Raw genomic sequence first — 56,822 nt, 5'->3', positions numbered from 1 at the left:
GGATCGGCCTCAAGAGTGTCGAGTATCTCAGCGTAAAGGCCGAGGTCCAGCATACACCGGTAGAGCAGCGTGCGTCCGGGGTAGATGCCCTCGTCGTCGAAGTTTGTAAGTTCCTTCGCATACTCGTAGGCCTGTTCCGTCTCGCCGGCAGCAAGCACAGAGAAGCCGAGGTTCATCAAAATCGTGGCGTAGGCCATCGCGTCGCGGTCGTCTTCAAGCGACGGCGGCTCCGTCTTTGCCTCTACCACAGCGCGCGCAACATCAAGCGCCTCGCGCAGCATGTCGAGGTTGTCTAGCGCCTCGTCGTTGTCCATTCCCTCCCAGACCGCCAGCTTTCCGTGGGGGTCGTTCGGGTCGAGGGCCAGAAGCTCCTGGCCGAGCGCTTTTATCTCTTCGGGGGTCTGTGCCTCGTCAAGCTTGTCAAGCAGATTTTCTTTTGTCATCGTTCGTATCCTCTCTCTAAAAAGAATATGTTGCAGCTTCTATATTACCATTGTCGCTTAAACTCATTATACGTTCAAAGCGTAGAAACAACCAGAATCACCGCTCCAGTTTTATGGAGCTTCATTATATAGATGAACCTCCCGTCGCGCACGCGGCGCTGTCTGCCGTCCAGCACTGGGCCTGATATCCCAAGCTCCGTCAGTATTGCGCGCGCCCTTTTCTCCGTCATATTTAAATTGGTGGAGAGTATGAGCTGCGTGCAGACGCCTTCGTACTGCTCCTCTCCGTCCGGCAGGCCGGAGCGGCTGTAGCCCGGAAACGCTTCGCCGTCTGAGATTATAAACGAGAGCGCGGCGTTTTTCACCCGGTCTTTGTTCTGCATGTTTATAAAAAGGGCGATGGAATCGTTGTATTCCGCGACGTAATTGCCCTCCGGAGTCGCCAGCATTTCTTCCTCGATGCGCTCAATGGAATAGCCCCACTTTACGCGGCCATAGGCGACGCCCATCTGCGTCAGAAAGACTGACATCGTGACGCCCATGCCGCGTCCGGCATACGCTGCGCCCGGCTCCATTATCAAAATCAACGCGGCGGCCGCCGCAAGTAACTTTTTCATCATTTGACTCTTCCCATCGGCCGAAATAATTTAGGCCATAACGCAGATTATATCAGAAGATGAGAGGCAGGAGCCAGCTTTTTGAGGTAAAATATCAAGGTACTATGAAAGGGGATTTCTTTTTATGAAAAACTTTGCTCGAAAAGCGGCTGGCGCGCTGGCCGCGGCCGTGCTGCTTTCTCTGCTTTCCGCGGGCCTCTGCGCCGCCGCGGATACGGACCAGACGGTGGAACTCTTTTACGAACACGACGGAACGCGCGACCTTTTAGGCACGGCCTTCTACAGGGCCGACGCGCTGTGGGCGCCAGCTCAGGCCCTTCGCGTCATGGGAGCCGTCCTCACCGACGGCCCGAACAATAAAGGCTTTTACATCAACGTGCAGGATCCTGCGCAGGCCTTCGACAGCCCTCAACTGGCGCAGCTTGCGGGGCAGAGCCTGTCGCTCTACTTCCCATCGCTTTCTGTTTCCGGGATATCATATTTTAACGTCTCCGGCATGAGCGCTCTGACAAATCTCAATTTCAGACGCGAAAACGGCAGCGTCGTCTTCACGGAGGCCAAAAACCCAAAAGGATACGACGGACCTCTTCGAGAAAAACCACAGCCTATTTCTGGAAAGCTGACAATGACCTGGGAATATGTCTCGCGCGACAATCCAAACCTCGCCGCCTCTCCGAAGACGCCCGGGCTTGACGTCGTATCGCCCACATGGTTCAACCTTATGGATACGAACGGCGGCATGGCAAACCGCGCCTCCGCCGCATACACAAAAGCTGCGCACGAACGAGGCTGGCGCGTTTGGGGGCTCGTCTCAAACAGCTTCAACGCCGCAATGACCGCAGGCTTTCTTAAAAACCAGCGCGCTCAAGATCTCTTCATCGCGCGGCTTATCGTCTATTCAAAAATTTACGACCTAGACGGGATCAACGTAGACTTCGAGGGCTTCAACGAAACGGACCGCGACGCCTATACGCGCTTTATCGCAAAGCTGGCACAGGCGCTGCGCGGCGAAGGGCTTGCCGTTTCCGTTGATGTATTCGTCCCGGCCAACACAAAATCCTCGCGCAGCCATAACAGAGCGGAGCTTTCAAAATATGTAGACTACGTCATGCTGATGGCCTACGACGAGCACTGGCGCACAAGCCCGCGTTCCGGCTCCGTCGCGTCGCTTTCATGGGTGACGCGCGCCGTAGAAGGCGCGCTTGCGGAGGGCGTTCCTGCGGAGAAGCTTGTGCTGGGCGTTCCCTTTTACATGCGCCGCTGGGAAGAGACTGGCTCCGGCTCAAACCTCAAAGTAAAATCATTCACTCTGACCATGGCGGAGTCCGAGTCGCTCGCGCAGCGCACCGGCGCCGCGCTGAAGTGGCTTGAGGCCGCGGGGCAGCATTATTTTGCCTACGCAGAGAACGGAAAAACCTATAAAGTGTGGGTCGAAAACGCGGATTCAATAGGCCGCAAGCTTGACCTCGTGGTAAAACACGGCCTTGCCGGAATGGCGGGCTGGAGAAGAGGCCACGAAAAACCAGAGGTATGGAACAAAATATCCCAGATGATGGGCAAAATATAAAAGGCCGGAAGTTTTCACCGACTACACCGTGCCTCCGCACCTTTTAACAATACGACAGCGCCGCTTGTTCTGTATTTTAACAACGGCGCTGTTTTGTGACTCATTTGAATATTTAAGTTTTTTCGCTTATTTCAATTATAGTGATTTCGGGTGTATCATATAAAATATTATACAGGGGGGCGGTAATGATGCAGGAGAAATTATGGGCTGTAGTTCAGATGAAGGCTGGCGAACCCGAGGTTGTGCTTGTTTTTGATGATAAAGGCGACGCGGAATATTTTGCGGAAGAACTTTCAGGCGAAGGCAGATGCACTGTAGTCTCAACCTCCCTCAGCAGACACAATGAGGCCGAAGAGTCCCTTGCGCGCATCGAACTGCCGGAATTTAACAGCGAGTGTATAGAATGCCTTATCATGGACACGCACCAGCTTTCAGAAGAAAAGCAGGAGGCCGCGGCGAAATTTCTCGAAGAACATCGCAGCGAGATACAAAGCGGCGCCGAGAAGGCGGCAAACGCCTACATTAAAAAGAGCCTGAACGAATATATCCTCAACGAACGAGTGATACTGGGATAAAAACTTCGCCGCGGCGCAGATCAAAAATCAAAAAGAAAGAGAGCCAAAGTTTGGCTCTCTCTTTTTTGACTTTATGCTTGCTGTGAGGCGTAGGGCCGTTTACCAGCCTGAGCCGCCGCCTCCTCCGCCTCCGCCGCCAGAGAAACCGCCTCCGCCCGAGCCTGAGGATAGCGTAGGCGATGAAGACGGTTTAGTCATGCCGGAGGTTATGCTTCTGTTCAGATCGTTTGCGAAGCTGTTGAAGCCGCCGGCGTTCAAGAAAAGGTACGGAGTTGCGCCGACGTACCAGCTTGGTTTGTAGTCGGCCTTCGCAAGCACGCTCTCAAAGCGCGCGCTCCACGCCTTTACCTCGCCGGTGGCTACTGCGTAGGGCAACAGCCGCTCAAAGAGCTCCGGTGTTTCGTCAGGGGCGTCAAGCATCTCCATGCGCGCCTTTTCAGCGACGGAGATGTAGAGTTTCAGCCCTTCCGCCTCTGAATATATTTCAGCGCCGCGCACCGTCCACTGCGTGAGAAACGGCAGCGCTGCGGCTGCTGCCGCGGCTGATGCGCCAAACAATACGACGGGAAGGCCGCCCTCGCTCATTGATTCGGCAAGCCCAGCCGCGATCACGGTGACGGCCGCGCCTATCACAAGGGTCACAGCTGCTGAAAATATTTTCGAGGAGGTGCGCGGTTTCATGCCCAAACCGCGCATGAAGCCGACAAGAAGCGTCACTGCGGCCGCGGCGGCGCAGCAGGCGACGGTCGTAGCCGATTCTCCAGTAAACGGAGTGAGCGCCGCTATGCCGGCCGCGATCATTAAAACGGCGGTGACCGCTATCTTTGCGTACGATTTTGTGAATCCGTCGCAGAGAACGGCGACATTGCCGGCCATCGCGTTTTTGCAGGCGCTAAGCTTGACCGCGTTTTTCTGTTCTATCTTTACGGAGTCCGCGCCGTCCTCAAAGAGCGTCTCGTACATCGCCTCTTCGTCCGCCGTCAGCTTTGCGGGACTGCTTTCTTTTTCCAGCGTGTACGACTCAGTCTTCGTACCGAAGATGGAGCTTTTTTCAGAGGAGATTATTTTGAGCGCTCCCTTCACTGCAAGCGCCATGACGTTTGCCGTAAAAGAGGTCTGGTCCACCGTGCTCTCAAGGATATTGCGCACGCAGGCGGGAGAGGCGTCGTCGGGGGGATAGAAGCGCGCTATGACCGCGGGGACCGGGACGCGTTTTACGAACGTGAAAAACGAAAAGGCAAGCCAAGAGAGGACGGCGATAAGCGCGGCCGCCGCTATCATCCACTGAGCGCGCGTGTTTCCAAAAAACGGAGCCGGCTCAGAGACGAGCCCCTTCGGGAAGGTGTAGACCACGGTCATTCCCTCGCCTGGATAGAGCGTTTTTGTGGAGGATACGGTGTTTTTTGACGAGAGCCTCGCATAGGCCGGGTCGCCCTTTTCGCCGTATCTTCCAACGTACCATTCTATCGAACGGAACGGGACGGAGGCCTCTTCCTGCGGCAGCGACACAGTGCAGGAGGCATTGAGTATCGGCCACGACCAGTGGTTGCCTGTGGCGTTCCAGTAGAGTTCGTCGAACTGCTCAAAGAAGCCCACCTGCCTGGTGGTGACGTAGCGTATCACATATTTTCTCAGGCCCTGAGGCACCATTACGTTTTTATCGCCGATGCGCAGGTTTGCGTAATCGCCCTCGTATTCGACGCTCCACGGAACCTCCGCGCCGTCGAGCGTCACCGACTGCACGTCAAAGCCGACCTCAAAGGAGCGCCCGTCTTTGTCCGTGTAATAAATGGGAAAGCTCCGTACTATGCCGCGCCTTATGGTGATGTTTTCGACGTTGATGAGAAGCCGTTCGGTCACCTCAAGCGCGCTGTCCTTGCGTATTTGGACGTCGCTTGTGAACTCTTTTATCACCTCGGCGGCGGAGGCCGGAGCTGCGATAAGAAAGAGCGCGGCAAGCGCCGCGCATAACCTTTTTGCCGCCGTCATAACAGCCTTAATTGAACGAGACCTTCGGATTGGCCCGCTCCGCTTCGTCGGCCTCGTAATACGGCATCTCTTTGAATCCCATCGGCCCAGCTATGAGCACGGCCGGGAACTGCTGCACGCCGTTGTTGAGGTTTCGCGCGGAACCGTTGTAGAAGCGGCGCGCCATCTGTATCTCGTCTTCTATCTTTGAGAGCTGATCCTGAAGCTGCATGAAGTTCGTGTTGGCTTTGAGGTCTGGATAGGCCTCGGCTACAGCAAAGAGCGAGCGCAGCGTCGATGTGAGCATGTTTTCAGCTTTGAGCCGTTCTTCCGTGTCGCCGCCGGCGTTCACCACGGCGGTGCGCGCCTTCGTCACCTCTTCGAGCGTGCCGGCCTCATGTTTCGCGTAGCCCTTTACCGTCTCGACAAGGTTCGGTACAAGGTCACTGCGGCGTTTGAGCTGAACGTCGATGCCGCTCCATGCCTCCTGTGCCATATTGCGAAGCTTAACCAAACCGTTATATATCGCCACCAGCCACAAAACGAGCAGAGCGGCTATTCCCAGGATTATCCAAAGCGTCATTGCAAAAAACTCCTTCCAAATTATGGTGATTTAAGCATTATGATTATACAGCTTTGGGCCTTAGACGTGTTAATATTTAATGCGTATCTAAGCTGCGCAAAGTTGGAAAGAGGAGGCGCTTTTATGCTGGTAAATCTTATAAGTGACGCGGGTCAAGTGCGGACCGTAAAGGTCGGGTTCAGCTGGACTGTTTTTTTCTTCGGTTTTCTTGTGCCTATATGCCGCGGTGATGTGAAGTGGACCGTCATAATGTTCATAGCAAGCGTGCTGACCGTCTTCATAGCACAGTTGGTCTTCAGTTTTACATATAACGGCACCTATATCAGGGAGCTGCTCAATCAGGGCTACAGGCCGGAGGACGAATACTCAAAGGCCGTGCTGATTGCCAAGGGGTTCATAGCCGGTTAGAAGACGACAAAAAGGCGAAAACCACGTTGATCTTGCGGTTTTCGCCTTTTTTATGCTTTGGCCTGTGTTATGCCGTCAAAAATTTATTTTTTTGCGGCAAGCTCTTTTATCGCGAAAATGGCGCGATCTATCTCCTCTTCGGTGGAAAACCAGCCGGGGGAGAGGCGCAGCGCGCCCTCGGGGAAAGAGCCAAGCGTGCGGTGGGCGAGCGGCGAGCAGTGGAGGCCGGGACGGCTTTCCACTCCGTAGCGTTCGCTTAGTCTGCTTGCCAGCACGCCGTTGTCCATGCCTGCGATGTTGAAGGCGTAAACTGGCAGCCGCGGCGCCTCTTTATGAGCCGCGCCCAGCAGCCTCACTCCGTCTATTGAGAGCAGGCCCTCTTCGAGCCTGTCGCCCAACTTCTCTTCGCGTTTTTTTATTTTGTCGACGCCGGTTGCTTCGATCCATTCAAGCGCGGCGTCAAGCCCCGCGATCCCAGGCAGGTTCGGCGTTCCGGCCTCGAATTTGTCCGGCATCGCTACGGGCTGCGTCTCCTCGTGGGAGAGGCTGCCCGTACCGCCTACTATGAACGGCGAGCATTTTTCCGCAAACTCCGGGTTCCACACTATGCCGCCTGTGCCCTGCGGCCCGAAAAGCCCCTTGTGCCCGGTGAAGCAGATCGCAGCGACGCCGAGGGCCTCCGCGTCTATTGGCAGCAGACCGCCGGTCTGCGCGCAGTCAAGCACGAGCGGCACGCCGCGGCGCGCGCATATCTGGGCGGCCTCTTCGATGGGCTGCACCGAGCCGCATACGTTGCTGCAGTGCGTCATTATTACGAGGTCCGTATCTTCAAAGAGCGCTTCGCTGAGCGCGTGTGGGTCGAGATAGCCTTTTAAGCTGCATTGCAGGACGTTCACAAAGGCGCCGTTTTGCTGCGCCTCCCGCAGCGGGCGAATGACGGAGTTATGTTCGACCGAGGTGGTTACGACGCGCATCCCCGGCTTCACAAAGCCCTTTATGACAATATTCAGCGAATGCGTGACGTTTGTGGTGAGCGTCACGTATTTCGGGTTTGCCTTGGCGTAGCCGCCAAAGAGCGCAGCCGCCTTCGCGCGCGCCGTAAAGAGCACGTCGAGGCTTTTTAGGTCGCGTTCCGAGGCCGAGCCTCGCGCGGCGTTTGCGCCGCCGTCGGTCATAAAATCAAAAACCGCCTTTGCGACGCACTCCGGCTTCGGCCAGGTCGTCGCGGCGTTGTTCAGATAGATTTTTGCCATCCTTGCCTTACCCGAGCACTATGGATTTTTCCGCGCCAAATACCGCTTCGGTTATCTCAAACATGTTTGAGATAACTCCGGCCCCGATTTTATCCGTAATGCCGAAATGATTAGTGCAGGTGCCGCAGACGAGTATCTTTACGCCGCGCGCCTCCAGCTCCTTCAGCGAATCGCAGGCGGAAGAGGAAGGCAGCGCAAGCTTTACGCCTTCGTTCATCAAAGCGACTGCGGAAGGTGGGACGTCCGCCTTAACGAGCGTCCCAATGTAGGCCTTCATCAGCACCTCGCCGAGGCCGTCGGAGGCGGCTCCCAGCTTGTCGGATGTAAGCAGCGCCGCCGTAGTTTTTTTACGGGCTGCGGGCGCCGCTTTGGAATTTTTCACGCCGGCTACGTAAAAGCCATCTGCCGTATCTTCGCGCCTTGTCTCGTAGCCGCGGCTTTCAAAAAAGCGCGTCACGTTCGCTACTGCGACCTCGTTGTCCACGCAGACTCGTATATTTTCCGTGCCCCTATCGGCCTCGTCCTTAACCAGCAGGACGGGCTTCGGACATTCAAGTTTTCTTGCGTCAAGCTCAACCATTTTTATTTTTTCTCCTTAGTTATGAAGGCGATGAATTTTTCGACGAGCTGCGGGTCGAGCCTCTTGCCGCCCATCTCGCGCAGCCGTTCTATTACCTCGTCGTCCTGAGGCAGACGTCTTCCCGGCCACGGGCGCGTCATTTCGTTCCACGCGTCAACGATGGCGAATATCCTTGCCGCTACGGGGATGGAGCTGCCGGAGAGCCCCTGAGGGTAGCCCGAGCCGTCCCAGTTTTCATTCCAGGCGTAGACCATCGTGGAGGCCGGACGAAGAAGCTCGACCTCTTCGAGGAAGTCTTTTGATTTGATCGGGTATTTTTTGAACTCGCGCTCTTCAGAGGGCGTAAGACGCGAGGTCTTGTTCCTTATAGAGAACGGCAGAGCGAGCATGCCTATGCGGCTGAAGAGAGCGCCGGAGTAGACGTAGATAAGCTCTTCTTCGTGCATATCAAGCGCGGCCGCAAAATCGCGGGTCGTCGCCGCGCAGCGCGTGATGGCGGCGCGGAACTTTTCGTCGCCCGGCGAGAAGGCCGTAGCTATGTCTTCGAGAGTCTTTGTGCAGACTCTGCGCCCCGCCTCTGTGAAGCGTTTGTAGACGGCTATGGTGATGTCGTCGGCCCACGCCTTTTCGCCCTGCTTGAAGTCGAAGAAGGCCATGCAGTCGTTTAGCGTGCGCTGCATACTGCCTATTTCGTCTTTCTTGCCGTCGATGGTGATGTGGCGCACGTTGACCGTCTCGTCGCGTATCATCTCTATCTCTTTCTGGAGCCGCTTCATCCTGTTGGTGACCTGGTACTTCATAAAGAGACCGAAGATGTAGACGATGACGAGCGCTATGAGCCCAAGCACCATGAAGAGCCTTTGCAGCTGCTTGTCGGCGGATTTTATGTCGACTTTGGGCGCGATGCCCGATATCCAGAAGGCGGGAGTGCCTGCGTGGTCGCGGACCAGTATCTTGCCCGTTATGAAGGAATTGCGCCGCACGTTGTCAATGATGGTAAGGGGCAGGTCGTCTTTTGCGTTCTTGTGATCCACCGGTTCTACGGCGAAGGTGAATTGCAGATTGCGCCCGATCGTGTGTATCATCTTCTGCGAGAAGGCCATCGTCACAATGAGGTAGCCGGCCCCTGGTCCGCTCTTGTCGGAGCGCAGTATGCGCTTCACGGAGAAGAGGATTGGCTCGCCGCCCTTCATCACGATGCCGCTTGTGCCGTCGTCGGGGAGGTTGGCTAAAAGGTCCTCGCCGTCGTGACTGAAGAGCGCCTCGTATTCGCTTTCTGGCGACGATTGGTCGTCAGGCGCGCTGTAGTCGCGGAAGAGCTTGACCTTGTAATCGTCGTTCAGGAATATCATGGAGGAGATGCCGATCTCGGTGAGCACGGAACGGTTGAGGTATGAGTTGGGATAGTCGGGATTTGTCCCGCGCATGTATTCCCAGCTCTTGTCTGAATAGGCCCAGTTGCCGGCGATCGCCGAAAGAGTGCGGGCCTCGCCTTTGAGCGTCACCATCGCGCGTGAAAGGTCGCGCGCCATTCGTTCCCTGTCCGTCTGCGCCGCGGAGTCGATCAAAAAGTTGCTAAAAATTACGTCTAAAAGTAATAATATCGATAATAGAATGACTCCAAGAAAAAATTGTGATTTACACCTGAGCGTCATCTGCATCCCTCCTGAACTGTCTTGACCATAGTAGAGCCGTCATTTATGCCTTATATTTTAACAGAATATTGTAAAAATCAGGCAAGAAAAAAGACGGTTTTTACCGCAATAATTGTGTAAAGCGGCATATTTATGCGGTAAAATATGAATCGCGGCGCGAAGGCGCCGAAAAATAGAAAAATAAGCGGGGGAGCTGCCGTGCCGGAAGGATTTCTAAACTATATAAAAGACTATGCGCAGACAAGCGGCGGTCTCTTGGTTGTTCCATTTAAACGATGCCGCGAGGCCGCGGCGCGCTTTGGACTGTCGCCGCGCGCGGCGGAGGCCTTGGCGCTTCGCGGCGGCCTCTGCCCTTCGCGCTACGCGCGAAACATAGGCGTCATAGGCATGGAGGGGCAGGCGCGTCTTCTTGAGTCGGCCGCGGCCGTAGCCGGCTGCGGGGGCCTCGGCGGCTGGATCGTCGAGATGCTGGCGCGCGCCGGGGTGGGGCGTCTTATTTTGATAGACGGAGACTCCTTCGACGATAATAATTTAAACAGGCAGCTCTACTGTGACGAGGAAAACATCGGAGCTTCAAAGGCGGAGGCCGCCGCCGCGCGCGTGAGGCGCGTCAACGGAGCGGTAGAGGCGGTGGCGCGTCCTCTTTATATAAACGAAGAAAACGGCAGGGAGCTGCTTGCCGGGGCGAGTGCTGCGGTGGACGCGCTTGACGGCAACGACGCCCGGGGCGCGCTTTTTAAAGCCTGCCGCGAACTTGATATCCCCTTCGTGCACGGGGCAGTGGCCGGCTTTTACGGAGAGGCCGCGGTGCTTGCGCCGCAGGACCGCCCCGTGTGGGAGCTGACTGGCGCGCCCGACCGCGGCATAGAGCTGTCAACTGGCAATCCGCCTTTTATCCCGCCCTTTATAGCGGCGGTACAGGCGTGCGAAACTATAAAAATACTCGCCGGGCTTGAAGGGCGGTTGGAACATTCTTTGCTCTGGTTCGACCTAAAGCGGTGCGACATGCAGAGGCTGAAAATATGACGAAAAAAAATACGGTTCCAATCGTTCTCGACGCTCACTATGACCTTTTGATGGATGTGCTGCTCTTTCGCCTGCGCGGAGAGCGGAGCGTGCTTGAACGCAGATTTTTGCCCGACCTTCGCGCGGGCGGCGTGAACGCGCTCGTCTGTTCTGTCTTCATCGACGACGCCTATGTACCGGAGGGCGCTCTGCGCAACGCGTTGGATCAAATATCGGCCTTTTACGCCGACCTTGAAGATTCCCCCTCGTTCATGCTCTGCAAAAGCGCGCGCGAGTGCCGGGAGGCCGCGGCCTCTGGAAAAATTGCGATGTTCCTTTCTCTCGAAGGCGCGGAGCCGCTCGGCCGCGACCTGCTGCTGCTTGATATTTTTTACCGGCTGGGTGTGCGTATGCTGGGCCTTGCGTGGTCGCGCAGGAACTACGCCTGCGACGGGATCTCGTTCCTGCCACGGACGGCGGGCAGCTTTGAAGGTTCGCTTACGGACTTCGGGCGCGAACTTGTCTGCCGCGCGATGGCGCTTGGCATGATAATAGACGTGAGCCACTTGAACGACGCCGGCATAAGCGAGATCGCGGAGATGACGGACGCGCCCTATATCGCCTCCCACTCAAACTGCCGCGCCCTCTGCGCGTCGCCGCGAAACCTTTCGGACGCGCAGATGAAAGAGCTTGCCGCGCACGGCGGCGTCATGGGAATGAACGCCTTCGGCCCGTTTGCGGCGAGCGGGCGTGAAGAACGGAACGCGGAGGCTCTGCTTAAGCACCTGGACCGGGTGGTGCGCATTTGCGGGGCCGCACACGCGGGGCTTGGCTTCGACCTTTGCAGCGGCCTTGAAGCATTGAAAGCGGGATATTCGCCCGACGGAGATACAGACCTCTTTGCGAGCCACGCGGAGGCGCGCGCGAAATTTATAGACGAGGTGCGCGCAAGATACACAGAAGAGGAAGCGGCTGCAATACTTGGTGAAAATTTCATGCGCGTCATCGACGCGGTATTGAAATAGCGGAGGTAAAATGGCAAAGGAGCTTTTGCGCGATGTGCGAAAATCATAAATATCCGCTCGTGCTCTACGAAGAGACTGGCTGCGGCCAATCCATGTGGATAGGGAACTTTCCAGCACTGAACGGCTGCTGGGTCGAAGGCGAAAGCCGCGAAGAGGTGCTTGAAAAAGCTCCCTTCGTGCTGCGCGCCTTTATCGACGCCTGCGCCGCGACGGGATGGCCCATGCCCCCATCTCCCGATATCCGGGAACTTTTGGCGGCGGAGGCGGGGGAAGTCGCAGTAATAGAAGCGGCGCCAGCCGTATAAAAACAACAGGAGGCCGAACAATTCGAGATTATCACGCAAGACATGGAGCGCTGAGGTTTGCTCTGCCGTCGTTTCTAGGCATCATCATATTTCTGGTCCCGTTTCCGATAGGTTTTGAGACAAATACGCTGATAGGCCACGCGAAGGAACATCTGATGGGAATGTTAGTCGGATATTTTCCGCTCATCGTCACAGGGCTTGCCTTCTGCGCGGCGGCGCTCGCCTGCGCGGAAAAGTTTTTTCGCCCGCGCTGGATAACGGAAGACCCGCTGCTGCACGAAAACTTTGACGGCGGCGCGGTGTGGCTTGCCGTGCGCATTTTTGCCTTTCCGACGGCGCTCTTCGTCTGGCTTGGCTCCGCGCGCTATATCGGCACGGCGGGAGCTGTGGGGCAGTTTGCCGCAAGCGCGTCTCTTATGGTCAATCACGTTGCGCCGCGGCTCATAGTGCTTGCCTTTTTGCTTGGTATATTCGCTCCGCTTATCATGAACTTCGGGCTGGTGCAGTTCATCGCGGTCTACGCAAGCCCCGTGATGAGGCCGCTCTTTCGGATACCGGGCCGCTCCGCGGTGGACTGCGTAGCCTCGTGGCTCGGCAGCAGCTCGATGGCCGTCGTCTTTACGGCGCGGATGTACGACGCGGGCTTTTATACGGCAAAAGAGGCCGCCTCCATCGTATGCAGCTTTTCGCTGGCAGGTATATACAACATCTATGCTATAGCGGAACTGTTTGACATGGAAAATGCCTTTTTAAAGATACTTGCCGTCGTCTATTCGTCCATGATAGCGCTCGCCGTGGTCATGCCGCGTATATGGCCGCTTTCTGCGGTGAGCGACAGCTACTATAAGGGGCGCGACAACTACAGGCCCCACCGCGCCGAAGATAGGCACGGACGCACCTTGTTTCAGCTGGCGCTGCTGCGCGGCGCGTCAAGAGCGCGCCATGCGACGCTGCGCTCCTACGCGCACGAGAGCCTTACGATAATCTACAGCCTGCTGCTCGGCACGGTGCCGCTCATGATAACCTTCGGCACGCTGTCGGTGCTCATTGCGGAGGGCGCGGGGCTGACGTCGCTCCTGGCCGCTCCGCTTGCCGCGCTTTTGTCCGCAGCCGGCGCGGTTGAAAGCAGCATAATAGCATCGGCTGCGGTATTTTCGTTTGTAGACCAGTTTTTAGCCGTCACATACGGAAGGCTGCTTCTGTCGGAGCAGTCGCGTTTCATCTGTATATGCCTCTCAGTAATAGGACTCGTCAATATAACGGAGGTCGGCCTTCACGTGTGGCATTCAAACATTCCTCTGCGTTTCTGGCAGATGGGGGCAGTCTATGTGATAAGGATAGTGCTCTCTATTGTGATAGTTGTTCCGGCCGCGCGGCTGCTCTTTCCCTAGTCTTTTTTGATAGCGGCTTTTACGCCGTTTGTGACGCGCAGCAGCTCGTCGGGCGATATCGGGAAAAAGGCGTGATCTGTGCCCGCCGCGGCCCACACAGTGTCGTAGAGGAAAAGGTCCTCGTCAAGCAGCGTCACGGGCTGCTGCGGATAGCCCACCGGAGGCACGCCGCCGGGTTTGAAGCCGGACCACAGCTCGCATTCATCCGCGCCCGCAAACGACAGGTGCGAGAGGCTGAGCAGTTTTTTTATTTTTTTCGTCTCAACGCGGTTCACGCCGGACATCAGAGCGAGCGCGAAGCTCTTTCCGTGATTTGCGCGCAAAAGAATGCTTTTTAATATCTCCGGCTCCGGCGCGCCCACCGCGACAGAGGCGTCCGCCACTGTGAATATCGTAGCCTCGGTATGTATTATGGGCGCTTCGCTCTTTGCTTTGCGCAAAAAGGCCGCCACCTTCGCTACAGGGTCAAAGCCATCCGCGCCTAAATTTTTTTCGGTTGTTTCCTTGGTTGTTTCGTTTCCTTTATCTTCGCACATCATCTGTTCCTGCCCTCCGTTATTATTTCGCGCCGCGTGTTTTGCGCGCTGCGCCTTGTGAAGTCCGGTTTCTCCTCGGCGTGTCTAAAGAATGAGCCGCCGTCTTCCGCGCACGGCGAACTCTCCGCGTATATTTCTATGTTTGCGAGCACCGACTTCACGTATTCCCTCGTTTGTACGTAAGGGATGCTTTCTATCCACTCCACCCATTCGCAGGAGGCCGTCGGCTGCCAGCGCGACACGGCGGAGGCTCCAGCGTTGTAGGCCGCCACCGCGAGCGGCAGGTTTCCTTTGAAATGTTTTTTTAAATGCAGAAGGTGCGCCGCGCCTAGCATGACGTTATGCGTCGGCGTGTATGGAGTAAGGCTCTCGTCTTTGAGCCTGGCCGCCGCCTCCTTTGCCGTAAAGGGCATAAGCTGCATCAGCCCGACCGCGCCGGAGCGGCTCACAGCGTCCGCGTTGAACTTGCTCTCCTGAAGGATTACAGCCCAGAGGATGTTTTTTGAAAGGCCGGTGGCGCTTGAGGCTGCCAGCACCTCCTTTTCCCATTTTCGCGGATAGGCGGAAGAACGCGCCGCCGCTCTCACCGCGGCGGAAAGTTGCGGGTATCTGCCGTCGTAGGAGAGCACGAGGCTGTAGAAGCTCAAAGGGCTGCGAAGTGCGAGTATCGAGGCAAGCTGCGAGGCGCGTTCGTGGCGCCCCTCTTTTTCAAGAGCGCGTATCCGCCAGTAATAAAATTTTGGAAAACGCGTGTAAAAGGGAGAGAGCGCCGGGTTTGCGTCCCAGCATTGAAGCGCTTGTGCCGGCGCGCCGGAGCGCCAAGCGGCCCACCCTCTTTGCCACTCACGCGAGGCGCTTTCGTTTACCGCATTGCACAGCTGCGCCGCCCCGGCGCACAAAACAAAGAGCGCGACGCATAAGACGGGCGCAAAAAAATACCGGTCCGCGCAGGACTTGCGCGGGCGCTTCATTTGAGCTATTTTAGAGAAAATATATTTTGCCCCGGAGGGGATAAAGTGCATTATTTGGCGGCTCCTTACAACATAATAAACTTAGAAAAGTATGATTCAGAACCGTCATGAAGTCAAGCGTCATTAAAGCTCTTTCGGAGGCCGCGCACCGCGCTGCCCTCTGCGAGGTCATGACCTCGCCAAAGCCCGGGCTGGTCGACGCCTTTGGAAACGGCTGCCATGAAGATATGGACTGCAAACTGTTTATAAAAAGCGCGGAGGCGATTGCGCCGTTTTGGATGCAGCAGGCGCAGACAGGCGCGGCGCGCGGCGAACCTGCGCGCATGATGCAGGAACTGCGCGCCGCGGGCGTCCAGATGGAACGCGCCATGCTTTGCGCGACGGGCGGCGTGAACACTCACAAGGGCCTTATATACCTTTTGTCGCTCCTCGTCTGCGGAGCGGCCGCCGCATTTTCCGCTGGGGAATATTCGCCGCGTCTTGCGGCGCGCGAGGCCGCGTCTTTTGCGGCCGGCTCCGTTGAACGCGAACTTGCGCCTCTTTTGACAAAGCCGCGCGCGCGGCTTTCAAACGGCGAGCGGCTCTTTGTCGAGCACGGCGTCACCGGAGCGCGCGGAGAGGCCGCGCACGGATTTCCCTCCGTCGTAGACTGCGGCCTTCCGGAGCTTGGAGCGGCGCTCCTGCGCGGCGCGCAGCTCAACGACGCCGGGCTTTCCGCCCTGCTTTCAATGATGGGCGTCTGCGAGGACAGCAACGTCATGCACCGTGGCGGCTTTGAATACTGGCAAAACGAGTACCGCGCCGACGCGCTCGCCGTACGCGCCGCCTTTGACGCGGGCTTTTGCGGATACGCGCCGCTTTATGCGATGGAGGCGCGCTTTCTGCCACGGCGTATAAGCCCGGGCGGTGCCGCTGACCTTCTGAGCTGCGTCTATTTTTTTAATTTCTGCTCGGATATATAATCTATCAGTTGTCAAAAGAAATATTATGTAGTAATATCAATAATATTGCACAACATAAATCCAAAATTGAAAGGAAGCCTGTCATTATGAGTCTAGGAAACAGGATCAAAGCTCTTCGCAGGGCGCAGCATCTGACACAGCAAAAGCTTGCGGAGAAGGTAGAGGTAAGCCGTATCTACGTACAGGCGCTTGAAAGCAACAGGCGTCTTCCTTCAATGAAACTTCTTCAAAAACTTGCGCCTGCGCTCGACGTTGAGGTCTCCGACCTTTTGATGGACCTTTCGTCGCCCGACAAGCCCGGCCGCGTGCAGCTTGAATCAATGCTGGACAACGGAGAGCTCGAAATCTGGTATCGCAGCAAAAAACTGAGCGAGACAGAGCTTCGCAGGGTCTACCGTGTCATTGAAGCCGCGCTTGATGACTGGGACGAAGAGGATGCTTCCGGGAAATAACGAAAAATTTTTCGACGAGGAAATCTCCGTCTCTTCCGGCTGCGGCGAAATCGAAGAATTTCCGCTTCCTCCCGAATCTATACCGCAGTGGGCCGCTCAAGAGGCGGCGCACTGGCAGAGGCTCGGCGAGTTTGAGCTGTTGGCCGAAGCGGAAGAACGGACTGGACTTACTTTAGAATTAAAATACGCCGACCTCCCGTCAAGCGTATGGGGCATACACCTCGTCCGCCGCGAGCGCGGCCGCATCTTCATAAACACTCGGCTGCCGCTTTTGTGGAGGCGTTTTGCGATTTTCCATGAGCTTTATCATCTGCTCAACGACACGAAGGGCGCGAAATTCTGGTCCCACGCCTGCGTCTCTATGGAAAGCTTCGAAAACAGGGCCGACCTTTTCGCTTGGGCGGCGCTGTGGCCGGAGTGGGAAGAAAACCAATACTGTGACTGGAATTAAGGCTTGACGAAAAAATGACCGTTTTAAAAAAAATGCCCTTCTTTCTGCCCTTCGCGGGGTGCAGAGGGCAGTGCGTATACTGCAATCAGAGGGCCATCACCGGAGTGACGGAGACGCCGCCGCCCGACTATGTGCGCGCGCGCCTGTCGGAGCTTGACGCACCGCGCGAGGTCTGCTTCTTCGGAGGCTCCTTCTGCCGTTTTGAAGCTGAAACAATAAAAAAATATCTGGACGCGGTCACCGAGTGCGCGCCGGCCGGAAGCACGATAAGATTCTCCACCTACCCAGGGGATCTGAGCTGCGACGAGCTGCGCGCGCTCGTTCTGCGCTATCCCGTCTCGCGCGTCGAGCTGGGCATCCCCACGCTGGACCCGCGTGTGCTTGCAGCCTGCAAACGTGAGGCCGATCCTGAGAAAATTTTCAAAGACATCTCCATATTAAAGCGCGAAGGCCTCCCCATCGGAGTGCAGATGATGATAGGCCTGCCTGGACAGACGAAGGCAAGCAGCCTCCTTGACCTTAAAAAACTTGCCGAATTAAAAGGCGCCGACAGTTGGGAGCTGCGCCTCTATCCCTGCCTGGTAATAAAGGGCACGGAGCTTCAGCTCCTCTGCGAAAGCGGCGCCTTCACGCCGCTTTCCGTGAAAGAGGCGGCGCTTTGGGGTGGAGAATTTATAGAGCTCGCGCTTGAACTGGGCTTCGTTCCGATAAGGATAGGCCTTCAGGAGACAGAGTCTCTTGCGGAAGAGACCGCGTCCGGGCCGCGCCATCCGGCGCTTGGCGAGCTTATATTGGCGGAGGCGTCGGCGCGCGCCCTGGTAAAAGCAACGCCGGACGGCCCGTGGTCAGTCCCGAAAAAAGATCGCTCAAAATTTACCGGACATGGAAAATTCGGCATCAAGCGGCTCGCGCTGCACGCGGGCATTAGCGAAGAGAGAGCGGCTGCGCTATTGTCATTTATCTGACGCCGCGGCTTCATAAAATCAGCACAGAAAGGTAATCAAAAAATGAAAGAAAATAACGATATAACGGCTATAAGGCAGTTGTTTTTGCCATTCGACAATAAAGTCTTTCCAGTACGCAACCGCTTCGTGCGCTCAGCCACATGGCTTGGTGTATGCGACGAAGCGACGGGGCGCATAACCGACCTCGCCGTTTCGCGTCAGGCCGAGGCGGCCGCCGGCGGCGCGGGCGTCGTCATCTCCGAGTTTGCCTACGTCAGCCGCGAGGGCCGGGCCGCGCCGCGTCAGTGGGGGCTTGATTCCGACGAGGCTGTGGCCGACGTGCGCCTGCTTGCGGAGGCCGTCCATAGGGCCGGTTCAAAGCTCGTCGTGCAGATATGCCACGCGGGAGCCGCGAAGCTTGCCGGCAATGAAACAGACGCACTCGCGCTTTCGCCAAGCGGCGAGCCCTATCCGGGAGCGTCATGCACCTCGGCCGCCATGAGCGAAGAGGAGATAAAAAAAGTCACGGAAGAATTTGCGAAGGCCGCCGCGCGCGTCAAAGAGGGCGGCGCCGACGGCGTTGAGATACACGGCGCGCACGGCTATCTGCTGACGCAGTTTATGTCGCCGCTCTTAAACAAGCGCACGGACGCCTACGGCGGCAGCGATGAGAACAGAAGCCGCTTCATGCGCGAGGTCTGTCTGGCCGTGCGCCGCGCGGTCGGGCCGGAATTTTCCGTCTGGCTCAAAATAAGCGCGGAAGAGGGGACGCCCGGCGGCTACGGCGCGCGCGAGGGCGTAAAAGCGGCGCTTTCAATGATAGAGGCCGGCGTAGAGGTCATAGAGGTCTCCTCCGGCACATCCTATTCCGAGGCTCACCGCAGTCCAAACATGGTAGGAGTATCTGCCGGAGACTCAGAGGCTCCCTTTGCGGAATACGCGAAAGCCATCCGCGAAAAGGCCCCTAAAGATTCGCTTGTCGTCCTCACGGGCGGCCTGCGCTCGCTGCCCGTCATCGCCGCTCTCTTTACGGCGGGCGACGCGGACCTTTTCGGCCTAAGCCGCCCCTTCATAGCGGAGCCGGATCTTATAAACCGCTGGGCGGAGGAAGATTCGCGGCCTTCGGCCTGCTTCTCCTGCAACGCCTGTTCCAGAACCGCGGCCACAGGCGCCGTCACCTGCCCGATAATGAGGGATAAGCATGAGGGAGACTGGGATCCGCTTTAAAAAACACTTTCTCGCCGGGCTGTGAATATTTGACGATGAAGCGTCCGCGGAGCGCAAAGGGCGTTCTCCGGACGCTTCGTTTATATATCATATATTTATACCTTCGATAGAATATCCTTTTTTACGCTTATTATTTTGTAAACCTGCACGAAATAAAATACTCTTCGGTTGACAACTTTTATTTTTCTAACTAAACTTCATTATACGCGCTGAAGGGTATTTTTATTGACTTGACAGCATCGCATAAATAGATTCTTAAGAGATGTTTAAGGAGTGTATTAGATGGACAGCACACAACTGCAGAACCTTCTGATGGAAAAGGCGCACACTATGCCTAACAAGGCGCGCCGCGTGGCGGAATACCTGCTCGCTAACATGCGTGAGGCGTCGTTCCGCTCGATAGGCGACATTGCGGACGAATTGAAGGTCTCAAAGGCTCAGCTCGTGCGCGTCGCGCAGATGCTTGGCTTCTCCGGCTACGCGGAGCTTAAGGCCTGCCTGCAAAAGACGATACTCGAACAGATCAACCCTGCGGCGCTTCTTGCGCGCGCGGTCGATTCAAACGACGAGTTCCCCGAAAGCGTTTTCAAAGCGGAGCACGCGAACCTCGACGACACGATGGCGCAGCTCACCAAGGCCGAGACAGACCGCTTCAATGAGATAATAAAGGGCGCGAACAACATCTACTGTATCGGCTGGGGCATCTCTTCGCTCGTAATGGAGCTGATGCAGATGCGCCTTACGATAATGGGCTGCCGCGCGATAATGTGCCGCAGGGGCGCGCTTTCCCTTTGGGAGCAGGTGCGCGCAGTCCGCGAGGGCGACGTCGTTATCGTCTGCGAGCTTCCCAGCTACGCGGTGGAAGTTACTGAATCTGTGGAAATAGCGCACAGAAACGGAGCTAAAATAATTTCGATGACAGACAGCGCGGCCGCGCCAGTCTGCCGTTTCGCCGAATTACAGCTCAACGTCTCCGCGAACAGCCCCACCTTCGGCAGCAGCATCATCGGCCCCGTCTTCTTGACGCATGTGCTCACCTCGTCGCTCGCCGTCTCGCTCGGAGCTGATGCGAAGCGCTCATTTGACGAGCAGGCGCAGTTCCTGCACGACGAAAGGATTTTCCACCCGATTTTCGGCCTGAGATATTAAAATATCCGCCGCATTTCTCATCGAGATAAATAAATATAATAAGGAGTTCCGGCGCGATAAATGCCGGAACTCCTTATTATTTACTAACTTTAATATATTAAATTTTCCATAATTGAGCCGCGCGGCTTAAGTTTATTTTTTCCACGAAAGCGTGTCCAGACGCTCTATCGGAAAATTAAGCAGAGTGTCCGCCTGCGGCGCTTTTCCTTCGGCCAGCCGATTGAATTCCGTGAGCATCTTCACGTAGGCGAGGCGTTTTTTCGGCGAAGTCTCGCCGTGCATGCCGGCTTTGAGCAGAACGGCAAGCTGCTTGTAGACGGAGGGAGCCGGCACGAAGGCGGGGCCTTCCGGCGTCAGCATCATCGTGTATATGAACGAATAGCTGTCGCGTCCCCTGTACTGTTCCGCGTCCTTGTAATACTGCGGCGCGGCCGGCGCGATATAAACACAGGTGCCCTTAGGCACCTCTATCTTCGCGGGCAGCGCGTGCCATCTGGTGTACTGGAACGGCGTCGCCGCTATGTAGACCTTCGGCGAGAAGGTCGTCATTCCGAGCCAGAGATGTACTCCGTCGCCCTCCAGGTTTGTGAAGGAGAGCCGCCACAGCAGGTCGTTCTTCGTATCCTGGTCGACCTTTGAGATCACTGGGTCGCTTGCGATGTACGAGAGGCCGACAAGCTGATCCATCTGCCGCGCGCCCGCGGGGGTGCGGAGCCACGCGGAGGTTATCGTTCCCTTGTCCTGTTCCAGCACCAGTATTATCGGAAATTCTGGCACCTCGAGCGTGCGCAGGCTGATGTTTTTTTCTATCTCGTCTGGCGCTGGCAGCAGCCACAGCACAATAAACCCGGCAAGGACCACCGCCGGCAGAAACCACATGGCGGGGCGTCTGCGCGCCGCCGCGATAAGGTCTGCTCTTTGCCTCATATCTCGGATATCCACGTGCCGCTTTTTGCGCCTTCAAGCTCCTCAAGCAGCCGGCGGACGCTTTTGCCGAGCAGGGGATGGACCATATCCGGCGCTATCTCAGAGAGCGGAAGCAGCACGAAATCTCTTTCCTGCATGTACCTGTGAGGTATTTGGAGTTTCTCCTCACAAAAGACGACGTCGTCGTAGAAAATTATATCTATGTCTATCTCGCGCGGCCCCCAGTGCCTTCCTGCGGTGCGCCCCATCTCGGACTCCGTGCTTTTGAGCAGCGTGAGCAGCTCGACCGGTTCAAGCTCTGTACGCGCCGCCACGCACATATTCAGAAATAGCGGCTGGTCGGTCACTCCCCACGGCTCCGTCTCCCATACGCGGCTCTTCGCCTCTATGGAAAGTCCAAGCGCCCTCAGTTTGGAAACGGTGCGTTTCAGCATCTCAAGCCTGTTGCCAAGGTTGGAGCCAAGCGCCAGAAACACTTTATGATCAGACATTGTCCGCCCCCCGAATCGCTTCGGTCATCTTGATGACCTCTTTGTTTTCCTTCACGTCATGCACCCTTATTATGTCGGCGCGCTGCCAGCAGGTGAGCGCCGTTACCGCAAGTGTGCCGGCGAGGCGTTCGCCCGCCTTTTCCGCGCCTGTGGCGCGGCCCACGAAGCCCTTTCTTGACGCTCCTATCAGCACCGGCCAGCCGAGCGCCCTGAAGCTTTCGCAGTGGCGCACGAGCTCGAGGTTCTGTTCGTGGGTTTTTGCAAAGCCCAGTCCAGGGTCGGTTATCAGGTATTCACTGGAAACGCCAAGTTCAAGCGCCGTTTGCGCGCTTTCGCGGAGGCCGCAGCAGACCTCTGAGATAAGATTGTCGTAGCAGCACATATCGCCCATAGTCTCCGGCGTGCCGCGCATGTGCATGACGACGAGCATAGCCCTGTACCGCGCGGCGGCGCGCGCCACCTCTTTGTCGTAGGTGAGGCCGGAGACGTCGTTTATTATGTCGGCCCCCGCTTCAAGCGCGGAATATGCCACGCTTCCGCGCGTGGTGTCTATTGACAGCGGCATACGCGGCAGCTCGCGGCGTATCGCGCGCACCGCCTCCGTCATGCGCGATATCTCCGTTTCCTCAGGCACGCGGCCCGCGCCGGGACGCGTCGATTCTGCGCCGAGGTCTAAAATGTCCGCGCCATCCGCCGCCATCTTTACCGCGCGGCGCGCGGCGTCTGCTGCGCCGTCGCTTCTGCTGCCCTCAAAAAAAGAATCGTCCGTCAGATTTATTATGCCCATGAGGTGCATCCTGCGCCCGAACTCAAGCGCAGCACCGCTTGGCAGCGCGATTTTTTTTATCACCGCCGCTGCGGTAAGCGAAATTATCTCCTTCGCGCATTTTTCAAGTCCCCACCAAGGCATCTTTGCGAGCTTTTCCGCGAGAAAGGAAAGCTGTTTTCTTGTGCCGAAGATTACGACGTCGCTTTTTTCGACGCCGCAGCGTATCGTCTGCGCGTGTACCGCGGCGTCGCCTCCGCGCGAAAGCATCTCCTGCTTTATGATGTTTGCGGCCGGAGCCGAGACGCCGGTCAGATATATCTGCACCGTCTCGCGCCGGTTTTCAAAGTAGGGCAGAGATTCGGCGCTGACGCCGGCCTTCAAAAGCGCGGCGGCAAGTTCGTTTTTATCGTCGTAACGTATGAGATGGGCCGTCATTTAATCAAACTCCTGTATTATCCGCAGGTCGCCGAGGTGCTGCGTGTAGTTCAGCCCCATGAGGCAGTATCCGTGCAGGCTGTCGAAGGTGAGCGTGCTGTAGGAGGCCGTGTCGACGTGGAGCCGCCAGTAGCTCGGACGCGCCACGCCGAGCGCCGCCGCAAGAAGCGGCTTCAGCACCCCGCGGTGCGCGACGAGCGCGATATTTGCGCCCCTGTGCTCGTCAATGACGCCGTTCAGCTCTTTGATGGCCCTTGCGCCGACTTGGTCGAGCGTCTCTCCGCCTTCTATTACAAGCTCCTCAGGCTGGTCGAGCCAGGTCCGCCATTTTTCCGGTTCTTCTATCGCAAGTTCCGCTTTTTTTCTGTTTTCCCACGGCCCGAGATGTATGTTGCAGAAGCCTTCCCGCGCCTCGTAGGGGAGGCCGAGCGCCGCGCCCAGAATATCCGCCGTCGCCGTGGCGCGCGAGAGCGGGCTTGTGTAGATGTATTCTATATTCTTGCCTTTCATTGCGCACGAAAGCGCGTGCGCCTGCTTTACGCCGTTTTCGTTGAGAGGGAAGTCCATACAGCCGCGTATGCGGTTTTCTTTGTTTCCCGCGCATTCGCCGTGACGGATGAGGTAAATCGTCGTCTTGTCCTTGTTCAAAATATTCACTCCTGCCGCGCCGCGCCGGTTGAGAATTTTTTCCGATGCGGGGTGTTCTTCAAACGTTTTTTATTATACCTTACGCGGGGCGTTTTGCTAAGAAAAAAGATGCCTTGCAAACGCGCCGCGCGTCACGGCGTTTGCGCTTTTGCCCTGCCTGCTGATGATAGGGCCCGCGGCGCGAAGTTTAAGCGTAATTTTTGACCTGTATTGACAAATGTTAGTACCACGATTATTATTTAATAGTTCTTAATGCTTTGGCACTCATGTTAGTGGAGTGCTAACAAGGGCAGGGGATTAAAATGACAGGTGAAATGACATGATAACGGAACGACAGCTTGAAGTGGTGCTTTCAGTAGTTTACGAATATATCAAAAGCGGCGAAACGGTCGGCTCCCGAACGGTCTCCCGGAGGTATCTGACAGGGCGCAGCTCCGCAACCATAAGAAACGAAATGTCCGACCTTGAGGACCTGGGTTTTCTGAAACAGACGCACGCCTCTTCGGGAAGGATCCCGACAACTCAGGGATATAGACTATATGTGGATTCAGTACTTCAACGTGTAACTACTGCCGGCCCGTCTGTAAAATTACTAAAAAAGATGATGGAACACAGGCAGGGGCTGGAAAGAATGCTTGAATCAGCCTCTGACATGCTAAGCCATGCCTCCGACTACATAGGCATAGCGGCCATCACGCCGCTGGACACGGTGCGCTTCCATCACGTCAACTTTGTGAGGATGAGCGAGCGGCAGGTGCTTTTGCTGGTGGTGCTCCAGGGCGGCCTCGTGCATCAGAAATTTATAGATATGCCGGCCGACGTCCCGCAGGAAGAACTCGACGCGCTGGCGTCCAGGCTCAATACCTTTTCCGGACGCGCGTGGAGCGAGATAAAAAAAACGCTCAACCGCGAGCTGCTCGACGAAATAGGACGGTGCCATGCACAATGCGTCATGGCGGTGCTCGAGATAGACGCTATGCTGGAAGCGCCGCGCACCAAAATTTACACAGGCTCCATCAGCCAGGTCATGGGGCTGAGGGACTTTCAGGACCTCGGCCGGATGAAGGCGCTCTGCTCCTTCATTGAAGAGGAAAGCTGCATGGCCGAGCTTGTGAGGCGCTGTTCCGCCAATGAAATGAACATAATGATAGGGGACGAGAACGGCATCCCCGGCATGAAAAGCTCCGCGCTCGTCGCGGCCACCGGCGAGGCCGGCGGACAGAAGGCGGTGGTCGGAGTCATCGGCCCGGAGCGCATGGATTACGAAAAAGTCATATCGGCAATAGACGGAGTACTGCGCAAGCTGGACTCCGAATCAGGTGAAAGAGGAGACCGAATAGATGAGCAACCATAAGGATCATCACAGCAGCGAACCTCAGATGCAGGAAGAGCCGGCCGTCCAGCCGCCTCAGGCTTCGGAGGCTCAGGCCGCCCCTCAGGCGGAGGAGACCCCGCAGGATCCCGCCGTGAAGGCGGAGGCGGAGAAACTGAACGAGGAAATCAAAAAACTGAAGGAGGAGGTGGCCCGAGGAAGGGCTGACTATTTCAATCTTCGATCAAGGATAGAGCGCGACCGCGAAAGCAACGCGAAACTTGCCGCGGAGCAGGCGGTCAACGAGATGCTTCCGGTCTTTGAAAATCTCGAACGGCTGGCCGCCGCGGTAAACGACCCGGAGAGCAGCCTTGCAAAAGGAATGTCGATGGTCATAAGGCAGTTCTCGGACGGCCTTGAAAAGCTCGGGCTTGAATTTATCCCCATAGAGGGCGAGTTCGACCCCGCGGTGCATGAGGCGGTAACGATGGAGCCTGTCTGCGACCCCTCAAAGGACGGGCATATCATAGGCGCGCTCTGCCGCGGCTACAAACTGGCCGGCCGTGTTCTAAAAGCGCCTCAGGTGCGCGTAGGAAAGTTCAACGGCTGACCTAAGCTTGCGCCTGCCGGCGTTTAGGCAATAAGACGCTGGAATAAGCTCCTGCAAAGAAAAAGAATAGAATTAGTTTTCAAGAGATGTTTTTAAAGCCAATTATCATTTATTTCATATCAAAAGGCTATGAAAACAGCTAAAAAGAGGCCGATTATATACCTAACGGTTATTAGGCAATAAAACGGAAGTAGAAGCGCCCCAAATATAGAAAAATAGACCTCAAATCAGAGGGAAATTTATAACAGACAAGTCAAAGGTGGAATGTACGATGGCAAAAGTAATAGGAATTGACCTTGGAACGACAAACAGCTGCGTAGCGGTAAAAGAGGGAGACAACGTAACTGTTATCCCAAACCCGGAAGGACAGCGCACTACACCTTCCGTAGTGGCCTTCACAAAAGACGGCGAGATACTTGTAGGACAGTTGGCTAAGCGTCAGGCGATAGTAAACCCCGATCGCACGATAATCTCCATCAAGCGCGAGATGGGCACAGATAAAAACGTCACCGTCGACGGCAAGACCTACACGCCGCAGCAGATCTCCGCTATGATCCTCCAGAAGCTCAAGAAGGACGCCGAAGAATACCTCGGAATGCCCATCTCTGACGCCGTAATCACCTGCCCCGCCTACTTCACCGACGCTCAGCGCCAGGCGACCAAAGACGCGGGAACGATCGCAGGCCTCAACGTGCTGCGCATCATCAACGAACCGACCGCGGCCTGCCTCGCCTACGGCGTCAACCTTGAAAAGGGCGACCACAAGATAATGGTTTACGACTTGGGCGGCGGCACGTTCGACGTCTCCATCCTCGACGTGGGCGACGGCGTATTTGAAGTCCTCTCAACGGCCGGCGACAACCACCTGGGCGGCGACGACTGGGACAACGAAGTCGTAAAATGGCTTGCGGAAGAATTCAAAAAGAGCGACGGCATCGACCTTCTTAAAGATAAAATGGCTGCCCAGCGTCTGCGCGAAGCTGCCGAGAAGGCGAAGATAGAACTCTCGTCAATGAACGAGACGACCATCTCGCTGCCCTTCATCACAGCCGACGCAAACGGCCCCAAGCATCTTGAGATAAAGCTTACCCGCGCAAAGTTCGACGACCTTACAAAGGCGCTCCTTGACAGAACCGTCGCCCCCGTAAAGACCGCCTTAAAAGACGCGAAGCTTGAAGCATCGCAGGTCGACCAGATACTGCTCGTCGGCGGTTCAACGCGTATGCCGATGGTGCAGAAGCTCGTGCGCGAACTGATGGGCAAAGAGCCCACAAAGGGCATCAACCCCGACGAATGCGTCGCTATGGGCGCCGCCATCCAGGGCGCCATCCTCTCCGGCGAACAGCAGGGCATCGTCCTCGTAGACGTCACGCCGCTTTCGCTCGGCCTTGAGACACTTGGCGGAGTATTTACAAAGATAATAGACAAGAACAGCGCCATACCGGTATCAAAGAGCCAGGTATTCACCACGGCTGCCGATAATCAGCCCCAGGTCGAGATACATGTGCTTCAGGGCGAACGCGCCATGGCCGGCGACAACGTATCGCTCGGACGCTTCTTCCTTGACGGCATCAAAGCGGCCCCGCGCGGCATCCCGCAGATAGAGGTCACCTTCGACATCGACGCGAACGGCATCGTCAACGTTACAGCTAAGGACAAGGCGACAGGCAAGGTGCAGAACATCACCATCCAGTCCTCAAAGCTCTCCGACGAAGAGATCGAGAAGATGCGCCGCGACGCCGAGATCAACGAAAGCGCCGACAAAAAACGCAAAGAACTCATAGAGGCCCGCAACGAGGCGGAATCAATAGTCTATCAGGCTGAAAAGCTCGTCAAAGATTCCGGAAGCGCCGACGCCGCGGCGGCAGCGAAAGTCACCGAGAGAATAGGCAAATTGAAGGAAAAAATGACAGGCGAAGATACAGAGTCCATAAAGACTGAAATAAAGTATGTTATGGATGAGATGAACGTGCTGGCGCAGGCGGCTCAGGCCCATGCGTCAAACGCGGGCCAGCAGGCCGGCGAAGCTCACAGCGAAAAGCCCCAGCACGACGAGAACCCGGACGGAGAGACCGTCGAAGCCGAGTTCCACGAGGAAGACAACTAATCCTCACCAATAAGCATGACTGCCTTTATCGCGGGGGCGACCCCGTGATAAAGGCTGAAAGATAGGCAACATAAAGAACCTCGGCATAGACGAGGAATGAAAGGGTGTAGTGAATAATATGGAAGCAGAGATGAAAGTCCAGGATCTTCAGGACGCGCGTATGGAAGGCGAAGCAGTGCTGGCCGAGGCTAAGAAATACCTTGCCACAGCCGGGAACACCGACAAGCCGGAACAGGCGACGGTAATGGAGAGAGTCGCGAAACTCTCCCGCAAACTCGAAGGCACAAACGCAGCGTCGATCAAAGACGAGGCCCGCTACGTAGTGGACGCCCTCAACCTTCTCGCGGAGCACATCGCGGCCCGCTCAGAAGTTAAGGCGGAAGATTTCCCCACAGCGGTCCAGGAAGGCGAAAAAGTTCTCGCCGAAGGCGCAAAAGCCCTCAAATCAGGCGCAGGCTGCCCCGCGTGCAGAGCTAAGCTCATCACCCGCCTTGCCCATCTGAAAGAGAAACTCGCCGGCACAGACGCCACTTCGATCAAAGTCGAAGCCAAGTTTGTAATGGACGAGATCGCGAAGCTGAAGTAGAAACAAAAAAACTGTATTCGAAACGCTGGAACGCTTCGGATACAGCAACGCGGAAAAAACTCTACCTGAATTATAGCATCGGAACGCGGCCGCTGTAAAGCGGACGCCTGAAAGGACGGAAAAAGAATTATGATGAACAAAGAGATGGATCTTAAAGAAGCCCGCAAAGAAGCAGCAGAAGTAATCGCAAAGGCACAGGCGGCTCTTGCCGCAGCCGGCGCGTCAAAGCCCGAAATCGCAATCAAACTCAAGGAACGCCTTGCCAAGCTCGAAGAGAAGGCACAGGGCGACGACGCCACTTCTATCAAAATCGAAGCTAAATTTGTCCTCGACGAGATGGAAAAGCTCGCGTAGTCCAACCTCACCAAAATTTTAACTAATCTTGACAAATAGCCGCACAGGAGTATAATCCTGTGCGGCGCATAGTAAAAAAAGATAAGTCGGCATTACGTGCGCAAACCGCTCTTCTGCGGCGTACAAATGAAAATCAAAATTTTATTGGTGAGGTGAAGCGCTGATGGCTGCTCCCGGTACAAAAGACTATTATGAAATATTGGGTGTTAGCCGGGGAGCATCGGCTGACGAAATCAAGAAGGCCTACCGTGCTTTAACGCGGAAGTATCATCCCGATGCAAACCCGGGCAACGCGGAAGCGGAGGCTAAATACAAAGAAATAAACGAGGCGAACGAAGTGCTGAGCGATCCTCAGAAACGCGCTCAATACGACCAGTACGGCTTTGTCGGCGACATGCCGCCCGGCGGCCAGGGAGGCGGCTTCGGTGGTTTTGGCGGCTTCGGCGGCCAGGGACAGACCTTCTCGCAGGAAGACCTGGGCGACCTGTTCGGAGACCTTCTGGGAGGAGCCGGCGGCTTCGGAGGCAGAAGGCGTTCCGCGAACCCCAACGCACCGCGCGCCGGCGCAGACCTCGAAGCTACAGTCAAGATCACGCTCGAAGAGGCCTATAAAGGCACAAAACGCAAGCTGGAGATACCGCGTCTTGAGACCTGCAAGCACTGCGCGGGAAGCGGCGCGGAGCCCGGCACAAAAGTTGAGACTTGTCCGCACTGCCACGGCACGGGCCAGCTCCATGAAGTTGTAAATACGCCCTTTGGCCAGATGCAGCAGAACGTCACCTGTTCCGCCTGCGGCGGCAAAGGCAAGAAAATCGATAAAGTATGCACCGAATGCCGCGGCAAGGGCCGCGTGAAGCGCGTGCAGACCGTAGAGGTGAAGATACCAGCGGGCGTTGACAGCGGCACGCGCCTCAGAGTCTCAAGCAAAGGCGAAGCCGGGATAAACGGCGGCCCGTCAGGCGACCTCTTCATACTTACGGAAGTGCTGCCGGATTCGAGATTCACGCGCAAGGGAGACGACCTCAACACCACCATTGAAATATCCTACCCGCAGGCGGCGCTTGGCTGTGAGGCAAAGGTGGAGACGTTCGACGGCACCGAAAAACTTGACATTCCCGCGGGCACTCAGGCGGGTTCCAAGCTTCGCATAAAGGGCCGCGGAATGCCGCGCATAAAGGGCAAGGCGAACGGCGACATGAACATACTGGTCAAGGTCAAAGTGCCCAAGACGCTCACAGAAAAGGAACGTTCCATCATCAGGGAACTCGCCAAAGAAACGGGCCAGCAGGTCAACGGCTGACAATAAAAAATCAACTGAAATATCAAAAGAGTTTCCCCGCGCGGGAGACTCTTTTTTTGTTTCTATAGGCCGTTTTAGCAGATGCCAGAGTAAGCAGCAGTTGGGGATGGAGACTAGCGATGTATCATGAGTGAGGTTTTTATTTTATATGGATGAACAATATCCACAGTATTTCTGCTGATTTCATTATGTAATTTTTGGTCGAGAACTCTAGTAAATTTGAAAAACGTTAATTCAAGGGTGCAAACTCGGTTAATATACCATTTGCACTCTATAGTGAGTTTTACAGAAACATCACTAAAGCATGTGCAACATTATATTCTTTTGTTTATAAACTAGATATAAAGGGTATTGTAGAATCATTGCTTCGTATGATTTGTGAGTATATAAACTATAACGTTATGAAAATATAAAATATTGACAATATATATACTGTAATTTATGATTGTCGCCATGCATTAATTGTATAAAGTTACATAAATGTTGCCATTAATGTGGTATAGGCTAATAGTTGATTTAAATTCTGTTTGTTTTTCCGATACATACGATAATTTTAGTTGTGATGGCCTTATAGATAATTATTTATGGGAAAGAGGAGGTGCAAATAGGATCCCGACAGTGTACAACACCAAACAACGTAAATTAACACAAATCATTGGAGGTGCTAAGAGTTGAAGAAACACATCGGTATTTTAGTTGCGCTTATAGCTGCTCTCGCTATTTATCCGGCGATTGCCTCAAATTATCCGGTTATTGAGTGGGGTGGGTACAATGGCGGAAGCAGTGATGCTGCCGCTGGTTACAAAAAATATCCAAAAGTTGTGGAAGATTATTTTAACGTAAATAGAGTAAAATATGACATCCCTACTTTTACGCATGAAGGCTATAGCTCAACTGCAATGGGAGAGATAGGCCGTGTAACCTCTCAGGAAGATATGGAGGCCTACCTTGAATCCCTTCCAAAAACTCACATGCAAATGCGTTATGTCAGCGAATTCGCTACGTATGATAATAAAAATTCACCTCCGGGTCTTGGGGAGCCGCTAAGGACTTTTAAATCCCCTCTGTTGGTTTTTAGCAGCACTGCCGTATTTGACCCCAAAGATGTCAAGGCACTGGGTAAGCCGATTGTGTGGATCGAGGCTTCAATACACGGCGGAGAGATTGCTGGCAGTGAAGCGATGCTTGTTCTTGCCAAACGCTTGGCAGACGGAGATCTCACCCCACTTCTTGATAAGGTTACAGTGATAATATGGCCACGCTATAATCTCGATGGTTTGTGGAAGTACCAGCGTGGCACTGATACCGTAAAGCCGCGCCGTTACAAAGCCAATGGAACAGAGTTTGACTGGGCCAATGATAGCGGCGGTCTTGATCAGAACAGAGATAATACCGGTTTTGAGTCTCCCATTACACGCCTCATGCACAGAATGGTCAATGCTTATGAGCCCCATTTTATTGCCGATGCGCATCAAATGGGAGATAAAGTGACTACCGGCACGTTCTACAAATTCGATATAACCACGCTCTTTACAAACAATCCCAACACACCAGAAGAACTCAACGTTCTTGCGCACGATGGGGATAAATCGTTGGAAAACCTTGTCAAGACGGCCCTTCGCAAGAAAGGACTCGAGTGGTGGTTTTATATTGGAAGCGGCACGACAGCAAAAGGGAAAGCAGAGTACTGGGATGGTACTAAGTTTACTTCAAGCGACAAATATCCCGTTGCCTATACTGATATTCAGGAAGGCAATCCAGAAGAGGGCATAACAGATACGGCAGGACGTCTTAAAGGCGCGTTCGGGCTTCTTTCAGAATCGCGCACGCCTAGCGGAGGTGTGACTACCAATTACGAACGCCGTATCCAGGCGAACGAAATTGTCTATGAAACGATGATAAAAGCCTTTGCAGACGATGAGCTTGGCCCAAAACTTAAGAAAGCTGTGGATGACGCACGTAAAACGATGGCTACAGACCGAAGCAAGCTTGTAGTAAAACTGATGAACGGTGATCCTGTATCCGTAGATGTAGAAATACCTGGAGAAAAAGGTGTTCCTATCCTCCGCCTTGTTAGAGATCCGTCATCTCCTGACCAGCCAATAGTCTCAGCAGATTACTTCCCCGCACGGGTAAGCCGCTCCCGTTATGTGACATATGATAAGAATACTCCGTATTCATATGTTGAACGGCCATATGCGTACATCGTATCCGCAGACGCAGCCGTTGCTGCTAGAATAGCAAACACGGGTGTGCGTATACAACGCCTAGCAAAAGATACGACTGTAGAGGTGGAGGCGTACAAGGTCACTGCATTTGGTAAAAATGTCAATTTCATTGGCAGGGATGGATTTGAAATAACCGTCTCGCAACTTGAAACCGGCATTACCGGAGTGGAGCTTGCCAAAAAAACTGTAACCTTCCCGAAGGGAACGTTCGTCTTCTATATGGATCAGTGGGCCAGTGTGCATGCGGCGCTTACAGTTGAGCCGATGGGTTGCCGCAATTTTGGTAACTACTGGTACAACAGAATAGGCGAGAGCAAAAAAGGATTCCTGCCGGTGGCGCTTAACGCAGATTATCCCGCATATCGTTATATGAAGCCAGAAAAACTTGATACATACGAAGTACCTAACGTAACGCCTCTGGTCAGCGGGACTTTTGTGGAATTCCCAACTATGTTGACACAGGAAGAGGTACAAAAATATACAGGCAAAACTGTTGGTAGCCTGATTACAATGAGCACTTTTACGGTGAACAACCAGAAGAAATCATTTGGAGCATATCTGCCGAAGACAGATATAGACGGTAAATGGTATGCATGGAATTGGAAGGAAGAAAAAGCCGAAGAGCTTTCTCTGAACAACGAAAATTTCGTAGAACTTCCAAAGGATAATATTAGTGCAGAAAAGGGCGTTGTGCTTTTTAAGAAAGCTGCCGTAGTAGATAATGGCGGCTCAAGTGGCTGCGCGATGGCAGGATATGGAATACTGATTCTGCTTGGCGTGATCCCAGTAATGGTACGTAGCAAGCGACGTCACTGGTAATACGGGGCGGTTATTCTCAATCCGTTTTTGATATCTATCTACCAGCGTAGGCGCCAGCAGTATGGCGTCTACGCTTTTTTGTAGCGTTTCTGTTAGTGTGAAGTAAGCGGAGCAATGATGTTATTGGGTGGCTGTTTAGCCAATCACACCTTAATCTTAAAAAACAACTAGATTTATATTCGGTAGGTTATTGTATAGAAAGGCGCAGACCATAGTTGATCCTTCTTATGGCTGGAAGTGGACTTGGACACACGACAGTTATAGGATGACTGCTACGCCTGATATGCCAGTTAATGGTCCCAATGTATACGATCAGGCTGGTGTTAACGAACACGGCTTTTTTGATGAGTACAACGAATACGACGACTACAAGTAGCGGTGTGAAAAAGGTCGACCCACTGCTCAAAAAAGGTGGGTTTGCAGAATCGCTGATGAACACGGTCCTTATTGGAGAGTCAGCATCATTGGTTGATCTTTAATGATACCAAGAATTTCAGGAGGAAGTTGCGATCTTATAAACTTTGCAGAATAATATAATGGTTTTGCGGTATATGGTAAAGGCGGGACGCCTGGAGCTGGCAAAGTCAATATAGCGGCCTCTTATGATGTCGCAAATATTCTTGGTATCTCGGAATGGACGGTGCGCCCAGCTAACCTTAAGTTGCCTTCGCCGTACCCACCGCAGAAGTATACGCCGATCCTTTATACTGAAGAGGATCTTTCAAGCGGGCGCCCTGAAGCTTTGGACAGTGGAGCAGCCGCATTGTCCGTGCCAGGCGTCAGGGTCTATGGTGACTTGGCCGCGGAGGACCTGAGTGCTGGCAACCTTGTGAAGGTTCGCTATACGGTGGAGCTGCAGAATGATGCCTATAAAATCTTTGATAATTCTGTGGAAAAAGTGAAGAGCGGCTTCTCGCTTAATGTCGTTCCACGCGGAGCAGCGAAGAGCGTGGAGCTTATCGGCCCCAAAGGCGTAGTCTCACTCGCTGATGCTCTCAAAACTGGTAAAGCATTTGTGATCGGAGATAAGGATAGGGCGACGGTAATGATAGATTTCTATCTCTATAACGATTCCGGCGCTCCTTCTTACGGCAACGGAGGGAAGATCGTGCTTCCAGACGGTAAGGCGGATAATGTGCTGGATACTGGTGCTTTGTGGGCTGGCGCTCATATTACAAAAGAGAGTTCATCCGGCGGTAGCGGTGGTGGATGCGAAGTGTTTGATTTGAATTTGCTCTTGGGGGCCATTCTTATGACGGGGCTTATGTTTAGAAAGCGCGGCAAAAAATAAGAAAGACGCTAATTTCTGGTGCTAAGAAGCCCTGCTGATATTACGCCACGCTTGCTGAGCTACAGCCTGGTGTGAGACTCAGACGCAATGGCTAACGTCAACAGCTGACAATAAAAAATCAACTGAAATATCAAAAGAGTTTCCCCGTGCGGGAGACTCTTTTTTTGTTTACGGCAGCCTTATGAGTTGTCTGTTATTTGTTTTGTTGTAATAATTACGGGTTCGACTGTCGTCTTATAAATAAATATTGCTTCAAAAAAGTGAACTCGCTCTTATGTTCAATTCATTAATTATTATTAACCAAAATAACCTTTCGCTATTTCCTTTACATATGCTTAACTAGATAATAAAATAGAGGAAGCGACAAGCTGATACACACTACAATATGGAGGTGCACTATATTGAAAAAAGTACTGGCTTTACTGGCGATCATCTTTGTGATTTGCGCGGCGGGCGTGGCTTTTGCGGCGGAGCCCATTAAGATCGGCTATCTGGCCGCTCTGACAGGCGACTACGCGCAGTACGGCATCACGGAAGTCAACATGGCTAAGATGGTCGTAGCGGACATCAACGCCAAAGGCGGCATTCTCGGACGCAAGATCGAACTAATTCCTTATGACACAAAAACACGTAATGAAGACGCAGTCAACGCTGTTCGTCGTATGATCGAAAGCGACAAAGTCTGCGCTATCGTAGGCGCCAACTCAAGCGGCATCAATATCGCGACCGCTCCCATCGTTGCGAAGGGACAGACCCCCCAGATATCAACGGTTGGCACGAACCCCCTCGTCACAGTTGACAACAAAGGCAATGTACGCCCCTATTCCTTCCGTATCTGCTTCACAGACCCGTATCAGGGCGCTCTCGCGGCTGACCTTGCTTACAAAGATCTGAACAAAAAGAAGGCCGCAATCCTTTACAACGTAGGTTCCGACTATGCTCAGGGACTTCGTGAGTTCTTCGTAAAAGATTATGAGAAACTTGGCGGCAAGATCGTAGCTGACGAAGGCTTCCGTGAGACGGACGTCGACTTCCGCGCTCAGCTTACAAAGATCAAGAACTCCGGCGCAGACGTCCTCTTCCTGCCGGGCATGGGCAAAGACATGGCGCTCGCCATCAAACAGGCTCAGGAACTCGGACTTAAGGCTGTCATCGTCGGCGGCGACGGATATGCTGAATTCATGAACGAAATAGCAGGCCCCGCAATGAAGGGCACCTATTACGTCAACCATACCTACCTTGACGACCCCGGAATGGCGCCGATATTCAAGCGTTACAAGGAAGTCTACAAGGACGACTGCAAAGAATTCGTAAACGGCACAATGGCCTATGACGGCATGTACTGGCTCATCGACGCCATCAAACGCGCCGGCAAAGCCGAAGGCCCCGCGATAGCTAAGGCTCTCGAAGCGACAAAGGGACTTAAACTGCATCACGCTACGCTTACGATCGACCCCAAGACCCATAACCCGCTCAACAAGGCCGGCATAATCCTTAAAGTCGGCGACGACCTTAAAACAAAGTTCTACAAGAAGGTTGAACCCAAATAAACTGAGATAGTGCCACTGCCCAAGGTCCACAAACGGACCTTGGGCTTTTTTCAGAAAATATCCCATAGCTACCACTTGGGGACACGGAAAGGCTGAGGTGTTGTAATTGGATACCTTTATCCAGCAGTTGATCAACGGACTGTCGTTAGGTTCGGTCTACGCTCTTATCGCAGTCGGTTATTCACTGGTTTACTCTGTACTGCTCTTCTCCAACTTTGCACACGGCGGATTTCTCGTCATCGGCGGCTACATCTGTTACTTCGTACTCCGTTCAGGCGGAGCGAATATCTGGGTGGCCTCCATCGCGGCGCTTATCGGAGCTGGAGTTTCCGCCATCGTTGTTGAACGTCTGGCCTATCGCCCGATAAGAGAACGCACGCCCATCACGCTCTATATGCTCATCGCTTCAATGGGCATGAGCATCGTTATTGAGAATATTTTCGTGGTCACGGTCGGCGGCCGCTTCCGCGCTCTGCCCCCCGTCATCCCGACTGATCCGGTAAATTTCTTCGGACTGGCCACAACAAGCGCGTTTGACATCCTCTCGCTCGTGACGGCGGTCGTTTTCCTCGCGGGACTTCAGCTCTTCCTTGTAAAGACAAAATGGGGCCTTGCCATACGCGCGGCTTCATACAACCTTAAGACGGCCGGACTCATGGGCGTCAATGTCAACCGGCTCATCTCCATCGTCTTCTTCGTGGCAGGTCTGCTTGCCGGCGTCGGCGGCATATTCCTCTCCGTCCGCTACACGCTCTATCCGCAGCTTGGCATGATAACGACGAAGGCCTTCGTCGCGGCGGTCATAGGCGGCCTTGGCTCGCTTCCCGGCGCTGTGGTCGGAAGCCTCATTCTTGGAGTCGCAGAGATGCTCACGGCGGGATTCATATCCAGCCAGTTCCGCGACCTCGTCGTTTTTGGAATACTGATAATCACATTGATAATACGCCCGACGGGGCTCTTCGGTAAGTCCGTCGGCGAGAAAGTGTAGGGTGCTTATATGGAAGGTTATGCCGGAGGTATTATAACTCTCCTTGCGATCAACTGCATAGCTGCCCTTGGGGTATCGCTCTTTACAGGCTTCACCGGCGTATTCACGCTGGGACATGCCGGCTATATGGCGATAGGAGCCTATACGGCGGCTATCCTCACAGTTGAATACGGCGTGCATTATGTGCTTGCGATAATAGCGGGCGGCATACTTGCTATGGTATTCGCCTACCTGATAGGCATCCCGACGCTGAAGCTTGTCGGAGACTACTACGCCATCGCCTCTCTCGGGCTTGGCGAAGCTATACGCCTCATCATCGAAAACTGGAACTCCGTAACGCGCGGCGCGCGCGGCTATCCCGGCATCGAAGGATTCACTACGATGCCAGTGGCGATCGGGTTCCTGCTCATAATGACGATAGGCATGTTCTTCATCGTCTACAGCAGTTACGGACGAGCCTTCAAGGCCTGCCGCGACGACTATGTCGCAGCCTCGCTGCTTGGCTTCAACACGGCGCACTACCGCGTGCTCAGCCTCGCTATCTCCGGCTTCTACTGCGGAGTATCGGGCGCGCTGCTTGCGGGATTCATGTCCTTCATCCAGCCGGTAATGTTCGACATGGCGAAGTCTACGGAACTTGTCTCCATCGTCGTCTTCGGCGGCCTCGGCTCAATGAGCGGATGCCTGCTCGGCACGACGATCCTGACGCTTGTAACGGAGCTATTCCGTCCCATCTCACAGTACCGTATGCTCGTATACGGACTTGTCCTTGTGCTTGTAATGGTGCTGCGTCCTGAGGGCATCATGGGCACGAGCGAACTTACCGCGTCCTACATCAAAGGGCTTTTCAAAAAGAAAAAAAAGACTGACACGGCAGAGGAGGGAGCCAGATAATGACTGCCCCCGTTCTTGAACTAAAAGATGTAAACAAGGCCTTCGGCGGCGTTCAGGCTGTCCGCGACATGAGCTTCACCATCCAAAAGGGCGAGCTTGCCGGCCTCATCGGGCCTAACGGCGCTGGAAAGACGACCATCTTCAACCTTGTCACCGGCGTCTACGACGTAACAAGCGGACAGATAAACTTCAAGGGTGAAAATCTCAACAAGCTGAAGACCTATCAGGTCATCCGCAAAGGTATAGCCCGCACCTTCCAGAACCTGCGCCTCTTTGCGGCCTCAACGGTGCTTGAAAACGTCATGACCGCGGCGCAGCAGCATTACACCTATTCTTTCGCCGAGGCGCTCACCCATGTGGGCCGCTGGAGCGGAATGGAAAAAAAGACGCGCGGCGAGAGCATGGAACTTCTTGAGCGTGTGGGCCTAGCCGACCGCGCGGACCAGGCCGCGGGAACTCTTCCTTACGGCCTTCAGCGCAGACTTGAGATAGCGCGCGCAATATCGCTGCGCCCCGAGCTTCTTCTGCTTGACGAACCGGCCGCCGGAATGAACGCCGACGAAGTCGAGCATCTGAACGGTCTGATAAGGGCTATCCATAAGGATTTCGACCTTACCATCCTGCTCATTGAGCACCACATGGACATGGTCATGGCGATATGCCCTCATATCGTCTGCATGAACTTTGGCGCAAAAATTGCGGAGGGCAACCCGGAGCAGATACAGAGCGACCCGGAAGTGCTCAAGGCCTACCTTGGAGAGGAGGAGTAGCGTTATGGAAGAAAAAAAACCAATTCTCTCCGTACAAAACCTCGTCGTCAATTACGGCGCGATCCAGGCTCTAAAGGGAGCGTCGCTTGACGTCTATCCCGGTGAGATCGTCGCGGTCATCGGCGCAAACGGCGCTGGAAAGTCAACCATGATGAAAGCCATCATGGGCGACGAGCCTAGAGCGGGCGGCAAGGTGCTGCTTGACGGCAAAGAACTGCCGTCAAAGAGCTTCCAGGTCGTCACCGCCGGCGTAAGCCTTTCGCCGGAAGGACGCAAAGTCTTCGCGCCGCTTACAGTTCTTGAAAACCTTGAGATGGGAGCCTTCCCGCTCTCAGACAAGGCTCAGATAGAACATCTCAAAGAAAGCGTCTTCCAGCTATTCCCGAGGCTGCTCGAACGCAAGAGCCAGTACGCGGGAACGCTATCCGGCGGCGAACAGCAGATGCTCGCCATTGGGCGCGCGCTGATGGCGGCGCCTCGCGTCCTGTTGCTTGACGAACCTTCGCTTGGACTTGCCCCTATCATAATCAACGAAATATTCAAAGAACTGACAGAGGTCAATCAAAAGCTCGGCATGACGATACTGATAGTAGAGCAGAACGCGAAGAAAGCGCTTCAGCTTTCCCACCGCGCCTACGTCATCCAGACCGGCGTCATCACGATGGAGGGCAATTCAAAAGACCTTTTGAAAAACCCGGAGATCGAAGCGGCCTATCTGGGCGGCAAGAAAAAATAACGCAAGCATCACTCGCAATAAGACGACAGACGTGTGGAAATCATCCGCGCGTCTGTTTTTATTTTTTCATATAAATTGACCTTATGCTATTATGAATTTATGCGTTACAATAACCAGTGCGTTCTTGAAAGGGGCTGAATGCTGTGCAGGTAAAAGACAGTTATTGGTGGTATATAACAATAAAGGCATGTGCCGACGAAGAAGAGATACTTTTCTCTTTGGCGGACATCTCGGGTAGCATCGGGACCGAGTCTCAGGAGCTTCCTGACGGGCAGTCGCGGCTGCGCATGTACTACAGAAGCAACGAGGAGCTTGCGCACTGGAAAGACCTGCTGCTTGGCGCGATGAAAGAATTTCCGCAGGTAGAGATAGAGGATTCAGGAAAAATAGACAACCAGCCGTGGCACGTAGCGGCTCAGGACGCCTTTCCGCCGCTTCCAGTAGGCACTGGCCTCGTGGTGCTCGCCCCGTGGCATAAGGGAACGGAGCCGGAAGGCAGGACGCCTCTTTACATAAATCCCGGAAGCGCCTTCGGCACCGGCTACCACGAAAGCACCCAGATAGTGCTTGAACTGATGGAAAAATATATCCGCGAGGGGATGACCACGGCGGACATCGGAACCGGTTCCGGCATACTGACAATCGGCGCGCTGAAACTCGGCGCTAAAAAGGCCTACGCGCGCGACATAGACCCAGCCGTCATAGAAGAGGTGCGCAGCAACCTTGCGCTGAACGACCTTTCCGACGCTAACACCGACCTTGCGGTCGGAGACCTGCTCCGTGACTTCGGACATAAGGCTGAGCTGCTGACAGCGAACATCCTCATCGAGCCAAACTGCCAGCTCGTCCACGACGTGCCTGCGGTCATAGGTAAAAACGGAGTTGCGCTCTTCTCAGGAATGCTTGAAAAAGAAAAGCCGCAGTTTCTCGCGGCGCTCAAAGAGGCCGGCATGGAGCCGGTCGAAGAGCTGGTAAAAGGAGAATGGTGGGGTGTCGCAGCCAAGGCTAAGGCTTGAGCGATGCACCGTAAATAACGGCCTGTGGCATATAGACGCGGAGGAGGCCCATCACCTCGTCCGCGTTCGCCGCTGCTACACCGGCTCGCTCGTCGAAGGACTGCTCGACGGCGAAAAAATAGAGCTGAAGCTTGAATGCGACGGCGAAGAGTTGTACGCACGTGAAATATCACGCAGCCGCGAAGAGGCCTTTGCGCCAAAGATAGAACTGCTGCTTGCGCTCTTGAAAAACGACCAGCTAGACGACGCGCTGCGTTTTTCCGCTGAAACAGGCGTCTACGCCGTGCGCCTTCTGCTTTGCGAACGCAGCGTACCGCGCCTTGAACCATCAAAAATGGCCGAAAAAATGAAACGCTGGCGCAAAATACTGGACGAGGCGACAAAACAGGCCTCCGCCTCCGTCCCTCCGCAGCTCTTTGAGCCGGTAGAATTTGAAAAATTTCCATTTGACTCTTTGCCGAAACAGCGGCTTGCGGCCCTTCTTGCGCCCGACACAAAGCCGCTGCGCGATATAGAGATAGCGGGCCACGTAGCCATAGCCATCGGCCCCGAAGGAGACTGGTCGCCGCACGAAAGCAAACGGCTCGTCGACGAAGGTTTTTGCCCCGTCTCGCTCGGCAAGCGCATCATGCGCGCCAGTACAGCCACAGCCGCGGTATGCGCCGGCCTGGGCATCCTCTATAAATAAACAAAGCGCGGGTCCGTCATCTGCAAACAGAAAGAAGTTTCTTTAAAACAATGAAATACGCAAAACAGATATTCATCATCTTTTTTATCACGCTCATAGGCGAACTGCTCAACATGCTGCTGCCGCTGCCAGTTCCCGCGGGCGTCTACGGCCTCTTCATTCTCTTTGCCGCGCTCTGCGCCGGCATCCTGAAGCTCTCAGAGGTCGAAGACTTTGGTTCTTTTCTAATAGAGGCCATGCCTATGATGTTCATTCCTGCCGCGGTCGGCCTTCTGGAGCAGTACGACGTCATACGTCCGCTTTTTCTGCCGCTTACGCTCATCATAGTCATATCTACCGTCATCGTAATGGCTGTCACCGGAAAGGCGGCGGATCTCATAATAAACCTGCGCCCGGAGAAAAAACAATGAGAACACTCGTTGAAAATTCGTTCTATTTTGGGCTGACGATCAGCGTCGGAGCCTACATGATAGGCTGCCTCGCCCGCCGCAGGTGGAACGTCGCGCTTATGAACCCCCTTCTCATCGCAGTCGCGCTCGTAATCGCGCTGCTCTTTTTTTCCGGCATCCCGTACGCGAGCTACGATCAAAGCGCGAAATACCTAAGCTACTTTCTGACTCCTGCCACAGTCTGCCTCGCCATCCCCCTTTATAAACAGACCGAAATGCTGAAGCGCCACGCGCTTGCCATCGCCTGCGGCATCTGCGCGGGAGTGGCGGCAAACGCAGTAAGCATCTTCGTAATGGCAAAGCGTTTAGACGTGGGGCACACCGTCTACGTGACGCTTCTGCCAAAATCGATAACTACGGCAATAGGTATGGGGGTGAGCCAAGAGGCGGGCGGTATAGTGACGATAACGGTAGTCGCCATAATAATAACGGGGATACTGGGCAACATCATAGCAGAGCCGCTTATAAAGCTTTGCGGGATAAAAAGCCCCGTTGCGAAGGGCCTTGCCGTGGGCACCGGCGCGCACGCCATCGGCACGGTGAAAGCGCTTGAAATGGGTGAAGTGGAAGGTGCTATGAGCAGCCTCGCGATAGCGGTATCCGGCCTTGCCACAGTGATCATCGTCCCATTGGCAGCTGGGCTCTACTAAGCAGGCAAATCGTCAATTAGGCGCCAATAAGTCATAACAAAAGCCCCCGTGCAGCTTTCGGGGGCTTTTACAGGTGAGAAAACTAGATCGTTTTTGTGGCCGAATAGGTTAAGGCCATGGTCAATAATGCGGTCAAACGCTCCGTGCTGCGTCAACTTTTTAATCGTTATGCGCGAGGGGCGAGAACATCTTTCCGGGGTTCATTATGTTCTGCGGGTCGAAGGCGCGTTTTATGCCCTGCAGCACAGAAAGCTCCGCCGCGCTTTTGCTTTCCATGAGGACCTTTTGCTTCACATGGCCTACGCCGTGTTCGCCGCTGCCGACGCCGCCCAGCGCTATCGCCTCGCGTATCAGCGCGGTGAAGAAATTTTCCGCATATACCGCCCATTCCTCCGGGCTCATATTTTGCGGCTTCATCGGGATGGGGTGGATGTTGCCGTCGCCTATGTGGGCGATTATGCCAAGCTCGATGCCCCATTCGGCGCTTATCTCTTTTATGCGGCCTATCATTTGCGGCACAGCCGAAAGCGGCACCATCAAGTCGCCGGAGGCGCAGGCGTGCGGGTCGCGCGCGCGTATCCCTTCAAGGCCGTTCTGGCGCACGTTCCACATGGCGGCGGAGTCTGTGCGGCTTTCCGCGACGAAGACCTCGAAGGCGCCGCACTCCATGCAGACGGAGCCTACCTTTTCGTAGGCCTCCTCAAGCTGCTCGTCCGTTTCGCCCTCGACCTGTACCAGAAGATAGCCTTCGCTGCGCCGCTGTTCCGGCAGCGTGCAGCCGAGATACTCCGTGGTGCATTCTACCAGCGTTTTGTCCATAAATTCGCATGAGATTATGCGCCGGCCCGTGCCTATGACCTTCGCCACGCTCTCAACGAGCTGTTCCAGTGTTGGGTAGCAGGCAAGCAGATTGACCGTGCGCCCCGGCTTGGGTTCAAGGTTTACGATGAGCTTTGTGACTACGGCAAGCGTGCCCTCGCTGCCCGCAAGAAGGTTCAGCAGGCTGTAGCCCCAAGTCTCCTTGCGGTAGCGGCCGCCCAGCTCCATTATCTCGCCTGATGGCAGCACTACCTCCGCGCCCAGCACGTGGCGGCGCGTGGAGCCGTAGCGTATCACCTTGCCGCCGCCCGCGTTTGTTGCAAAGTTTCCTCCGATGAAGCTCGTTTCCGTGCTCATCGGGTATCCGGCGTAGAGAAAGCCGGCGTCGGCCGCGGCGCGGCAGAGATCGTTCGTAACTACGCCCGGCTCTGTCACTGCGACGCGGTTTATCGGGTCTATCTCAAGTATGCGGTTCATGCGTTCAAGCGAGAGCACTATGCCTCCGGCCACGGGCACGGCGCCGCCGTTGAGCCCGCTGCCTGCTCCGCGCGGCGTCACAGGTATGCGCAGACGGGAGGCAAGCTTCATTACCTCGCTCACCTGCGCCGTATCCGCCGGTTTTACTACCGCCTCCGGCATGTGTCCCCAGATGCGTCCGGCTTGGTCCCATGCGTAATTGTCCAGCGCGTCGGCGTCGTTTATCACGACGCCCGCCGGTCCTGTTATTGCAAGAAGCTCTTTATATACGGACTCGGTTATCTTTCCGTAAGGCTCCATCAGTCTTTGCCTTTGAGCCTCTTGATCTCCGTGATGAGCGCGTTTAGTATCTCCATCGCGTCGCCCTGTATGCTCAGGTCGGCTACGCGGAATATGGGCGCTTCGGGGTCGTGGTTTACCGCAATTATCGTCTCAGCCGCGGACATTCCGGCTATATGCTGCACCGCGCCGGATATTCCGAAGGCTAGGTACAGACGCGGCGTCACGGATTTTCCCGAAAGCCCTACCTGCGCGGAGTATGGCGCCCAGCCCAAGTCGACCGCCATGCGCGACGCGCCTACCGTGCCGCCGAGCAGCCGTGCCAGCTCTTCGAGTTTTGCGAAGTTTTTCGCGCTCTTCATGCCCTTGCCGCCGGAAACGATTATCTCAGCCTCCTGCAACGGAAGGCCGACCGTTTTTCAGGCTCAAAACCGATAAATTCTATTAGCGAGCGCAGCGTGTTTTTCGTGGGAGGGCAGAGAACCACTTCCCCGGTCCTGTTTTTGTCGGGTGAAAGCGGACGTTTTGACTTCGGGCGCACCGTGCACATCTGCGGGTCGCGGCCTTTCGTCTTTATGTCGGCCATGACGTTCCCGCCGATGGCGGGACGCGTCTGGATGAGGCGTTTTGTCGTCGGGTCTATCTTCATCTCGGTGCAGTCCGCGGTGAGGCCGCAGCCTAGGTGCGCGGAGAGCATCGGCATGAGCGTCCTGCCCTGCGTCGTGGCGGAGGCTATCAGTATGGAGGGCTTGTATTGCTCAATGAGCGCGGAAAGAGTCTCGACCTCGATGTCGGCTTTGAAATTTTTAAACTCGGGGGCTTCGGCTATGTATACTTTGTCCGCTCCGTAGGCAAAGAGCGATTTTGCCTGCTCCGCCGCGCCGCATCCAAGGACTACGCTCGCAAGCGGCGCGGAAAGCGAATCCGCAAGCTCGCGCCCCCACGCGAGAAGTTCGCGGGAAACGGGATGGATGGCCCCGTCTCTTACCTCCGCCAGCGTCCAGACTTCAGAAACTACCATTATTCCGCCTCCTCAAAGCAGCCCTTTTCTTCAAGGGCGGCCATTATCTCTTTTACGGCGTCGTCAAATCCGTCCGCCGCCGTCACCTTTCGTCCGTGGCGCGTCACCTTTGGGTATGTGACGTTTACAACCTGCGTTGCGGAGCCGGTTAGTCCTGCGTTTTCCGCTGTGAGGTGAAGCGCCTCCGCGGTTTCAAGCGGGATATCCGCCGCCTTCGCGCGCAGCTTGCCGCCGAGCGTACACAGGCGCGGGACGTTCATCTCTTTTACGGGGATGACCATTGCGGGAAGCGCCGCTTCGACCGTCTCATGTCCGCCCTCGATGGAACGCACGACGCGGATTTTTTCCTCCGTCAGCTCCTCGATGGCGCTGACGTATGTGAGCGCGGGGATGCCCAGCATCTGCGCGCAGGCGGGGCCGACCTGCCCCGTTTCGCCGTCCGTCGCGCGTTCGCCCGCAAGATAAAGGCTAAACGGTCCGCTCTTTTTAAGAGAGGCGGCCAGTGTGCGCGCCGTAGCGAGCGTGTCCGCGCCGCCGAACTTTCTGTCGGAGAGCAGCAGCCCGTCGTCACAGCCCATCGCTATCGCGTACTTGACGGCCTTCTGAGCAGCGGGCGGCCCCATCGTTACGGCCGTTATCCGCACGTCGCCTGCCGCGCGCGACTCCTTTATCCTTACCGCGGCTTCGACCGCGTGAAGGTCGAGAGGATTAAGCTCAGCCTCAACGCCGTCGCGTATCATGGTTCCGGTCTTTTCATCTATTTTCACCGTGTCCACCGCGGGTACCTGCTTAACTAATACTGCAATTTTCAAGATAACCTTCCTCCTTGAGGAATTTAAATAATATTTTTAAAAGATATACTTAATTTACGCTCGCGTCAAGCAAATGAAGATCATGGCGCGGCCTGCGTTTTGATTTAAGCTGCTGGTTAGAGACAAAACCGCCCCGTCAAATTATAATTCAGAGCGGCATTGATTGATAAAGGGCGTGTTTTTGTATGGGGAATTTTATTCAGGGATTGATTATGGGGCTTGCGTACGTTGCGCCCATCGGGCTGCAAAATCTTTTTGTCATCAACACGGCGCTGACGCAGCCGAAAAAGCGTCTTTGCATGACGGTGCTGATAGTTATTTTCTTTGACGTGACTCTCGCCCTCGCCTGTTTTTTCGGCATAGGCGCTGTGATGGAGCGCTCAAAGCTGCTTGAAACGCTCGTTTTGTTTGTCGGAAGCGTCATAGTCGTCTACATAGGCTTTTCTTTGCTGCGCGCGAAAAGTTCGATGAGCGGCATGGCGAATGTCGATATGCCGCTTTGGAAGGTCGTCTCCACCGCCTGCGTCGTCACCTGGTTCAATCCGCAGGCGCTCATAGACGGTACGATGATGCTTGGCGCCTTCAAAGCGTCGCTGCCTCCGGCCGAGGGCGTCAAATTTATATGGGGCGTGGCCGTTGCCTCATGCCTCTGGTTTACCTCGGTGAGCGCCGTCATCTCTTTTTTCAGCGCGAAGTTCACGGACAAAACGCTGCGAATTATAAACATCGTATGCGGCGCCGTCATTATTTTTTATGGCGCGAAACTCTTCTGGAATTTTATTCAGCTGGTGATGTAGGCCGTTTTTCAAAGATAATCCTGCCGCCTCATTGCGCGCGGTTTTTGCGCAAATCATGGGGCACAACTCTACATATAGTGTTATAATGATTTAGCTGAACAGATATAGCGGCTGGAGGAATATAAAATGAGATGCCCCGTATGCGGAGCTCCCGAAACTAGAGTCATTGAAACGCGAAACGCCGACGAGGGGCGCGTCAACAGAAGGCGGCGCGAATGCCCTGAGTGCCAGAGCCGCTTTACCACATACGAGAGGCTTGAAGAAAAAAGCTACCTCTGGGTCGTCAAGAAGGACGGACGCCGTGAGGCCTTCGACCGCGACAAGCTCATTCGCGGATTTCAGCACGCCTGTGAAAAACTGCCGGTCGCGCTTGAAACGCTGGAGGCGGCCGCGGCCAGGATAGAAGAACAGGTGCGCGCCTCCGGGCAGGGCGAGGTATCGACCACGACGCTCGGCGAACGCGCGGCGGAGGAGCTCCGCAAGATAAATAAAGTGGCTTACGTCAGATTTGCATCGGTTTACAGAGAATTTACGGATATTTCGAGCTTTACGAACGAGATTACAAGGCTCTTGGAGGACAAGGAGGCGCACCGAAATGAATAACGACAACAATTTTGGCAGACAGGGAAGCCTGTTCAACGCTTATGGAGAATCTACCGACCTCGCGCTTATGGTCGACGCTCTTGCGCAGGAGGAACGTTCCCCCTGGGACGCAAGCAGGATACGCGACGCGCTGATCGTGGAGGCCGGCACGGAGCCTTCGACGGCCGAGGCCATCGCCATAGAGGTTGAAGAGGAGCTGCTGAAATACGGGCGCACCAACGTCACAACCTCCATCATCCGCGACATGGTAAATGTGAAGCTCTTCCAGCGCGGCCTCGACGCGAAGCTGGCGGATCACTCGCGCATAGGCCTCCCCGTGCACGACCTTGAAACGATGATGTTCAATAAAAATAAAGAAAACAGCAACACCAGCCACAATCCGGAGTCTATAAACCTCTCCATCGCGGAGATGGTGCTTAAAGAATACGCGCTGACGAAGGTCTTTTCAAAGGACGTAGCCGAGGCGCATCTTCGCGGCGACATCCATCTGCACGACCTTGGAATGGTGGACCGCCCCTACTGCTCTGGGCAGAGCGTGGCCTACACCGCGCGCTACGGTCTGAACATCCCTTCGATAACGAGCGTCTCAAACCCCGCAAAGCACGCGGACGTGCTGCTTGCGCACATGCTTAAGATGACCTCCGTGCTTCAGAACCATTTCGCGGGCGCAATAGGCTGGGACGCAGTCAATATGTACTTCGCGCCGTACACTGTAGGCTGGGAGTACGACCAGTACCTACAGCTTGCGCAGCAGCTCATCTTTGAGTTCAACCAGCTTGCGGGCGGCCGCGGCGGCCAGGTGGCCTTCACGGACGTCAACCTCTATTACGAGATACCGAACCACTTCCGCGACGTGCCGGCGATAGGGCCGGGCGGCAAATTCACCGGCAAGACCTACGCCGCGTACGACAAAGAATCCAAGATGTTCCTGCACGCGCTCTTTGACGTTTATATGAAGGGCGACAGCCGCGGCCAGCCATTTTTCTTCCCGAAGCCGCTGCTGCACATCACCGACTACTTCTTTAAGGAAGAGGGCTGGGAGGAATGTCTCAACCATTCGTGCCGCCTCGCCTCTGAGAAGGGAAACACCTATTACGTCTTCGACCGCGGCGGCGTGGCCAAGCTCTCAGAGTGCTGCCGGCTCTCCTTCGAGCTTACGCCGGAGGACCTGAACGAGGCGAAACACCCGTGGAAGATGCGTTACTGCGCTCTGCAAAACGTCACGCTCAACCTTCCGCGCGCCGCCTACAAGGCAAACGGCGACGACGAGGCGCTCTTTGACATCATCGACGAAGAGATGGAGCTTGTCGCAAAGGCGCATCTGCAAAAGCGCGCCTTCATAAAGAACATACTCGACCTCGGCATAAAGGGGCCGCTTGCCGCGCTCTGCGTCTCGCACGACGACGAACCGTACCTTCGTATGCGCAAGGCAAGCCACCTGATAGGGATACTGGGCCTCAACGAGATGGTCGAGGCGATGACGGGAAGCCAGCTGCATGAAAGCGAAGAGGCCGAGAAATTGGGCCGCGCCGTAATTCAGTACATGGACCTCAAATGCCAGCAGCTTTCGGAACGCTACGGCCTGAAAATAGTGCTTGAACAGACGCCGGCAGAGAGCACAGCGCTTCGCTTCGCCAAGCTCGACCTGCGCGCCTATCCCGACATCGCCAAAAAATATATCAAGGGCAGCATGGAGACGGGCGAGATATATTACACAAACAGTACGCACCTGAACTACAAACTTGTTCAGGACCCGATAGACAAAGTGATGCGAGAAGGCGAGCTTCACCCGATGATAAAGGCGGGGGCCATCACGCACGTCTGGATGGGCGAGCACAAGCCCGACCCGGCCGCTCTTGCCTCGTTTGTGATGAAGACCTTCAAGTATTCCGAAAACGCGCAGGTGGCGTTCAGCCCTGAATTTACAATCTGCAATGAATGCTGCCACATGGAGCGCGGCCTTCTCGACCACTGCTCGCTATGCGGCTCGGAGGACGTAGACGGCATCACGCGCGTGACCGGCTACTTTACGCGCACCTCGTCGTGGAACGCCGGAAAGCGCGGAGAGCTGAAAGACCGGGCGCGGCGCGCCGTAACGATGCCGGAATAGCCGGATGGCGGAACTGGATCTGGATATAAAGGCGGGAGGGTATCTTCCCGCCTCTTTTTTAGACTGGGAGGGCCATGTCGCGGCGGTCATCTTCACTCTCGGCTGCAATTTCCGCTGTCCGTGGTGTCATAACGGCGAGCTTGCGCTCTTTCGCGCGGACGAGCTTTCGATATCATATATACTCGCCGACATCAAAAGACGCGCTAAATTCCTGGACGGCGTAGTAATAAGCGGCGGCGAACCCGCCGTCTGGCCCGGCCTCGGGCGCCTTATTGACGAACTGCGCGCAATGCCGCTTTCAGTAAAGCTTGACACAAACGGCTCCATGCCTCAGGTGATAAAAAGGCTACTAGCGGCGGGCGCGCTCTCACACGTCGCGATGGACGTAAAGGCGCCGTTTGACGTCCGCGCCTACGAACGGCTTACGAGAACTGAAGTCGACATCGACGCCCTCAAAAAATCAGTTGAGATAATAAAAGCGGAGTCGCCCTCGTACGAGTTTCGCACCACATACGTTCCGGCGCTCCACACCCTCTCCGACCTTCAAAAGATACAAGAGCAGCTTTGCGACGACGAGCACTGGTCGATACAGCTCTTCAAGCCAAACGGCTGCCTCGACCCCGCCTTTTTAGACGAAAGGGCCGCAAGCGCCGATGATTTAAGTAAGATTTTTAAAAATGTTAAAATTCGCGGCTGATATATGAGCGGTTATAGGGTATAATGCCTTAATGTTTCGTTTACCCAAGTAAAAGGAGATGTGTGAGAGAATGAAGAAACTTGTAATGGCTTTTTCAATGGTTCTTGTCATGGCTGGAATGGCTATGGCGGCGGAGACTATCAAAGTCGGCGTCTATCTTCCTATCACCGGAGGCAACGCCATCGGCGGACAGCTTGAACTTGACGGCGTAAAGCTGGCTCAGAAACTGAATCCCACAGTTGACGGCAAGAAGATCGAACTTGTAGTCGTCGACAACAAAAGCGACAAGGTCGAAGCGGCGAACGCTGTGAAGCGCCTCGTCGAAAAAGACAAAGTAAACGCGATAATCGGCACCTACGGCTCATCGCTCGCTATGGCGGGCGGCGAAGTGGCGGAGAAGGCCCACGTTCCTATGGTAGGCACCTCCTGCACGAACCCTCTCGTAACGCAGGGCAAGAAATACGTCTTCCGCGTCTGCTTCATCGACCCCTTCCAGGGCTCGGGCGCAGCGGACTACGCCTTTAAAGAACTGAAGGCGAAGAACGCGGCGATGCTCATCGAAGTTACCGAAGACTACAGCGTAGGCCTTGGCAACTTCTTCAAAAAGAGCTTCACGAAGCTCGGCGGCAAAATCGTCTCCGTCATGAACTATCAGAAGGGCGACCAGGACTTCACCGCGCAGCTTACAGAGATAATCAGCAAGAACCCCGACGTTCTCTACATCCCCGCCAACTTTGCGGAGGGCGCCATCATCATGCGTCAGGCGAGAGAACTTGGAGCTAAGTTCGCCATCCTTGGCGGAGATGCGATGGACAACCCCGAGATCGTGAAAATAGGCGGAGATTCCGTTGAGAATTTCAGCTACACCACATTCGCCTACTCGCCCAACATGCCCGCGAAGCTCATGAGCCCCGTGCAGAAGAAATTCACGGCCGAATGGAAAAAGGCAAACCCCACGAAAGACCCCAACGCACTCACAGCCTGCGGATATGACGCCTACATGCTCATCTACAACGCAATAAAGAGCGCGAAGAGCGCGGCTCCCGAGAAAATAGCGGCTGCGATCGCAGCCACGAAGGATATGCCCGGAGTCACAGGCATGACTACTATCAACAAATCACATGACGCCGAAAAATCTATCGGCATCATCAAAATCATCAAAGGCAAACAGGTATTCCACGCTATAGTCAATCCTAAGTAAGACGAACCATTCGTTGAGGGGGGTGAAAACTCCCCTCATTTCTGCCGACAAAGGGGAAAAATTATGACTTCTGATATGATGATCCAGCATTTCTTCAACGCGCTCATGCTGGGCAGCCTCTACGGCCTCATAGCCATCGGATATACGATGGTCTACGGCATTTTGCGCCTCATTAACTTCGCCCACGGCGACATTTTTATGATAAGCACCTATTTTGTCTTTCTTGCGATAACGGTGATGCACCTTCCGTGGATACCCGCCGTCCTCCTTTCGATAGCGGGCACCGCGATTTTCGGCGTGCTCATAGACCGCGTCGCCTACCGCCCGCTGCGCTCCGCGCCGCGAATCTCCGCGCTCATCTCCGCGATAGGCGTTTCGTTCTTCATTGAAAATCTTTGCCTCGTCCTCTTCACAGGAGTGCCGAAGCCCATGCCGCGCTTTGAGCCGCTAGTGCGCGTCATGCAGATAGGCAACGTCAGGATACTGCCGCTTGCAATATTCGTGCCCATCATATCCTTCATGCTGGTGGGCGCGCTCATCTGGATGCTCTACCGCACAAAGCCGGGCCTTGCGATGCGCGCCATCTCGCGCGACATTGAAACGACGCGTCTCATGGGCGTCAAGGTAGACCGCATAATCGCACTCACCTTCGCCATCGGCTCCGCGCTTGCCGCCTGCGCCGGCATCATGTGGGCGCTGCGCTATCCGCAGATACATCCGTTCATGGGGATATTCCCCGGCCTCAAAGCCTTCATCGCGGCCGTGCTCGGCGGCATAGGCTCCGTACAGGGAGCCATGATAGGCGGCCTTCTGCTCGGCTTCATGGAGATAATGCTGGTCGCCGTCTTCCCGGCGCTTTCCGGCTACCGCGACGCCTTCGCCTTCGTGCTGCTCATACTGATCCTCTTTTATAGACCGACCGGCCTCATGGGCGAGAAGCTGGAGGATAAAATATAATGAAAAATTCTACGAAAATCGCTCTGAACACGCTCTGTCTTGCGGCGCTCGCTCTCTTTCTCTGGTGGGCGCAGGGCAATCTTGACGGATACAAAATACAGGTGCTGAACCTCATCGCCGTAAACGCGATACTCGCGGTCAGCCTCAACCTCATCTACGGATTCACGGGCCTCTTCTCTCTGGCGCACGCTGGATTCATGGCCATCGGAGCCTACGTCACGGCTATACTCATCCTGCCCGCCGCGCAGAAAGAGATGATGTACATTCTTGAGCCCATTATTTGGCCCTTCTCCGTAATGCAGGCGCCGTTCTTCATAGCCGTCGTAGCCGGCGGCCTCGTAGCCGCAGTAGTCGGCCTCTTCATCGCGCTTCCCTGCCTCCGTCTTGGCGGAGACTATCTCGGCATAGCGACGCTCGGCTTCGGCGAAATAATCCGCGTGCTGCTCACCAACATGACGCCCGTCACAAACGGCGCGCTTGGGCTAAAAGGCATCCCCGGATACGCAAACCTCGGATGGAATTATTTCTGGTGCGTCGTCACCTGTTATGTGATATTAAAACTGCTCTCCAGCAACTTCGGCAACACGCTGCGCGCCGTGCGCGACGACGAGGTCGCGGCGAAGGCGATGGGTATAAACACCTTCCGCACGCGCACCATCTCATTCGTCATCGGCGCCTTCTTCGCCGGCGTCGGCGGCTCGCTGATGGGCAGCCTCATAACTACGATAGACCCGAAGATGTTCAACTTCCAGCTCACCTTCAACATACTGATGTTCGTAGTAGTGGGCGGCCTCGGCTCCATCACCGGATCGCTTGTGGGCACGGTTGTCATCACTGTGCTGCTTGAATGGCTCCGCTTCGTTGAAGACTCCATCACCTTCGGCTCGTATGTGTTCCCCGGCATCCCCGGCATGAGGATGCTCATCTTCTCGATACTGCTGCTCTTCATCATCCTCTATCGCCGAGAGGGCATCATAGGCGGCTACGAGTTTAGCTGGGACAGCGTTTCGCGGCTTTGGAGCCGCGTCTTTAAAGGAAAGGGTGAGCGGGCCAATGGCTGATACCATCTTAAAGACCGAAAACGTAATGATAAAATTCGGCGGCCTCACCGCCGTCAGCGGCTTTGACATCGAAGTCGAGCGCGGCTCAATAACGAGCCTCATAGGCCCAAACGGCGCGGGAAAGACTACCTGCTTCAACATAATCACAGGCTTTTACAAGCCCACAGAAGGCCGCGTCCTCTTTGAAGGGCGCGACATCACGCCGCTTGAACCGCACATCGTCTGCAAAACCGGCATCGCGCGCACCTTCCAGAATATTAGGCTCTTCACCGGCGGCACCGTGCTGCAAAACGTCATGACCGCCTGCTGGGTGCGCCAGAAAACTCCGTGGTGGAGCGCGCCGCTCCAGCTTCCGTCGTTCCGCCGCGAAGAACGCGAGATCCGCGACCGTTCGATGTGCCTGCTTGATGCGGTAGGCCTTGCAAAATTCGCGGACGAAGTAGCCACAGGCCTGCCCTACGGCGCGCAGCGCAGACTTGAAATATCGCGCGCGCTCGCCACGGAGCCCAAGCTGCTGCTGCTTGACGAGCCGGCGGCGGGGATGAACCCTCAGGAAAGCGGAGAACTGATGGACTTCATCCGCAGCATCCGCGACCAGTTCAAAGTGACGATACTGATGATAGAGCACGACATGAAGGTTGTCATGGGCGTCTCCGAATGGATACGCGTGCTAGACTACGGCCTTCTCATAGCCGAAGGGACGCCGGCCGACATCCGCTCGAACCCGAAGGTCATAGAGGCCTATCTTGGCAAGGAGGCTGCGGCAAAATGCTGAAGGTTGAAAATCTGTCTGTCAGCTACGGAGGCATACACGCCGTCCGCGGCATATCGCTTGAAGTGCCGGAAGGCAAAATAGTGACGCTCATAGGAGCGAACGGCGCCGGCAAAAGCAGCACGCTGCGCGCGATAGCGGGCCTCGTCCAAAACAAGTCCGGCTCAGTCACGTGGGACGAAAAACACCTGCTGGGCCTCAAACCGGAAAATATCCTTGAACACGGCGTCGCGCTCTGCCCCGAAGGCCGAAGGATATTCCCGCACCTCACGGTGCTGGAGAACTTAAAACTAGGCGGCTACTCCTGCAAAACAAAAAACGAAGAAGAGGCCGGGATAGAACGCGCCTTCACGCTCTTTCCGAGGCTGAAGGAGCGCTCCTGGCAGAAGGGCGGCACGCTATCAGGCGGCGAACAGCAGATGCTTGCGGTCGGGCGCGCCCTGATGAGCGACCCTCAGCTCATAATGCTCGACGAACCGTCAATGGGACTCGCCCCGATACTGGTGGAAGAGGTATTTGAGATAATCCGCCACATAAACGCAGAAGGCAAGACCGTCCTGCTCGTTGAGCAAAACGCCTTCGCCGCGCTTAAAATAGCCGACTACGCCTACGTCCTCGAAGTTGGAGAGATATCTCTGCAAGGCAAAGGCGCAGAACTTCTGACAGACCCAAGAGTGATAAGCGCCTACCTCGGAGGATGACCCGAAACGCAAAACAAGGCCGGCCATTTGGCCGGCCTTGTGCTTTTTATAATGGTAAAAATTGTTATTTGTAGCCTATAAATATCGCAAGCACTATGAGCGACGCCTGCACGAGGAATACGATGCAGAAACGGGGGATGAGCCACTTCAGCCATTTGGCGTACGGAATGTTCGCTATCCCGCAGAAGACCGCGGCAAAGGCCGTAGGCCACAGAATATTTGAGAAGCCGTCGCCGAACTGGAAGGCGAGCACCGCCACCTGGCGCGATATGCCAAGGAGGTCGGCAAGCGGGCCCATTATCGGCATCGTCGTAGCCGCCTGTCCCGAGCCTGACGGGATGAAGAAGTTGATCAGCGTCTGTACGATGAGCATTCCTACGCCTGCGAGCCACTTAGGCAGCATCGAAAGAGGAATGAACATCGCGTTTATAAGAGTGTCGACGATCCCGCCGGCCTGCAGCGTCACCAGTATGCCGCGGGCGATACCTATCATAAGCGCGCCGTAGGCGATATCTTTGAATCCGGCCGCCATTGTCTTTGCTATCTTGTCAGGCCCCCATCCCGCGATAAAGCCGCAGAGGATGCCCATTCCAAGCAGCAGTCCGGCAAGTTCGTCAAGATACCAGCCCCAGTTGAGGACGGCAAGCACCATAAGGACTATTGTGGCAAGTCCGGTCAGCAGTATCAGCTTGTGGCGGCCCGTCATCTTGAGGTTCGAGAGGTCGGACTCATCAAGGCTGAAATCGCCGCAGGGTATGCCGTAGACGACGCTCGCCTTCGGGTTCGCCTTGACTTTGGCGGCGTACTGCATGATTATCCCGATGCTTATCGAGGTCATTATAAACCAGCAGAAGAAACGGTAGCCGATGCCGGAGAAGAGCGGAAGCTCTGCAAACTGCTGGGCGATTCCTACGTTGAACGGGTTGGTGAACGATCCGCTGTAGCCAAGCCCTACGCCCATAGCGACTATCGCCATGCCGGTGATAGCGTCATAGCCGAGCGCCATAGCCAGCGCTACGAATATAGGCGTGAAGCTGAGCGCCTCTTCAAACATTCCATAGGTGCCGCCGGCGAAGGCGAAGAGAAATACGAAGATAGGGATTATCATTATCCGGTATTTGTCCTTCGTCATTTGCAGCATTCTTGAAATGCCGGCGTGGATTGCGCCCGAGGCGATGATGACCATAAGCGCGGCGTATGAAATAAAAACGAAGAACACCGTGCTTGCCGCGTTGATAAGTCCCTTTTCCACGTTGACAAGAATGTCGAAGGGCATCACCGGCGTCTGCGCTATGTGATGGTAGGTGCCGGGCACGATGGTCATCGTGCCGGCCGCGTTCTTCACGCGCTCGAATATGCCCGCTGGCACAAACCACGACGCGGCGGCCGCAACGATTATAATCAAAAATAATAGTACGTAAGTATCCGGTATCTTGATGCGTTTGCTCTCTTTGTCGCTCATCTTTAGGTCCCCTTTTGTTGTAGTGTTGAAAACGCTGATGATATATGCCGTTTCTGGTATAACATTCCAATGTCAAAGTTGCATCAAAGAACAGAGCGCGATACGTCAAAAACTGTCGCCCCGCGTTAAAAGCGGGGCGGCCCAGACTAAATCGAAGCTTTAAATTCCGCCTTCATACGCGCCCGCAGCGCGTCGTCCGCGAATACCTTGATGCACATGTCGGTTATGATGCGCGCGCCCTTTATCATATTTTCGTGGCCTTCGCCGCTTACCGCGGCCGCCGCGAATTCCCTAGTGTGCAGGTCGAGCTTCTGCTCGCAGATGGCAAGCTCCGGCTGGATGGCGGGGCATCTGTAGGAGACGTTGCCTACGTCGGTGGAGCCTGTCGGCAGATGTCCGTGCGTGCAGCTTACGCCGTATTCCGCCATAGTCTCTTCGGCCATCTTTTCCGCGGTAAGGTTTGGCAGCATCGCGTCGAAGCTTCCCATGAATTTTGCATAGGAGACCTCTGTCCGCGTGGCGATAGCCGCGCCGCGCGCGCATTCAAACATCGCCTGCGTCAGTTCGGCAAGCATCTGTTTTTCGGGAGCGCGCGTTTCGACCTGGCACACGGCAAGGTCTGGAATGATGTTCACCGCGCCCTTCACCTCTTTGATTATGGCGTGCATACGGCAGTAATCGTGCATGTGCAGACGCAGCATGTTCAAAGCCTCCATAAAGAGGATCATGCCGTTTTGCGCGCTGCGGCCGCACCACGGAGAGGCGGCCGAATGGGAGGTCTGCCCCTTGAACGTGACGGTGTAGCCGTCTATCCCAAGCGACCTGTAATCGGCGAAGCTTTCACCGCCGAAGGCGTGTATCATAACGGCGAAATCCACGTCGTCAAATACGCCGTCGTCCGCCATCTTCACCTTCGCTCCGTCGTCCTCTTCGGCGGGAGTTCCTACGACTCGCACCTCGCCGCCAAGTTCCTCAATGACTTCGCCAAGCGCAATGCCGGCGTAAAGGGCCATCGTGCCGTGGTTGTTATGCCCGCAGGCGTGCCCTATCTCCGGCAGCGCGTCATATTCCACCATCACTGCGACGACAGGCCTCTCGGCGCCCGCGCAGGAGGCGGTTTTTTTTGCCATGAAGGCCGTTTCGATCCCGTCAAAAGGATATTCCACGTCAAAGCCCGCCGTCTTCAGCTTTTCCGCCATAAGACGGCTTGCTTCGTATTCTTTAGATGAAAGTTCCGGATGCTCCCCAAGATAATCGCAGAAGCCGATCATCTCTTCCCGATTGTCCGTTATATATTTTTGTGCAGTCTCAAATGCCCTCTTTGCGTCCTTCAAATGATACCGCCCCCTGTAATTGATATGATGCTAT

General features: G+C 55.1%; 58 protein-coding genes (1 of these 58 running past the window's edge). 39 read left to right on the top strand and 19 right to left on the bottom strand.

The window, feature by feature from the left end; translation table 11 throughout:
• On the bottom strand, positions 1-443 hold the beginning of the coding sequence (locus tag RRY12_05830) for a hypothetical protein (GenBank protein ID MEG2184176.1). It extends 487 nt beyond the left edge of the window; only the first 443 of its 930 coding nucleotides appear in the window; the start codon lies at positions 441-443; its stop codon lies off the left edge, out of view.
• A gap of 74 nt (positions 444-517) precedes the next feature.
• Positions 518-1,063, bottom strand: a complete 546-nt coding sequence (locus tag RRY12_05825) for a hypothetical protein (GenBank protein ID MEG2184175.1) — start codon at positions 1,061-1,063, stop codon at positions 518-520.
• Between the two features lie 121 nt (positions 1,064-1,184).
• On the opposite strand from RRY12_05825, the gene RRY12_05820 reads away from it, so the two are divergent.
• Positions 1,185-2,627, top strand: a complete 1,443-nt coding sequence (locus RRY12_05820; GenBank protein ID MEG2184174.1) for a glycosyl hydrolase family 18 protein — start codon at positions 1,185-1,187, stop codon at positions 2,625-2,627.
• 185 nt (positions 2,628-2,812) lie between these two features.
• Positions 2,813-3,202, top strand: a complete 390-nt coding sequence (locus tag RRY12_05815) for a hypothetical protein (GenBank protein ID MEG2184173.1) — start codon at positions 2,813-2,815, stop codon at positions 3,200-3,202.
• Positions 3,203-3,301: 99 nt separating this feature from the next.
• Here the strand turns inward: RRY12_05815 and RRY12_05810 are convergent, their stop codons facing one another.
• Positions 3,302-5,191, bottom strand: a complete 1,890-nt coding sequence (locus RRY12_05810) for a DUF2207 domain-containing protein (GenBank protein MEG2184172.1) — start codon at positions 5,189-5,191, stop codon at positions 3,302-3,304.
• Positions 5,192-5,198: 7 nt separating this feature from the next.
• Positions 5,199-5,753, bottom strand: coding sequence for a LemA family protein (locus RRY12_05805; GenBank protein MEG2184171.1), 555 nt, complete (start codon positions 5,751-5,753; stop codon positions 5,199-5,201).
• Positions 5,754-5,876: 123 nt separating this feature from the next.
• Here RRY12_05805 and RRY12_05800 point away from each other — a divergent pair, with 123 nt between their 5' ends.
• Positions 5,877-6,161, top strand: a complete 285-nt coding sequence (locus tag RRY12_05800) for a hypothetical protein (GenBank protein ID MEG2184170.1) — start codon at positions 5,877-5,879, stop codon at positions 6,159-6,161.
• 83 nt (positions 6,162-6,244) lie between these two features.
• On the opposite strand, the gene RRY12_05795 is transcribed toward RRY12_05800, so the two are convergent.
• The 3 genes from RRY12_05795 to RRY12_05785 are packed head-to-tail and all read right to left on the bottom strand — an operon-like array spanning position 6,245 to position 9,649.
• Positions 6,245-7,414 carry an aminotransferase class V-fold PLP-dependent enzyme gene (locus RRY12_05795; protein MEG2184169.1) on the bottom strand — a complete coding sequence of 390 codons (1,170 nt, stop codon included), beginning with the start codon at positions 7,412-7,414 and terminating at the stop codon, positions 6,245-6,247.
• Positions 7,415-7,421: 7 nt separating this feature from the next.
• Positions 7,422-7,994 carry a sulfurtransferase-like selenium metabolism protein YedF gene (gene yedF / locus RRY12_05790; GenBank protein MEG2184168.1) on the bottom strand — a complete coding sequence of 191 codons (573 nt, stop codon included), beginning with the start codon at positions 7,992-7,994 and terminating at the stop codon, positions 7,422-7,424.
• Between the two features lie 2 nt (positions 7,995-7,996).
• Complete coding sequence (locus RRY12_05785) at positions 7,997-9,649, bottom strand: CHASE4 domain-containing protein (GenBank protein MEG2184167.1); 1,653 nt, start codon at positions 9,647-9,649, stop codon at positions 7,997-7,999.
• A gap of 198 nt (positions 9,650-9,847) precedes the next feature.
• Here RRY12_05785 and RRY12_05780 point away from each other — a divergent pair, with 198 nt between their 5' ends.
• From RRY12_05780 to RRY12_05765, 4 genes are all read left to right on the top strand, one after another.
• On the top strand, positions 9,848-10,675 hold the full coding sequence (locus RRY12_05780; protein ID MEG2184166.1) for a HesA/MoeB/ThiF family protein: 828 nt from the start codon (positions 9,848-9,850) through the stop codon (positions 10,673-10,675).
• The gene (locus tag RRY12_05775; GenBank protein ID MEG2184165.1) at positions 10,672-11,679 is read left to right on the top strand and encodes a membrane dipeptidase; all 1,008 of its coding nucleotides are present in this window, start codon (positions 10,672-10,674) and stop codon (positions 11,677-11,679) included. The genes RRY12_05780 and RRY12_05775 overlap by 4 nt, the downstream gene beginning before the upstream one ends.
• Positions 11,680-11,711: 32 nt before the next feature.
• Entirely contained in the window at positions 11,712-11,984 is a 273-nt protein-coding gene (locus RRY12_05770; GenBank protein MEG2184164.1) for a hypothetical protein, read from the top strand.
• A gap of 155 nt (positions 11,985-12,139) precedes the next feature.
• Positions 12,140-13,375 carry a hypothetical protein gene (locus RRY12_05765; GenBank protein ID MEG2184163.1) on the top strand — a complete coding sequence of 412 codons (1,236 nt, stop codon included), beginning with the start codon at positions 12,140-12,142 and terminating at the stop codon, positions 13,373-13,375.
• Here RRY12_05765 and RRY12_05760 read toward each other — a convergent pair.
• Positions 13,372-13,914, bottom strand: a complete 543-nt coding sequence (locus tag RRY12_05760; GenBank protein MEG2184162.1) for a YbaK/EbsC family protein — start codon at positions 13,912-13,914, stop codon at positions 13,372-13,374. The genes RRY12_05765 and RRY12_05760 overlap by 4 nt on opposite strands.
• Entirely contained in the window at positions 13,911-14,933 is a 1,023-nt protein-coding gene (locus RRY12_05755) for a lytic transglycosylase domain-containing protein (GenBank protein ID MEG2184161.1), read from the bottom strand. Before RRY12_05755 ends, RRY12_05760 begins: the two co-directional genes overlap by 4 nt.
• A gap of 56 nt (positions 14,934-14,989) precedes the next feature.
• Between RRY12_05755 and RRY12_05750 the strand changes: the two genes are divergently transcribed.
• The 6 genes from RRY12_05750 to RRY12_05725 all read left to right on the top strand — a co-directional run bounded on the left by RRY12_05750 (position 14,990) and on the right by RRY12_05725 (position 20,067).
• Positions 14,990-15,844: a triphosphoribosyl-dephospho-CoA synthase gene (locus RRY12_05750; GenBank protein MEG2184160.1), complete on the top strand. Its 855-nt coding sequence runs from the start codon at positions 14,990-14,992 to the stop codon at positions 15,842-15,844.
• A gap of 86 nt (positions 15,845-15,930) precedes the next feature.
• Complete coding sequence (locus RRY12_05745; GenBank protein ID MEG2184159.1) at positions 15,931-16,296, top strand: helix-turn-helix transcriptional regulator; 366 nt, start codon at positions 15,931-15,933, stop codon at positions 16,294-16,296.
• Positions 16,280-16,747, top strand: coding sequence for an ImmA/IrrE family metallo-endopeptidase (locus RRY12_05740; GenBank protein ID MEG2184158.1), 468 nt, complete (start codon positions 16,280-16,282; stop codon positions 16,745-16,747). The genes RRY12_05745 and RRY12_05740 overlap by 17 nt, the downstream gene beginning before the upstream one ends.
• Positions 16,748-16,761: 14 nt before the next feature.
• Entirely contained in the window at positions 16,762-17,712 is a 951-nt protein-coding gene (locus RRY12_05735) for a radical SAM protein (protein MEG2184157.1), read from the top strand.
• A gap of 42 nt (positions 17,713-17,754) precedes the next feature.
• Positions 17,755-18,918, top strand: coding sequence for an NADH:flavin oxidoreductase (locus tag RRY12_05730; protein MEG2184156.1), 1,164 nt, complete (start codon positions 17,755-17,757; stop codon positions 18,916-18,918).
• 282 nt (positions 18,919-19,200) lie between these two features.
• Positions 19,201-20,067 carry a MurR/RpiR family transcriptional regulator gene (locus RRY12_05725; protein ID MEG2184155.1) on the top strand — a complete coding sequence of 289 codons (867 nt, stop codon included), beginning with the start codon at positions 19,201-19,203 and terminating at the stop codon, positions 20,065-20,067.
• A gap of 132 nt (positions 20,068-20,199) precedes the next feature.
• Here RRY12_05725 and RRY12_05720 read toward each other — a convergent pair whose 3' ends face one another.
• The 4 genes from RRY12_05720 to RRY12_05705 are packed head-to-tail and all read right to left on the bottom strand — an operon-like array spanning position 20,200 to position 23,346.
• Positions 20,200-20,994, bottom strand: coding sequence for a hypothetical protein (locus RRY12_05720; GenBank protein MEG2184154.1), 795 nt, complete (start codon positions 20,992-20,994; stop codon positions 20,200-20,202).
• Positions 20,991-21,485 (bottom strand): 2-amino-4-hydroxy-6-hydroxymethyldihydropteridine diphosphokinase, encoded by a 495-nt coding sequence (folK, locus tag RRY12_05715; GenBank protein ID MEG2184153.1) that lies wholly within the window; start codon positions 21,483-21,485, stop codon positions 20,991-20,993. The genes RRY12_05720 and folK overlap by 4 nt, the downstream gene beginning before the upstream one ends.
• Positions 21,478-22,689: a dihydropteroate synthase gene (folP, locus tag RRY12_05710; protein MEG2184152.1), complete on the bottom strand. Its 1,212-nt coding sequence runs from the start codon at positions 22,687-22,689 to the stop codon at positions 21,478-21,480. The genes folK and folP overlap by 8 nt, the downstream gene beginning before the upstream one ends.
• Complete coding sequence (locus RRY12_05705; GenBank protein ID MEG2184151.1) at positions 22,690-23,346, bottom strand: histidine phosphatase family protein; 657 nt, start codon at positions 23,344-23,346, stop codon at positions 22,690-22,692. It abuts the gene before it with no gap.
• A gap of 310 nt (positions 23,347-23,656) precedes the next feature.
• Between RRY12_05705 and hrcA the strand changes: the two genes are divergently transcribed.
• The 17 genes from hrcA (at position 23,657) to RRY12_05620 (ending at position 41,685) form a co-directional block, all read left to right on the top strand.
• Positions 23,657-24,691: a heat-inducible transcriptional repressor HrcA gene (gene hrcA / locus RRY12_05700; protein MEG2184150.1), complete on the top strand. Its 1,035-nt coding sequence runs from the start codon at positions 23,657-23,659 to the stop codon at positions 24,689-24,691.
• Positions 24,678-25,259 (top strand): nucleotide exchange factor GrpE, encoded by a 582-nt coding sequence (locus RRY12_05695; GenBank protein ID MEG2184149.1) that lies wholly within the window; start codon positions 24,678-24,680, stop codon positions 25,257-25,259. The genes hrcA and RRY12_05695 overlap by 14 nt, the downstream gene beginning before the upstream one ends.
• Positions 25,260-25,530: 271 nt before the next feature.
• Positions 25,531-27,366 carry a molecular chaperone DnaK gene (gene dnaK / locus RRY12_05690; protein ID MEG2184148.1) on the top strand — a complete coding sequence of 612 codons (1,836 nt, stop codon included), beginning with the start codon at positions 25,531-25,533 and terminating at the stop codon, positions 27,364-27,366.
• 109 nt (positions 27,367-27,475) lie between these two features.
• Positions 27,476-27,952: a hypothetical protein gene (locus RRY12_05685; GenBank protein MEG2184147.1), complete on the top strand. Its 477-nt coding sequence runs from the start codon at positions 27,476-27,478 to the stop codon at positions 27,950-27,952.
• 129 nt (positions 27,953-28,081) lie between these two features.
• Positions 28,082-28,306, top strand: a complete 225-nt coding sequence (locus RRY12_05680) for a hypothetical protein (GenBank protein MEG2184146.1) — start codon at positions 28,082-28,084, stop codon at positions 28,304-28,306.
• Between the two features lie 163 nt (positions 28,307-28,469).
• Positions 28,470-29,606, top strand: a complete 1,137-nt coding sequence (gene dnaJ / locus RRY12_05675; protein MEG2184145.1) for a molecular chaperone DnaJ — start codon at positions 28,470-28,472, stop codon at positions 29,604-29,606.
• Positions 29,607-30,277: 671 nt separating this feature from the next.
• Complete coding sequence (locus RRY12_05670) at positions 30,278-32,653, top strand: M14 family zinc carboxypeptidase (protein MEG2184144.1); 2,376 nt, start codon at positions 30,278-30,280, stop codon at positions 32,651-32,653.
• A gap of 742 nt (positions 32,654-33,395) precedes the next feature.
• On the top strand, positions 33,396-33,944 hold the full coding sequence (locus RRY12_05665) for a hypothetical protein (protein MEG2184143.1): 549 nt from the start codon (positions 33,396-33,398) through the stop codon (positions 33,942-33,944).
• 401 nt (positions 33,945-34,345) lie between these two features.
• Positions 34,346-35,494 (top strand): ABC transporter substrate-binding protein, encoded by a 1,149-nt coding sequence (locus RRY12_05660; GenBank protein ID MEG2184142.1) that lies wholly within the window; start codon positions 34,346-34,348, stop codon positions 35,492-35,494.
• A gap of 106 nt (positions 35,495-35,600) precedes the next feature.
• On the top strand, positions 35,601-36,482 hold the full coding sequence (locus RRY12_05655; protein MEG2184141.1) for a branched-chain amino acid ABC transporter permease: 882 nt from the start codon (positions 35,601-35,603) through the stop codon (positions 36,480-36,482).
• 9 nt (positions 36,483-36,491) lie between these two features.
• Positions 36,492-37,376, top strand: a complete 885-nt coding sequence (locus RRY12_05650; GenBank protein ID MEG2184140.1) for a branched-chain amino acid ABC transporter permease — start codon at positions 36,492-36,494, stop codon at positions 37,374-37,376.
• Positions 37,376-38,146 (top strand): ABC transporter ATP-binding protein, encoded by a 771-nt coding sequence (locus RRY12_05645; GenBank protein MEG2184139.1) that lies wholly within the window; start codon positions 37,376-37,378, stop codon positions 38,144-38,146. Before RRY12_05650 ends, RRY12_05645 begins: the two co-directional genes overlap by 1 nt.
• A 4-nt stretch (positions 38,147-38,150) precedes the next feature.
• The gene (locus tag RRY12_05640) at positions 38,151-38,882 is read left to right on the top strand and encodes an ABC transporter ATP-binding protein (protein MEG2184138.1); all 732 of its coding nucleotides are present in this window, start codon (positions 38,151-38,153) and stop codon (positions 38,880-38,882) included.
• A gap of 143 nt (positions 38,883-39,025) precedes the next feature.
• Positions 39,026-39,898, top strand: a complete 873-nt coding sequence (locus tag RRY12_05635) for a 50S ribosomal protein L11 methyltransferase (GenBank protein MEG2184137.1) — start codon at positions 39,026-39,028, stop codon at positions 39,896-39,898.
• Complete coding sequence (locus tag RRY12_05630; protein ID MEG2184136.1) at positions 39,873-40,586, top strand: RsmE family RNA methyltransferase; 714 nt, start codon at positions 39,873-39,875, stop codon at positions 40,584-40,586. Before RRY12_05635 ends, RRY12_05630 begins: the two co-directional genes overlap by 26 nt.
• Before the next feature lie 50 nt (positions 40,587-40,636).
• Positions 40,637-40,996, top strand: coding sequence for a CidA/LrgA family protein (locus RRY12_05625; GenBank protein MEG2184135.1), 360 nt, complete (start codon positions 40,637-40,639; stop codon positions 40,994-40,996).
• Positions 40,993-41,685 (top strand): LrgB family protein, encoded by a 693-nt coding sequence (locus RRY12_05620; GenBank protein ID MEG2184134.1) that lies wholly within the window; start codon positions 40,993-40,995, stop codon positions 41,683-41,685. Before RRY12_05625 ends, RRY12_05620 begins: the two co-directional genes overlap by 4 nt.
• Before the next feature lie 159 nt (positions 41,686-41,844).
• On the opposite strand, the gene RRY12_05615 is transcribed toward RRY12_05620, so the two are convergent.
• The 4 genes from RRY12_05615 to RRY12_05600 are packed head-to-tail and all read right to left on the bottom strand — an operon-like array spanning position 41,845 to position 45,093.
• A complete protein-coding gene (locus RRY12_05615; GenBank protein MEG2184133.1) occupies positions 41,845-43,281 on the bottom strand; it encodes an FAD-binding oxidoreductase in 1,437 nt (478 codons plus the stop codon).
• Positions 43,281-43,661 (bottom strand): electron transfer flavoprotein subunit alpha/FixB family protein, encoded by a 381-nt coding sequence (locus RRY12_05610; protein ID MEG2184132.1) that lies wholly within the window; start codon positions 43,659-43,661, stop codon positions 43,281-43,283. The genes RRY12_05615 and RRY12_05610 overlap by 1 nt, the downstream gene beginning before the upstream one ends.
• Entirely contained in the window at positions 43,643-44,281 is a 639-nt protein-coding gene (locus tag RRY12_05605; GenBank protein MEG2184131.1) for a hypothetical protein, read from the bottom strand. The genes RRY12_05610 and RRY12_05605 overlap by 19 nt, the downstream gene beginning before the upstream one ends.
• Positions 44,281-45,093, bottom strand: a complete 813-nt coding sequence (locus RRY12_05600) for an electron transfer flavoprotein subunit beta/FixA family protein (protein MEG2184130.1) — start codon at positions 45,091-45,093, stop codon at positions 44,281-44,283. The genes RRY12_05605 and RRY12_05600 overlap by 1 nt, the downstream gene beginning before the upstream one ends.
• 185 nt (positions 45,094-45,278) lie before the next feature.
• Between RRY12_05600 and RRY12_05595 the strand changes: the two genes are divergently transcribed.
• The 9 genes from RRY12_05595 to RRY12_05555 all read left to right on the top strand — a co-directional run bounded on the left by RRY12_05595 (position 45,279) and on the right by RRY12_05555 (position 53,992).
• Positions 45,279-45,890 (top strand): LysE family transporter, encoded by a 612-nt coding sequence (locus tag RRY12_05595; GenBank protein ID MEG2184129.1) that lies wholly within the window; start codon positions 45,279-45,281, stop codon positions 45,888-45,890.
• A 126-nt stretch (positions 45,891-46,016) separates the two neighbouring features.
• Positions 46,017-46,493 (top strand): transcriptional regulator NrdR, encoded by a 477-nt coding sequence (gene nrdR, locus RRY12_05590; protein ID MEG2184128.1) that lies wholly within the window; start codon positions 46,017-46,019, stop codon positions 46,491-46,493.
• Positions 46,486-48,603, top strand: a complete 2,118-nt coding sequence (nrdD, locus tag RRY12_05585; GenBank protein MEG2184127.1) for an anaerobic ribonucleoside-triphosphate reductase — start codon at positions 46,486-46,488, stop codon at positions 48,601-48,603. Before nrdR ends, nrdD begins: the two co-directional genes overlap by 8 nt.
• 4 nt (positions 48,604-48,607) lie before the next feature.
• Positions 48,608-49,300, top strand: a complete 693-nt coding sequence (locus tag RRY12_05580) for an anaerobic ribonucleoside-triphosphate reductase activating protein (protein ID MEG2184126.1) — start codon at positions 48,608-48,610, stop codon at positions 49,298-49,300.
• 70 nt (positions 49,301-49,370) lie between these two features.
• Positions 49,371-50,501 carry an ABC transporter substrate-binding protein gene (locus RRY12_05575; GenBank protein MEG2184125.1) on the top strand — a complete coding sequence of 377 codons (1,131 nt, stop codon included), beginning with the start codon at positions 49,371-49,373 and terminating at the stop codon, positions 50,499-50,501.
• A 63-nt stretch (positions 50,502-50,564) separates the two neighbouring features.
• Positions 50,565-51,458, top strand: coding sequence for a branched-chain amino acid ABC transporter permease (locus tag RRY12_05570; protein ID MEG2184124.1), 894 nt, complete (start codon positions 50,565-50,567; stop codon positions 51,456-51,458).
• Positions 51,458-52,519 carry a branched-chain amino acid ABC transporter permease gene (locus RRY12_05565; GenBank protein MEG2184123.1) on the top strand — a complete coding sequence of 354 codons (1,062 nt, stop codon included), beginning with the start codon at positions 51,458-51,460 and terminating at the stop codon, positions 52,517-52,519. The genes RRY12_05570 and RRY12_05565 overlap by 1 nt, the downstream gene beginning before the upstream one ends.
• Positions 52,512-53,294 (top strand): ABC transporter ATP-binding protein, encoded by a 783-nt coding sequence (locus RRY12_05560; protein ID MEG2184122.1) that lies wholly within the window; start codon positions 52,512-52,514, stop codon positions 53,292-53,294. The genes RRY12_05565 and RRY12_05560 overlap by 8 nt, the downstream gene beginning before the upstream one ends.
• Positions 53,288-53,992, top strand: a complete 705-nt coding sequence (locus RRY12_05555; GenBank protein MEG2184121.1) for an ABC transporter ATP-binding protein — start codon at positions 53,288-53,290, stop codon at positions 53,990-53,992. The genes RRY12_05560 and RRY12_05555 overlap by 7 nt, the downstream gene beginning before the upstream one ends.
• 64 nt (positions 53,993-54,056) lie before the next feature.
• Here the strand turns inward: RRY12_05555 and RRY12_05550 are convergent, their stop codons facing one another.
• Together RRY12_05550 and RRY12_05545 are read right to left on the bottom strand one after the other, a co-directional pair.
• Entirely contained in the window at positions 54,057-55,454 is a 1,398-nt protein-coding gene (locus tag RRY12_05550; GenBank protein ID MEG2184120.1) for a TIGR00366 family protein, read from the bottom strand.
• Between the two features lie 146 nt (positions 55,455-55,600).
• Positions 55,601-56,788, bottom strand: a complete 1,188-nt coding sequence (locus RRY12_05545; GenBank protein MEG2184119.1) for an amidohydrolase — start codon at positions 56,786-56,788, stop codon at positions 55,601-55,603.
• Between the last annotated feature and the right edge of the window lie 34 nt (positions 56,789-56,822).

Source organism: Cloacibacillus sp. (assembly GCA_036655895.1).
Taxonomy (GTDB): domain Bacteria; phylum Synergistota; class Synergistia; order Synergistales; family Synergistaceae; genus JAVVPF01.
This window is presented reverse-complemented; position numbering and strand designations above follow the sequence as displayed.

Excerpts from the sequence above, each read along its gene's own strand:
- RRY12_05825 (MEG2184175.1), bottom strand. The coding sequence starts at position 1,063 with ATGATGAAAAAGTTACTTGCGGCGGCCGCCGCGTTGATTTTGATAATG.
- RRY12_05820 (MEG2184174.1), top strand. The coding sequence starts at position 1,185 with ATGAAAAACTTTGCTCGAAAAGCGGCTGGCGCGCTGGCCGCGGCCGTG.
- RRY12_05815 (MEG2184173.1), top strand. The coding sequence starts at position 2,813 with ATGATGCAGGAGAAATTATGGGCTGTAGTTCAGATGAAGGCTGGCGAA.
- RRY12_05810 (MEG2184172.1), bottom strand. The coding sequence starts at position 5,191 with ATGACGGCGGCAAAAAGGTTATGCGCGGCGCTTGCCGCGCTCTTTCTT.
- RRY12_05805 (MEG2184171.1), bottom strand. The coding sequence starts at position 5,753 with ATGACGCTTTGGATAATCCTGGGAATAGCCGCTCTGCTCGTTTTGTGG.
- RRY12_05800 (MEG2184170.1), top strand. The coding sequence starts at position 5,877 with ATGCTGGTAAATCTTATAAGTGACGCGGGTCAAGTGCGGACCGTAAAG.
- RRY12_05795 (MEG2184169.1), bottom strand. The coding sequence starts at position 7,414 with ATGGCAAAAATCTATCTGAACAACGCCGCGACGACCTGGCCGAAGCCG.
- yedF (MEG2184168.1), bottom strand. The coding sequence starts at position 7,994 with ATGGTTGAGCTTGACGCAAGAAAACTTGAATGTCCGAAGCCCGTCCTG.
- RRY12_05785 (MEG2184167.1), bottom strand. The coding sequence starts at position 9,649 with ATGACGCTCAGGTGTAAATCACAATTTTTTCTTGGAGTCATTCTATTA.
- RRY12_05775 (MEG2184165.1), top strand. The coding sequence starts at position 10,672 with ATGACGAAAAAAAATACGGTTCCAATCGTTCTCGACGCTCACTATGAC.
- RRY12_05770 (MEG2184164.1), top strand. The coding sequence starts at position 11,712 with ATGTGCGAAAATCATAAATATCCGCTCGTGCTCTACGAAGAGACTGGC.
- RRY12_05765 (MEG2184163.1), top strand. The coding sequence starts at position 12,140 with ATGGGAATGTTAGTCGGATATTTTCCGCTCATCGTCACAGGGCTTGCC.
- RRY12_05760 (MEG2184162.1), bottom strand. The coding sequence starts at position 13,914 with ATGATGTGCGAAGATAAAGGAAACGAAACAACCAAGGAAACAACCGAA.
- RRY12_05755 (MEG2184161.1), bottom strand. The coding sequence starts at position 14,933 with ATGCACTTTATCCCCTCCGGGGCAAAATATATTTTCTCTAAAATAGCT.
- RRY12_05750 (MEG2184160.1), top strand. The coding sequence starts at position 14,990 with ATGAAGTCAAGCGTCATTAAAGCTCTTTCGGAGGCCGCGCACCGCGCT.
- RRY12_05745 (MEG2184159.1), top strand. The coding sequence starts at position 15,931 with ATGAGTCTAGGAAACAGGATCAAAGCTCTTCGCAGGGCGCAGCATCTG.
- RRY12_05740 (MEG2184158.1), top strand. The coding sequence starts at position 16,280 with ATGCTTCCGGGAAATAACGAAAAATTTTTCGACGAGGAAATCTCCGTC.
- RRY12_05735 (MEG2184157.1), top strand. The coding sequence starts at position 16,762 with ATGACCGTTTTAAAAAAAATGCCCTTCTTTCTGCCCTTCGCGGGGTGC.
- RRY12_05730 (MEG2184156.1), top strand. The coding sequence starts at position 17,755 with ATGAAAGAAAATAACGATATAACGGCTATAAGGCAGTTGTTTTTGCCA.
- RRY12_05725 (MEG2184155.1), top strand. The coding sequence starts at position 19,201 with ATGGACAGCACACAACTGCAGAACCTTCTGATGGAAAAGGCGCACACT.
- RRY12_05720 (MEG2184154.1), bottom strand. The coding sequence starts at position 20,994 with ATGAGGCAAAGAGCAGACCTTATCGCGGCGGCGCGCAGACGCCCCGCC.
- folK (MEG2184153.1), bottom strand. The coding sequence starts at position 21,485 with ATGTCTGATCATAAAGTGTTTCTGGCGCTTGGCTCCAACCTTGGCAAC.
- folP (MEG2184152.1), bottom strand. The coding sequence starts at position 22,689 with ATGACGGCCCATCTCATACGTTACGACGATAAAAACGAACTTGCCGCC.
- hrcA (MEG2184150.1), top strand. The coding sequence starts at position 23,657 with ATGATAACGGAACGACAGCTTGAAGTGGTGCTTTCAGTAGTTTACGAA.
- RRY12_05695 (MEG2184149.1), top strand. The coding sequence starts at position 24,678 with ATGAGCAACCATAAGGATCATCACAGCAGCGAACCTCAGATGCAGGAA.
- dnaK (MEG2184148.1), top strand. The coding sequence starts at position 25,531 with ATGGCAAAAGTAATAGGAATTGACCTTGGAACGACAAACAGCTGCGTA.
- RRY12_05680 (MEG2184146.1), top strand. The coding sequence starts at position 28,082 with ATGATGAACAAAGAGATGGATCTTAAAGAAGCCCGCAAAGAAGCAGCA.
- dnaJ (MEG2184145.1), top strand. The coding sequence starts at position 28,470 with ATGGCTGCTCCCGGTACAAAAGACTATTATGAAATATTGGGTGTTAGC.
- RRY12_05650 (MEG2184140.1), top strand. The coding sequence starts at position 36,492 with ATGGAAGGTTATGCCGGAGGTATTATAACTCTCCTTGCGATCAACTGC.
- RRY12_05645 (MEG2184139.1), top strand. The coding sequence starts at position 37,376 with ATGACTGCCCCCGTTCTTGAACTAAAAGATGTAAACAAGGCCTTCGGC.
- RRY12_05640 (MEG2184138.1), top strand. The coding sequence starts at position 38,151 with ATGGAAGAAAAAAAACCAATTCTCTCCGTACAAAACCTCGTCGTCAAT.
- RRY12_05625 (MEG2184135.1), top strand. The coding sequence starts at position 40,637 with ATGAAATACGCAAAACAGATATTCATCATCTTTTTTATCACGCTCATA.
- RRY12_05620 (MEG2184134.1), top strand. The coding sequence starts at position 40,993 with ATGAGAACACTCGTTGAAAATTCGTTCTATTTTGGGCTGACGATCAGC.
- RRY12_05615 (MEG2184133.1), bottom strand. The coding sequence starts at position 43,281 with ATGGAGCCTTACGGAAAGATAACCGAGTCCGTATATAAAGAGCTTCTT.
- RRY12_05605 (MEG2184131.1), bottom strand. The coding sequence starts at position 44,281 with ATGGTAGTTTCTGAAGTCTGGACGCTGGCGGAGGTAAGAGACGGGGCC.
- RRY12_05595 (MEG2184129.1), top strand. The coding sequence starts at position 45,279 with ATGGGGAATTTTATTCAGGGATTGATTATGGGGCTTGCGTACGTTGCG.
- nrdR (MEG2184128.1), top strand. The coding sequence starts at position 46,017 with ATGAGATGCCCCGTATGCGGAGCTCCCGAAACTAGAGTCATTGAAACG.
- nrdD (MEG2184127.1), top strand. The coding sequence starts at position 46,486 with ATGAATAACGACAACAATTTTGGCAGACAGGGAAGCCTGTTCAACGCT.
- RRY12_05580 (MEG2184126.1), top strand. The coding sequence starts at position 48,608 with ATGGCGGAACTGGATCTGGATATAAAGGCGGGAGGGTATCTTCCCGCC.
- RRY12_05575 (MEG2184125.1), top strand. The coding sequence starts at position 49,371 with ATGAAGAAACTTGTAATGGCTTTTTCAATGGTTCTTGTCATGGCTGGA.
- RRY12_05570 (MEG2184124.1), top strand. The coding sequence starts at position 50,565 with ATGACTTCTGATATGATGATCCAGCATTTCTTCAACGCGCTCATGCTG.
- RRY12_05565 (MEG2184123.1), top strand. The coding sequence starts at position 51,458 with ATGAAAAATTCTACGAAAATCGCTCTGAACACGCTCTGTCTTGCGGCG.
- RRY12_05560 (MEG2184122.1), top strand. The coding sequence starts at position 52,512 with ATGGCTGATACCATCTTAAAGACCGAAAACGTAATGATAAAATTCGGC.
- RRY12_05555 (MEG2184121.1), top strand. The coding sequence starts at position 53,288 with ATGCTGAAGGTTGAAAATCTGTCTGTCAGCTACGGAGGCATACACGCC.
- RRY12_05550 (MEG2184120.1), bottom strand. The coding sequence starts at position 55,454 with ATGAGCGACAAAGAGAGCAAACGCATCAAGATACCGGATACTTACGTA.